Annotated in this window: 47 protein-coding genes (2 of these 47 cut by a window edge); 31 read left to right on the top strand and 16 right to left on the bottom strand. The window is 62.8% G+C overall.

Annotation, left to right across the window (positions count from 1 at the left end; all coding sequences use genetic code 11):
* On the bottom strand, positions 1–145 hold the 5' portion of the coding sequence (locus IVA95_RS25590; protein WP_247513024.1) for a Zn-ribbon domain-containing OB-fold protein. It extends 269 nt beyond the left edge of the window; only the first 145 of its 414 coding nucleotides appear in the window; it begins with the start codon at positions 143–145; its stop codon lies off the left edge, out of view.
* Between the two features lie 240 nt (positions 146–385).
* On the opposite strand from IVA95_RS25590, the gene IVA95_RS25585 reads away from it, so the two are divergent.
* The 5 genes from IVA95_RS25585 to IVA95_RS25565 all read left to right on the top strand — a co-directional run bounded on the left by IVA95_RS25585 (position 386) and on the right by IVA95_RS25565 (position 5,398).
* On the top strand, positions 386–1,738 hold the full coding sequence (locus tag IVA95_RS25585) for an amidase (RefSeq protein ID WP_247513023.1): 1,353 nt from the start codon (positions 386–388) through the stop codon (positions 1,736–1,738).
* The gene (locus IVA95_RS25580; protein WP_247513043.1) at positions 1,731–2,417 is read left to right on the top strand and encodes a DUF2848 domain-containing protein; all 687 of its coding nucleotides are present in this window, start codon (positions 1,731–1,733) and stop codon (positions 2,415–2,417) included. Before IVA95_RS25585 ends, IVA95_RS25580 begins: the two co-directional genes overlap by 8 nt.
* A 155-nt stretch (positions 2,418–2,572) precedes the next feature.
* On the top strand, positions 2,573–3,313 hold the full coding sequence (locus IVA95_RS25575) for a 2OG-Fe(II) oxygenase (RefSeq protein ID WP_247513022.1): 741 nt from the start codon (positions 2,573–2,575) through the stop codon (positions 3,311–3,313).
* 12 nt (positions 3,314–3,325) lie between these two features.
* On the top strand, positions 3,326–3,979 hold the full coding sequence (gene alkB, locus IVA95_RS25570) for a DNA oxidative demethylase AlkB (protein WP_247513042.1): 654 nt from the start codon (positions 3,326–3,328) through the stop codon (positions 3,977–3,979).
* A 186-nt stretch (positions 3,980–4,165) separates the two neighbouring features.
* Entirely contained in the window at positions 4,166–5,398 is a 1,233-nt protein-coding gene (locus IVA95_RS25565; protein ID WP_247513021.1) for an MFS transporter, read from the top strand.
* A 95-nt stretch (positions 5,399–5,493) separates the two neighbouring features.
* Here the strand turns inward: IVA95_RS25565 and IVA95_RS25560 are convergent, their stop codons facing one another.
* The 6 genes from IVA95_RS25560 to hpaH all read right to left on the bottom strand — a co-directional run bounded on the left by IVA95_RS25560 (position 5,494) and on the right by hpaH (position 11,896).
* Positions 5,494–7,122: a thiamine pyrophosphate-dependent enzyme gene (locus IVA95_RS25560; protein ID WP_247513020.1), complete on the bottom strand. Its 1,629-nt coding sequence runs from the start codon at positions 7,120–7,122 to the stop codon at positions 5,494–5,496.
* Between the two features lie 27 nt (positions 7,123–7,149).
* Positions 7,150–8,019 carry a fumarylacetoacetate hydrolase family protein gene (locus IVA95_RS25555; RefSeq protein WP_247513019.1) on the bottom strand — a complete coding sequence of 290 codons (870 nt, stop codon included), beginning with the start codon at positions 8,017–8,019 and terminating at the stop codon, positions 7,150–7,152.
* A gap of 4 nt (positions 8,020–8,023) precedes the next feature.
* Positions 8,024–9,007, bottom strand: a complete 984-nt coding sequence (hpaD, locus tag IVA95_RS25550) for a 3,4-dihydroxyphenylacetate 2,3-dioxygenase (protein ID WP_247513018.1) — start codon at positions 9,005–9,007, stop codon at positions 8,024–8,026.
* Between the two features lie 126 nt (positions 9,008–9,133).
* On the bottom strand, positions 9,134–10,669 hold the full coding sequence (gene hpaE / locus IVA95_RS25545) for a 5-carboxymethyl-2-hydroxymuconate semialdehyde dehydrogenase (protein WP_247513017.1): 1,536 nt from the start codon (positions 10,667–10,669) through the stop codon (positions 9,134–9,136).
* Positions 10,662–11,060 carry a 5-carboxymethyl-2-hydroxymuconate Delta-isomerase gene (locus tag IVA95_RS25540; RefSeq protein ID WP_247513016.1) on the bottom strand — a complete coding sequence of 133 codons (399 nt, stop codon included), beginning with the start codon at positions 11,058–11,060 and terminating at the stop codon, positions 10,662–10,664. Before IVA95_RS25540 ends, hpaE begins: the two co-directional genes overlap by 8 nt.
* Before the next feature lie 29 nt (positions 11,061–11,089).
* Complete coding sequence (gene hpaH, locus IVA95_RS25535; RefSeq protein WP_247513015.1) at positions 11,090–11,896, bottom strand: 2-oxo-hept-4-ene-1,7-dioate hydratase; 807 nt, start codon at positions 11,894–11,896, stop codon at positions 11,090–11,092.
* A 144-nt stretch (positions 11,897–12,040) separates the two neighbouring features.
* Here hpaH and hpaR point away from each other — a divergent pair, with 144 nt between their 5' ends.
* The 9 genes from hpaR to IVA95_RS25490 all read left to right on the top strand — a co-directional run bounded on the left by hpaR (position 12,041) and on the right by IVA95_RS25490 (position 25,716).
* Entirely contained in the window at positions 12,041–12,577 is a 537-nt protein-coding gene (hpaR, locus tag IVA95_RS25530) for a homoprotocatechuate degradation operon regulator HpaR (protein ID WP_247513014.1), read from the top strand.
* Positions 12,578–12,786: 209 nt separating this feature from the next.
* Positions 12,787–13,872 carry a malate/lactate/ureidoglycolate dehydrogenase gene (locus tag IVA95_RS25525; RefSeq protein ID WP_247513013.1) on the top strand — a complete coding sequence of 362 codons (1,086 nt, stop codon included), beginning with the start codon at positions 12,787–12,789 and terminating at the stop codon, positions 13,870–13,872.
* Positions 13,873–13,923: 51 nt separating this feature from the next.
* Positions 13,924–14,703, top strand: coding sequence for an aldolase/citrate lyase family protein (locus IVA95_RS25520; RefSeq protein WP_247513012.1), 780 nt, complete (start codon positions 13,924–13,926; stop codon positions 14,701–14,703).
* A 156-nt stretch (positions 14,704–14,859) separates the two neighbouring features.
* On the top strand, positions 14,860–16,386 hold the full coding sequence (locus tag IVA95_RS25515) for an altronate dehydratase family protein (RefSeq protein ID WP_247513011.1): 1,527 nt from the start codon (positions 14,860–14,862) through the stop codon (positions 16,384–16,386).
* A gap of 246 nt (positions 16,387–16,632) precedes the next feature.
* Entirely contained in the window at positions 16,633–19,911 is a 3,279-nt protein-coding gene (locus IVA95_RS25510) for a transglutaminase family protein (RefSeq protein WP_247513010.1), read from the top strand.
* A 28-nt stretch (positions 19,912–19,939) separates the two neighbouring features.
* Positions 19,940–22,450 (top strand): circularly permuted type 2 ATP-grasp protein, encoded by a 2,511-nt coding sequence (locus IVA95_RS25505; protein ID WP_247513009.1) that lies wholly within the window; start codon positions 19,940–19,942, stop codon positions 22,448–22,450.
* On the top strand, positions 22,447–23,325 hold the full coding sequence (locus IVA95_RS25500) for a transglutaminase family protein (protein ID WP_247513008.1): 879 nt from the start codon (positions 22,447–22,449) through the stop codon (positions 23,323–23,325). Before IVA95_RS25505 ends, IVA95_RS25500 begins: the two co-directional genes overlap by 4 nt.
* A 215-nt stretch (positions 23,326–23,540) precedes the next feature.
* Positions 23,541–23,963: a cache domain-containing protein gene (locus tag IVA95_RS25495; protein ID WP_247513041.1), complete on the top strand. Its 423-nt coding sequence runs from the start codon at positions 23,541–23,543 to the stop codon at positions 23,961–23,963.
* A 52-nt stretch (positions 23,964–24,015) separates the two neighbouring features.
* A complete protein-coding gene (locus IVA95_RS25490) occupies positions 24,016–25,716 on the top strand; it encodes a HAMP domain-containing methyl-accepting chemotaxis protein (protein ID WP_247513007.1) in 1,701 nt (566 codons plus the stop codon).
* Positions 25,717–25,961: 245 nt separating this feature from the next.
* Here the strand turns inward: IVA95_RS25490 and IVA95_RS25485 are convergent, their stop codons facing one another.
* Both IVA95_RS25485 and IVA95_RS25480 read right to left on the bottom strand, forming a co-directional pair.
* On the bottom strand, positions 25,962–26,666 hold the full coding sequence (locus tag IVA95_RS25485) for a DUF2270 domain-containing protein (RefSeq protein ID WP_247513006.1): 705 nt from the start codon (positions 26,664–26,666) through the stop codon (positions 25,962–25,964).
* A 159-nt stretch (positions 26,667–26,825) separates the two neighbouring features.
* Entirely contained in the window at positions 26,826–28,532 is a 1,707-nt protein-coding gene (locus IVA95_RS25480; RefSeq protein WP_247513005.1) for a HAMP domain-containing methyl-accepting chemotaxis protein, read from the bottom strand.
* Between the two features lie 710 nt (positions 28,533–29,242).
* On the opposite strand from IVA95_RS25480, the gene IVA95_RS25475 reads away from it, so the two are divergent.
* From IVA95_RS25475 to IVA95_RS25455, 5 genes are all read left to right on the top strand, one after another.
* Complete coding sequence (locus tag IVA95_RS25475) at positions 29,243–30,625, top strand: ethanolamine ammonia-lyase subunit EutB (protein WP_247513004.1); 1,383 nt, start codon at positions 29,243–29,245, stop codon at positions 30,623–30,625.
* 132 nt (positions 30,626–30,757) lie between these two features.
* Positions 30,758–32,344 (top strand): B12-binding domain-containing radical SAM protein, encoded by a 1,587-nt coding sequence (locus tag IVA95_RS25470; RefSeq protein WP_247513003.1) that lies wholly within the window; start codon positions 30,758–30,760, stop codon positions 32,342–32,344.
* A 6-nt stretch (positions 32,345–32,350) separates the two neighbouring features.
* The gene (eutC, locus tag IVA95_RS25465; protein ID WP_247513002.1) at positions 32,351–33,124 is read left to right on the top strand and encodes an ethanolamine ammonia-lyase subunit EutC; all 774 of its coding nucleotides are present in this window, start codon (positions 32,351–32,353) and stop codon (positions 33,122–33,124) included.
* 387 nt (positions 33,125–33,511) lie between these two features.
* Positions 33,512–35,902, top strand: a complete 2,391-nt coding sequence (locus IVA95_RS25460) for an MMPL family transporter (RefSeq protein ID WP_247513001.1) — start codon at positions 33,512–33,514, stop codon at positions 35,900–35,902.
* A gap of 59 nt (positions 35,903–35,961) precedes the next feature.
* On the top strand, positions 35,962–37,020 hold the full coding sequence (locus IVA95_RS25455; protein WP_247513000.1) for a hypothetical protein: 1,059 nt from the start codon (positions 35,962–35,964) through the stop codon (positions 37,018–37,020).
* A 71-nt stretch (positions 37,021–37,091) separates the two neighbouring features.
* On the opposite strand, the gene IVA95_RS25450 is transcribed toward IVA95_RS25455, so the two are convergent.
* Positions 37,092–37,595, bottom strand: coding sequence for a hypothetical protein (locus tag IVA95_RS25450; protein WP_213254780.1), 504 nt, complete (start codon positions 37,593–37,595; stop codon positions 37,092–37,094).
* Between the two features lie 425 nt (positions 37,596–38,020).
* On the opposite strand from IVA95_RS25450, the gene IVA95_RS25445 reads away from it, so the two are divergent.
* From IVA95_RS25445 to IVA95_RS25420, 6 genes are all read left to right on the top strand, one after another.
* On the top strand, positions 38,021–38,260 hold the full coding sequence (locus IVA95_RS25445) for a cysteine rich repeat-containing protein (protein WP_213254782.1): 240 nt from the start codon (positions 38,021–38,023) through the stop codon (positions 38,258–38,260).
* Positions 38,261–38,449: 189 nt separating this feature from the next.
* Positions 38,450–39,328 carry a squalene synthase HpnC gene (hpnC, locus tag IVA95_RS25440; protein ID WP_247512999.1) on the top strand — a complete coding sequence of 293 codons (879 nt, stop codon included), beginning with the start codon at positions 38,450–38,452 and terminating at the stop codon, positions 39,326–39,328.
* Positions 39,325–40,164: a presqualene diphosphate synthase HpnD gene (hpnD, locus tag IVA95_RS25435; protein ID WP_247512998.1), complete on the top strand. Its 840-nt coding sequence runs from the start codon at positions 39,325–39,327 to the stop codon at positions 40,162–40,164. The genes hpnC and hpnD overlap by 4 nt, the downstream gene beginning before the upstream one ends.
* Positions 40,164–41,417 carry a hydroxysqualene dehydroxylase HpnE gene (gene hpnE, locus IVA95_RS25430; RefSeq protein WP_247512997.1) on the top strand — a complete coding sequence of 418 codons (1,254 nt, stop codon included), beginning with the start codon at positions 40,164–40,166 and terminating at the stop codon, positions 41,415–41,417. The genes hpnD and hpnE overlap by 1 nt, the downstream gene beginning before the upstream one ends.
* A 65-nt stretch (positions 41,418–41,482) precedes the next feature.
* Positions 41,483–43,444 carry a squalene--hopene cyclase gene (gene shc, locus IVA95_RS25425; protein ID WP_247513040.1) on the top strand — a complete coding sequence of 654 codons (1,962 nt, stop codon included), beginning with the start codon at positions 41,483–41,485 and terminating at the stop codon, positions 43,442–43,444.
* Positions 43,445–43,470: 26 nt separating this feature from the next.
* Entirely contained in the window at positions 43,471–44,187 is a 717-nt protein-coding gene (locus IVA95_RS25420) for a phosphorylase (RefSeq protein WP_247512996.1), read from the top strand.
* A gap of 107 nt (positions 44,188–44,294) precedes the next feature.
* Here the strand turns inward: IVA95_RS25420 and hpnH are convergent, their stop codons facing one another.
* Both hpnH and ispH read right to left on the bottom strand, forming a co-directional pair.
* The gene (gene hpnH, locus IVA95_RS25415) at positions 44,295–45,455 is read right to left on the bottom strand and encodes an adenosyl-hopene transferase HpnH (protein WP_247512995.1); all 1,161 of its coding nucleotides are present in this window, start codon (positions 45,453–45,455) and stop codon (positions 44,295–44,297) included.
* Positions 45,456–45,496: 41 nt separating this feature from the next.
* The gene (ispH, locus tag IVA95_RS25410) at positions 45,497–46,423 is read right to left on the bottom strand and encodes a 4-hydroxy-3-methylbut-2-enyl diphosphate reductase (protein ID WP_057848041.1); all 927 of its coding nucleotides are present in this window, start codon (positions 46,421–46,423) and stop codon (positions 45,497–45,499) included.
* Between the two features lie 443 nt (positions 46,424–46,866).
* Between ispH and IVA95_RS25405 the strand changes: the two genes are divergently transcribed.
* Positions 46,867–49,455, top strand: a complete 2,589-nt coding sequence (locus IVA95_RS25405) for an MMPL family transporter (RefSeq protein WP_247512994.1) — start codon at positions 46,867–46,869, stop codon at positions 49,453–49,455.
* On the opposite strand, the gene IVA95_RS25400 is transcribed toward IVA95_RS25405, so the two are convergent.
* Entirely contained in the window at positions 49,423–50,088 is a 666-nt protein-coding gene (locus IVA95_RS25400) for a DUF2147 domain-containing protein (RefSeq protein ID WP_247512993.1), read from the bottom strand. The genes IVA95_RS25405 and IVA95_RS25400 overlap by 33 nt on opposite strands.
* 100 nt (positions 50,089–50,188) lie before the next feature.
* On the opposite strand from IVA95_RS25400, the gene hpnO reads away from it, so the two are divergent.
* A complete protein-coding gene (gene hpnO, locus IVA95_RS25395) occupies positions 50,189–51,580 on the top strand; it encodes an aminobacteriohopanetriol synthase HpnO (protein WP_247512992.1) in 1,392 nt (463 codons plus the stop codon).
* Positions 51,581–51,711: 131 nt separating this feature from the next.
* Positions 51,712–52,119: a GFA family protein gene (locus tag IVA95_RS25390; protein WP_213254828.1), complete on the top strand. Its 408-nt coding sequence runs from the start codon at positions 51,712–51,714 to the stop codon at positions 52,117–52,119.
* 22 nt (positions 52,120–52,141) lie between these two features.
* On the opposite strand, the gene rfbA is transcribed toward IVA95_RS25390, so the two are convergent.
* Entirely contained in the window at positions 52,142–53,020 is an 879-nt protein-coding gene (rfbA, locus tag IVA95_RS25385) for a glucose-1-phosphate thymidylyltransferase RfbA (protein ID WP_247512991.1), read from the bottom strand.
* Between the two features lie 302 nt (positions 53,021–53,322).
* On the opposite strand from rfbA, the gene IVA95_RS25380 reads away from it, so the two are divergent.
* The 3 genes from IVA95_RS25380 to IVA95_RS25370 are packed head-to-tail and all read left to right on the top strand — an operon-like array spanning position 53,323 to position 56,168.
* Positions 53,323–54,333: a hypothetical protein gene (locus IVA95_RS25380; protein WP_247512990.1), complete on the top strand. Its 1,011-nt coding sequence runs from the start codon at positions 53,323–53,325 to the stop codon at positions 54,331–54,333.
* Between the two features lie 33 nt (positions 54,334–54,366).
* On the top strand, positions 54,367–55,467 hold the full coding sequence (locus IVA95_RS25375; RefSeq protein WP_247512989.1) for a DegT/DnrJ/EryC1/StrS family aminotransferase: 1,101 nt from the start codon (positions 54,367–54,369) through the stop codon (positions 55,465–55,467).
* Positions 55,467–56,168: an NDP-hexose 2,3-dehydratase family protein gene (locus tag IVA95_RS25370; RefSeq protein WP_247512988.1), complete on the top strand. Its 702-nt coding sequence runs from the start codon at positions 55,467–55,469 to the stop codon at positions 56,166–56,168. The genes IVA95_RS25375 and IVA95_RS25370 overlap by 1 nt, the downstream gene beginning before the upstream one ends.
* Here IVA95_RS25370 and IVA95_RS25365 read toward each other — a convergent pair.
* Positions 56,138–56,959 (bottom strand): class I SAM-dependent methyltransferase, encoded by an 822-nt coding sequence (locus IVA95_RS25365; RefSeq protein ID WP_247512987.1) that lies wholly within the window; start codon positions 56,957–56,959, stop codon positions 56,138–56,140. The two genes, IVA95_RS25370 and IVA95_RS25365, sit on opposite strands and share 31 nt — an antisense overlap.
* Positions 56,956–57,671 carry the 3' portion of a glycosyltransferase gene (locus tag IVA95_RS25360; RefSeq protein WP_247512986.1) on the bottom strand. The gene runs 478 nt beyond the window's last position, so only the last 716 of its 1,194 coding nucleotides appear in the window; its start codon lies beyond the right edge, outside the window; its stop codon occupies positions 56,956–56,958. The genes IVA95_RS25365 and IVA95_RS25360 overlap by 4 nt, the downstream gene beginning before the upstream one ends.

The following is a 57,671-nucleotide window of genomic DNA, read 5'->3' as shown; positions in this document are numbered from 1 at the left end:
AGGAGGGGCAGAACGGGCGCGGCGGGAAATAGACATTGGCGCAGGCATCGCAGCGCTGCAGGCGTAATTCGCCGGCCTGCGTTCCATCCCAGAAATGCTTGGTTTCAGGCGTGGGCTTTGGTCTTGCGCGCGCGGGCTCCGCCATATCGGCTGCTCTCCTTAAGTACGGGCGTCCACCCGCTTGTTGCGGTCTTGATGCGACATTGACTGTGGGCCGTCAACGGTCCAGCGACGGCGGGGATTGCATGGCCGCATTCCTGCGCACGAGAGCGCTTGTATGCCAGCCAGTCATCGGAGATAGTCCGCGCCACGGCAAATTGCCGGCACACTTCTCAACGGGATGCTCCTGATCAGGAAGCGATCCAGAGCAAAGTACAAGAGAGCCATGCCTGACCATCCTACGCTTGCGAGCCTCGCCGCCGACCTCGAAGCCGGACGCACCACCGCGCGCAAGCTGGTCGAGGAGTGTCTCGCAAGGATTGGCGATCCCGCCGGTGAGGGGGCGCGGACCTTCATCCACGTCGATAAGGACGCGGCGCTCGGCGCCGCGGACGCGATGGATCATCTGCGCAAAGCGCGCGCCGCGCCGTCCCCCTATGCCGGCATCCCCGTGTCGATCAAGGACCTGTTCGACATCAAGGGGCAGGTGACCCGCGCAGGCTCCCGCGCGCTGGAGGATTCGGCTCCGGCCGAAGCCGATGCGCCCGTGGTGGCGCGGCTGCGCCGGGCCGGCTTCATCGTGATCGGCCGAACCAACATGACCGAATTCGCCTATTCCGGTATCGGCATCAATCCGCATTACGGCACGCCGAAGAGCGTGTTTAATCGCAGCGCGGGTCATGTGCCCGGCGGCTCGTCCTCGGGGGGTGCGGTATCGATCGCCGATCGGATGGCTTACGGCGCGCTCGGCACCGACACCGGCGGCTCCTGCCGGATTCCGGCGGCCTTCAACGGCATCGTCGGCTACAAGCCGACGCAGCGCCGCGTGCCGCTCGATGGCGGCGTGCCGCTATCGTCCTCGCTCGACAGCTTTGGGCCGCTGGCGCGCACGGTCGGCTGCTGCGCGGTGCTTGACGCCGTGCTCGCAGATGAAGCGGTGAAGCCGTTGCAGCCGCGCCCGGTCAAGGGCATGCGGCTCGCGGTGCCGACCACGGTTGCGCTCGACGATCTCGACGATGTCGTCGCGAAAACCTTTGAGCGCGCGCTTGCGACGCTCTCGCGCGAGGGGGCAATAATCGAGCGGATTGCGGTGCCGGAATTCGACGATGTCGCCGTCATGAACAGCAAGGGCGGATTCGCCGCGGCGGAAAGTTATGCCTGGCACCGCTATCTCATCGCGAGCAAGGGTGATGTCTACGACCCTCGTGTTCGCGTCCGGATCCTGCGCGGCGAAAGCATCAGCGCAGCGGATTATATCGATATTGTCGGCGCGCGCCGCGCGTTCATTGCACGGACCGAACAGCGCATCGCGCCCTATGACGCGCTGGTGTTGCCGACCACGGCGAATGCGCCGCCCGTCATCGCCGACCTCGTTGCCGACGACAAGCTATTCGCAACACAGAATCTGCGCGCGCTGCGCAATTGCACGCTGATCAACATGCTCGACGGCTGTGCGATCTCACTGCCCGCGCATCGCGAAGGCGAGGTGCCGGTCGGGCTGATGCTTGCAGCCGCCGGCGGATCGGACCGCCGCATCTTCGAACTCGCCGCCGGAATGGAGGATGTCATCCGTGTTTGATCTGACCTTCAACGTCGACGACAAGGGCATGTTGACGCCGCTGACGCTGGCGATCGACCAAGCCGTGATCGCCGGCTGGACCGGGCGCGATCCGGTCGCGCGCGACAAGCATATCGCTGAACTCGAAGCGATCGGCATCGCGCGTCCCGCGACGACGCCGATCTATTACCGCTGCTCGGCGCGGCGGATTACCCAGGACGATCGTATCGAGGTAACGGGCGGCGATTCCAGCGGCGAGGCCGAGTTCGTGCTGATCGGCTGGCAGGGCCGTATCTTTGTCGGCTGCGGCTCCGATCATACCGACCGCAAGGTGGAGAGCTACAGCGTCACCGTCTCAAAACAGATGTGCGACAAGCCGGTGGCATCGGTCCTGTGGGAATTGGAGGAGGTCATCGGTCACTGGGACCGGCTGATCCTGCGCTCCTGGGCCACGATCGGGGGCTCTCGCGTGCTTTACCAGGAGGGCAGGCTGGATGCCATGCTGCCGGTCAACGACCTGATCGAGCGCGGCTTTGGCGGCAAAGGCCTGCCCGACGGCTGCGCCCTGTTCGGCGGCACGTTTGCGGCCAAAGGCGGCATCCGCCCGGCTGATCGCTTCGAGTTCGAGCTGGAGGATCCCGTGCTGAAGCGGAAGATCAGCCATGGTTATGATGTAATCCCGCTGCCGGTGCTGGGCTGACGCGGCGCCGCCGTCGTTGCGAGGAGCGAAGCGACGAAGCAGTCCATCTGTCCCCGAGCTGAGGCGTGGATTGCTTCGCTCCGCTCGCAATGACGGGGATGGAACTCGTCAGAAATCGGGTGGTTTTGTCGAGGCCTGATTGCGACATTGACGCCATGACAGCAATCGCAAGAAATATCGACCGCCGGTCCGACATCGCCGCCCGCGTCGCTGCCATCGATTGGGCCCAGGCGACTGCCGACCTCGACGCGCAAGGCTGCGCCGTCCTGAAGGGATTGCTGTCCCCTGATGAATGCGCCGCGCTGGCCGCGCTTTATCCCGACGACAAGAATTTCCGCAGCCGTATCGTGATGGGGAGCCACGGGTTCGGCCGCGGCGAATACAAGTATTTCGCCTATCCGCTGCCGGAGCTGATCGCGCAGTTGCGGCCCGCGCTCTATGCGCGGCTCTGCGGCGTTGCCAATCGCTGGAACGAGACGATGGGGATCGATGTCCGGTATCCCAGTCGCCACGAGGCCTTTCTGAAGCGCTGCCATGACGCCGGGCAGACGCGGCCGACGCCGCTGCTGCTGCAATATGGCGAAGGCGACTACAATTGCCTGCATCAGGACCTCTATGGCGAGCACGTGTTCCCGCTGCAGGTCGCGATCCTGCTGTCGGAACCGGGGCGCGATTTCGAAGGCGGAGAGTTCGTGCTGACGGAGCAGCGGCCGCGGATGCAATCGCGGCCCGAGGTGGTGCCGTTGAGGCAGGGCGATGCGGTGGCGTTTGCTGTGCATCATCGGCCGGTGCAGGGGACGCGAGGTCTCTACCGCGTTAATCTGCGCCACGGCGTCAGCCGGGTCCGCTCCGGTCATCGCCACACCGTCGGTGTGATTTTTCACGATGCCAAGTGAGTGCGGATTGAATTGACTGCGGATTTGTTCGAGGCCGTGCCGGATCTGCGCCCATCGCGCGAAGCGATGGCGGAGGGCGCGGTATTGCTGCGCGGATACGCGAAGCCCTTCGAAAGCGAAGTGGTCGCGGCGTTGCGCGAGATCATCGCGCGAGCGCCATTCCGCCGCATGTTTACGCCTGGTGGCCACCAGATGTCGGTCGCCATGACCAATTGCGGCAGCGCGGGCTGGGTCACCGATCGCAGTGGCTACCGCTATGACGGCATTGATCCCGATTCTGGCCTGCCGTGGCCTGCGATGCCACGCGCCTTTCGCGGCCTCGCCGCAACGGCGGCTGCCGCGGGTGGCTTCGAAAACTTTGCGCCGGACGCGTGCCTGGTCAACCACTACGCCCCCGGCGCACGGATGTCGCTGCATCAGGACCGGGACGAGCAGGATTTCGCCGCGCCGATCGTGTCGGTGTCGCTGGGCCTGCCGGCGATCTTCCTGTTCGGCGGTGCAAAGCGCGCCGACAAACCGAAGCGCTACCGGCTCGAGCATGGCGACGTCGTGGTCTGGGGCGGGCCGTCACGGCTATTCTTTCACGGCGTGGCACCGCTCGCCGACGGCGAGCATGTCGTGATGGGACGGCAGCGCATCAATCTCACTTTCCGCAAGGCGAACTAACGCGTGTCCCGGACGCGGTGCAGCGCTTGCGCTGCTCCGCAGAGCCGGGACCCATGGTGCCGCAGTAATGGGCCCCGGCTTAGCAACGCACCGCTTCGCGCTGCGCTGCATCCGGGGCACGAGATGGCTCTTGCTGCTTTTCACCGAAGCAGCCCCTGGTCTATGCTCCTTTCGCCGGGGGCCGACATGAGCACGACAGAAGCAACGTCCAGCACTAGCGCGAACCGCACCGGCGTCTATCTCGCCGTGCTACAACTGGTCTTCACGCTGGGCTGGACCACCTACGTCATCTACCTGCCGAAGCTGTGCGCCGACGTCGGGATCGCGCCATCCGCCGTCATCCTGATCCTGATGCTGGACCAGGCGATCTTCACCGTCACCGACACTGCGATGGGAATAGCCGCCGACAGAATCGCGCCGTTCGTCGGCAAGCTTGGCGTGTTCGTTGGCACCTTGACCGCGATCTCCTGCGCGGCATTCATCGCGCTGCCGTTCGTGGCGGGTACGGGGCCGGGCGCGCAGGTCTGGTTCATCGCCCTGATCCTGATCTGGGTCGTGACGTCATCGGCCCTGCGCGCGCCGCCGCTGACGCTACTCGGCAAATACGCGGCGCGGCCGGCGATTCCGTTTTTGTCGGCGCTGACGATGCTCGGCTACGGCCTGGCGGGCGCTGTCTCGCCCTATCTCGGCGTGGTGCTGCGTAACCACGACCCGCGGCTGCCCTTCGTGATCTCGGGCGTGGTATTGCTGCTCACCACCCTGGCGCTCTCGAAGGTCGAGCGCGATCTGGCGCAGGCGCCACCGGTCGCGAAACAGCCTGCGGCGCCTGCAAAATCGCTCGGCCTTCTGCCGATGTTCTTCATCGCTTCGATGGTCATCCTCTCGCTCGGCTACCAATTGCATTTTTCCATCAACAGCACGCCGTTCTTCCTGCGCTTTGCCAAGCCGGACGAATTGCCATGGCTGATGCCGGTGTTCTGGATCGGCTTCAACATTGCGATGTTTCCGGCAAGCGTCGTGGTCAAGCACCGCGGCGGGCTGATCGTGATGGGCGCGGCCGGCCTGCTCGGTGCGCTCGCCGTGTTGGGCGCGGAGATGGCCGGCAATCTCAACATGCTGATCGCGGCGCAGTTCGTCGCTGGTGCAGCGTGGGGCTGCATGCTGATGGCCGCGGTTTCGGCGGCGCTGGCGATTGGCGAGACCGGCGCCGAGGGCAAGGTGGTGGGGCTGGTGTTCTCCGCGCTGGCGCTTGCGACCTTTGCGCGAATGGCGGCGGTCGCCGGCGGCCTGCAGAAGCTGCCGGAATATGCGCCGCTGTTGCACTGGGCGCCGGTGGCGTGCTGGTCGGTCGCGGGAGCGGGGCTATTGGTGATTGCAGCGTCGCGGATGCAGCGGAGTGCCGCGAAGAGGAGAGTATGAGTCTCTCTCGGTCATTCCGGGATGGTGCAAAGCACCAGATCCGGAATCTCGAGATTCCGGGTTCGGTCCTGCGGACCGCCCCGGAATGACGGCGACTACGGCTTGGCCGGGTGAATGAACGTCCACGGGCTCACTTCCGAGTCCGTCGGCACCTCGACCGAGATCACATATGGCCCGCCATCGGCCAGCGCCTTCTCCAGCGCGGGCCGGAACTGATCCGGCGAAGTCACCCGCGCAGCTCCCGCCCCGAAAGATTCCGCAAGCTTCACGAAATCCGGATTGACCAGGTCAGACGCCACGACGCGTCCGTCAAAATGCTGGCGCTGGTCGCGACGGACATTGCCATAGGCGTTGTTGTTGAACACCAGCGTCACGACGCCGATCTTGAATTGCACCGCGGTGGACAGTTCCTGCACGCCGAACATGAAGCCGCCATCGCCGGTGATCGCGACCACCGGCCGCTGCGGATTGGCAACCTTGGCGCCGAGCGCAGTGGGGAAACCCGAGCCGAGCGTGCCTTGATACCCCGAGGTGATGAAGGTGCGTGGCTCGTAGACCGGAAAGCCGTACCAGGAGGCGAAGCCCACCTGCGATAGCTCGTCGGTGACGATCGCATTATCAGGCAGTACCTCGCGCAGGACGTTCAGATAGGCCATCTGCGGCTGCACCTTCTGGATCTCCTGCTGCGCCGCCGCGGTGGCTTCGCGGATTTCGGCGCGCCGGCCGCTGGTCCTGCTATAGCCAGTCTTCTTCACAGCAGCTACGAGATCGGCCGTGCCAGCTTTCGCATCCGCGACCACAGCGGCATCGGATGTGAGCCGGCGCACCTCGGCCGGATCGATATCGATGCGAACGGATTTCAGTCCCTTCGGCTGGTACGGCCAGCGGAATCCCGAGGCCGGCAACTCCATGCGCGTGCCGATCCCGATCATCAGGTCGGTGTTCGGCCAGAGCTTGTAGGCCGCTGCCATGGTCAGCCCGAGCTCGTGCGCGTTGGAGACAATGCCGCGCCCGCTGCGGAACGCCACGACAGGCGCATCGATCATTTCGGCGAGTTCGAGAATTTCCTCGCGCGCATGGATCGCGCCACTGCCGACGAAGATCATCGGGCGCTTGCTGTCCTTGATCAGCGCCGCTGCCGCTTTGATCCGGTCGGGATCCGGCTGCGGCGGCGGGAAGGGGTCGAACACGGCTGACGCGCCGACTTGCGCGCGCTGCGTAAAGGTGTCCCACGGCATTTCCAGGGACACCGGACCGCGGCGACCCGACATCATCTCCTGAAACGCGCGCGACACGACTGAAGGCGCCGCATCGGGATATTCGATCCGCTCGGCCCATTTCACAAAAGTGCGCAGCGTCGCGAGCTGGTCCGGCATCTCGTGCAGATGGCCGCGGCCCTTGCCGAGAAACGCCGTCGGCACCTGTCCGGTCAGGCAGAGCACCGGCTCGTTGCAGCCGAATGCGGTGAGCAGCGCCGCGCTCGCGTTGAGTACGCCCGGGCCGGGCACCACGCTGAACACGCCGGGTTTCCCCGACGAGCGCGCATAGCCGAAAGCCATGTAGCCGCAGGCCTGCTCGTGCCGCGCGCCGATCACTTTCAACTGCGCCTGACGGAAGGCGTCGAACAAGCCATAAATCTGCGCACCGGGCAGCCCGAACACGGTGTCGACGCCATGCGCGACGAGGCCGTTGACGATCGCTTCGCCGCCGGAAGTTGATTTCATGGTCTGTCCATTCGTTCACGGGATTTGTCAGGCTTCGTCGATGACGCCGTTTTTGAGCACACCGACGCCCTCGGCTTCAATCTCGATGACATCGCCGGGCTTCAGATAACGCGGCGGGTCGAACCGCGCGCCGGCGCCGGTCGGCGTGCCCGTCACGATGACGTCACCCGGCACCAGCGTGGTGAAGGTCGAGAGATACTTGATGAGGTATCGGAAGCCGAAGATCAACCGGCCGGTGCGGTCGTCCTGCCGCGTCTCGCCATTGACTTTCGCGGTGAGACGAATGTCCGCAATCTGGTTTTCATCGGTGTAGGGCACGAGCCAGGGGCCGAGGCTGCCGGTGGAATCGAAATTCTTGCCCTGGGTGACGTTGAATTTGGCGTGCCGCACCCAGTCGCGGATGGTGCCTTCGTTGCAGAGCGTGATGGCTGCGATGTGGTCCAGTGCGTCGCTCTCCTTGATGTGCCGTCCGGCCTTGCCGATCACAAGCACCAGCTCGCCCTCGTAGTCGAGTTGCGCCGAGGCGCGCGGGCGGACCAGCGGCGCGTTGTGGCCGACAAAGGAGCGCGGTGTGCGCATGAACATGCTCGGATATTTCGGCGCGTCCTGGCCGTCCTTGTATTCGGCGTTACGGTCGGGGTAGTTGACGCCGATGCAGATAATTTTTTCCGGCGCGGGGATCGGCGGCTGCCAATTGATCGCATCGAGCGCATGGTCCGGCGAGCGGCGCGCCGCGTCCTCGGCGAGTTTCATCAATGCGCCAGCTGCGATGACCTCGCGCAGCGTCGGATATTCCTTTGCGAAGCGCGCCGAGAGATCGACGATGCCGGCATCGGTCACGGCGCCATATTTCTGCGCGCCGTTGACGGTGAAGGTAGCGAGACGGGGAGAGGCCATCCGATCAATCCGCAATCGTGACGTCGGCGACAAAGAGCGGATCGCGCACCTCTTGCCCCGTGAAGGGCGAGCCTTCCTCGAACCAGGAGCGCGGCGCCGGTGCGCCCCACAGCGTTTGCCGGCGCGGGTCCTTCAGCGACCAACGCAGCGGCTCGTGGTCGTGATCGCCGGTGAAGTAATCGCTGGTGTAGAGTTCGAGCCGGTGGCCGTCCGGATCCCGGACATAGAGGAAGAATGCATTCGAAATGCCGTGGCGGCCCGGGCCGCGCTCGATGTTCTTCAGATATCCGCTTGAAGCCATCACGTCGCAGAGATGCAGCACGTTCATCGCTGTCGGCACCCAATAGGCAAAATGGTGCAGGCGAGGACCGCGGCCGTTGGTGATGGCGAGGTCATGGACGTTGCCCTTGCGGTGCATCCAGGCCGCCGCGATCCGCCCGTTCGGGCCATCTTCCTCGCCATATTCGGTCAGCCGGAAGCCGAGCCGCGCATAGAAATCGACGGTGCCCTGAACCTCGGGCGCGAAGACGTTGAAATGATCGAGCCGCTGCGGATGGCAACCCTTGTAGAGATCGTAGCGCCGCAGCAGATGCGGGCGCTTGTCCATCGACGCATAGAGCTCGAGTTGGAAGCCGGCGGCATCGGTGAATTGCAGGGTGCGGCCCTGGAACGGTTGATCGGCGAAGGCGTAGGGGATGCCGTTCTCGGAAAAGAAAGTCGCTGCCTTGTCGAGATCGCCGTCATTGCCGACCTTGAAGCCGAGCCGATTGCAGGCCGCGGCTGGGGCCTTCCGCAGTACCAGCGAGTGATGCTGATGCTCTTCGCTGCCGCGCAGGTACACCGTCTTGTCGTCGCTATCCTCGACGTGGAGGCCGACGGTGGTTTCGTAGAAGGCGCGGCTCTTGCCGAGATCGACTACATCGAGCACGGCGTGGCTGCAGCGGATGATGTTGAACGGCGGGGTGAATGTGTGTGTCGGAACGGGCATAGGCGTTTCCCTGATTTGGTTCGTCATTCCGGGGCGGTCCGCAGGACCGAACCTCAGGTGCGCAATTGCGCACCGGGGAATCTCGAGGTTCCGGGTTCGCTTCGCGCCCCGGAACGACGGTGCGCTCTAGATTCCCAGTCTCTGAATCTTGTGCGTCCCGCGCGCGAGCGAGACGTGCTTGGTTTCCATGTAGAAGTCGAACGAGTAGTCGCCGCCGTCGCGGCCGATGCCTGAAGCTTTCATGCCGCCGAACGGGGTCGGTAGATGGCGGACGTTTTCGGAATTGAGCCAGATCATGCCGGCTTCGAGCGCATCAGCAACACGCAGCGCGCGGCCCATGTCGCCAGTCCAGACGTAGCCGGTCAGGCCGTATTGCACGCCGTTGGCGATCTCGATGGCGTCTTTCTCATCCCTGAACGGGATCACGGTCAGGAACGGGCCGAACACTTCCTCCTGCGCCACCCGCATCTTTGAGTGCGCGCTGGTGACGAGGGTCGGTTGCACGTAATGCCCGCCGCCGGGACCGTCATGCGGCTTGCCGCCGATCGCGATGGTGGCGCCGTCCTTCCGGGCGACCTCGAAATAGCTGCAGACTTTGGCGAGATGCCGTTCGTGGATCAGCGGCCCGATTTCGGTGGCAGGGTCGAGCGGATGCCCGACCTTCAGTGCCTTCACCCGCGCGGTGAGCTTTTCGATGAACTTATCGGCGATACCTTGCTGAACCAGCAGCCGGCTCGACGAGGTGCAGCGCTCGCCGTTGAGCGAATAGATCATGAAGACGACCGCATCCAGCGCCCGGTCGAGATCGGCATCGTCGAACACGATCACCGGGTTCTTGCCGCCGAGCTCGAAATGCACGCGCTTCAGCGTAGGGGCGCCCTGCGCCATGATCGCGGAACCGGTCGAACTCTCGCCGACAAAGCCGATCGCCTTGATCGCGGGATGCTCGGTCAGCGCTTTGCCGGCCTCCTCACCCATGCCATGGACGGTGTTGAACACGCCGTCCGGCAGGCCCGCCTGTTTCGCGAGCTTTGCCAACAGGTCCGCCGTGACCGGCGACCATTCGGCCGGCTTGTGTACGACCGTACAGCCCGCAGCCAGCGCTGGCGCGATCTTCCAGGTCGACAGCATGAAAGGCGTGTTCCACGGCGTGATCACGCCGACCGGGCCGATCGGCACCCGGGTCGAGATGTTCCAGTGCTCCTCGGAGGGCATGTTGAGGCCGTCCCGGGCTTCGCCGCATCTGTCGGCAAAGAAGCGGAAGTTTTCCGCCGCCCTGATCGCGGCCTTGGCCATGAAGCGGTGGGCCTGGCCGGTATCGATGCATTCCAGCACCGCGATATCGTCGGCGTGGTCCTCGATCGCGTTGGCGACGCGATGCAGCAATTTCTTTCGCGCGGCTGCCGGCATCTCGCGCCAGGATTTGAAGGCTGTTGCGGCGGCGGTTGCGGCGCGGTCAATGTCTTCGGCGTTGCCGCGGGCGACCGTTGCCAGCACCGCGCCATCGACCGGGGACTTCGTCTCAAATGTCTGGCCGGAGACCGACGGCACAGTCTTGCCGTCGATCATGTGCCCGATGCCTTCGCTCTTCAGCTTGGCGAGCAGGGGAGCCACACGGTCGCGGTTGGCCTGAAACGTGTCCTTAGGTGTCACCTTATCCATTGATCGTCTCCACCTTCAGAGCTTCGTGGATGTTGTTGCGTTTCCAGCTTGTTTCCTTGTCGTTGATCTGCATGTCGAACGACAGCGCGAACTTTTGGTTCGCAAATACCGGATCAAGATAGGCCGACAGGGCCTTGAAAATATGCTCGCCGGCCTTCTGGCGGGTGGGGAGATCGCGGCCTTCGCCAAGCCGCAACACCATGTCGAGAAAGGCGTAGTTCTGGCGGCCGTCGGCGATCGCGTAGTGCTCGCATTTGATTGCGCGCACGCGAATACCTCCGAGCGGGAATATACCGGTCTCGACCGCCGCCTTGCGGACGAGTTCAACGACCGCGGCCATATCGACGCGTCCATCGAGATTGGCTGAATATTCAATCGTGAAGTGCGGCATGTTCCGATGACTCCCGCTCTCTTAAAGCATCAAGCGAAGTAGCAACTCACCGAGCCGTAAGGTCCATAGTCCGCCTGGATCGTGTCACCCTTGCGGGTCTCGATCGGGCGGATGAACGAGCCCGCCAGCACCACTTGTCCGGCCTCCAGGGCAAGCCCGTTCGGCGCGATCTTGTTGGCAAGCCAGGCCACCGACGTCGCGGGATGATTGAGGACGCCGGCCGCAAGCCCGGTCTCTTCAAGCTGACCGTTACGGAAACAGAGCGCGCCGATCCAGCGCAGGTCGGTGTCCATCGGCCGGATCGGGCGACCGCCGAGCACGATGCCGGCATTCGCGGCATTGTCTGCGATGGTGTCGAAAATCTTCCGGGTCGCCTTGGTCTGTGGATCGATCCGCTCGACCCGCGTATCCAGAATTTCCAGCGCCGGCACGACGAAGTCGGTGGCGTTGAGCACGTCGAACATCGTGCTATCAGGTCCGGACAGCCGCGACTTCATCACGAAGGCGAGTTCGGCCTCGACGCGGGTGCCGATGAAACGATCTGAGGGCACAAGCCCGCCGTCGGCAAAGAACATGTCATCGAGCAGGATGCCGGAGTCAGGCTCGTCAATATTGAGCGCGCTTTGCATTGCTTTCGAGGTCAGGCCGATCTTGTGGCCCTTCACGGTGCGTCCCTGCGCGACCTTCATCTCGACCCACGCTTTTTGAATAGCGTAGGCATCCTCGATCGTTATGCCGGGATGTTCAAGCGAAAGCTGCCGGATCTGTTTGCGGGTCTTTTCGGCGGCATCGAGCCGCTCGGCGGCGCTTCGGATATTGTCTCTTGAAAGGGCCATGGGGTCCGGCTCGATCAGCAAAAAGCGGGTGTTGAAATTTGTTTAACATGTTAAGTTATCCGGCGCAAACTGATTTGATGCTTGTTGCGACGCAAAACTTTATCCTTCGCCGAGTCGAGGATTTGCGATGGCGGGTCACTGAAAATGTCAGGCAAGAAATCGCCGAACGGATCGCGTTCGGACCAGGAGGGAACGACGGAGGCCCGCCGCACGCCGATGCGCGAATTCTCGCGTTCGCTGCCGATGTCGCTCTTACGCGCGCGCGAGGCGGTGATGCGCCAGTTCCGCCCATCCTTGCGCAATCACGGGCTGACCGAGCAGCAATGGCGGATCCTGCGCGCGTTGACGGCGGTCGACACCATTGAGGTGACGGAGCTGGCGCGCGTCGCTTTTTTGCTGGGGCCGAGCCTGTCGCGCATCCTGCGCGATCTCGAAGCGCGCGATCTGATCGAGCGCCGCACGGCCAAGGCCGATTTGCGCCGCGGCGAGGTGTCGATCTCGTCCAAGGGCTTGAAGCTGATCGAGGCGGTCGCGCCGACCTCGGAAGCAATTTACGCCGAGATCACGCACCGTTTCGGCGCGCGCAAGCTCGCCGAGTTGCAGGAGATGCTGGGCGAACTCGAGCGCAGCCTTGCCGCGATGGAAGTTGCGGGTGAGGGCGAGGCCGAAGCTGACGAGTAAGCGCAAATTTGCATGATGCTACTGGCCCGATGCATAGCGGCCCGGCAAATGATTGCAATCATTTGTCAAGTGCGACCGAGGCGGTAGACACGCGTCCGATTTTTCGTTCAAAGTGCCGGCCAAGCTGGTCATCAAAACCGGTGCGGGAGTCGCGAGGCTAGCTGCTCAAGCGCAGGCTTTCCTTGCAAGGACAGGGCTGAAATCCGGACATGGTCATAATAAAAGTCAACAATCTGATCGATTTCGTCGCTGAGGTTTTTTCGCATTCGGAATCCTCGCCCGAGGAAGCAAGGCGCATCGCCACTTATCTCACGACAGCCAATCTCACCGGCCATGACAGCCACGGCGTGATTCGGGTTCCGGTCTATATCCGCTGGAAGAAGACAGGCAACGTCGTTCCCAACCAGACCCCCGAGATCGTCGTCGATACCCCGTCGCTCGCCGTGGTCGACGGCAAGTTCGGCTATGGCCAGACCGTGACGCCATTCGCGGTGCGGACCGGCATCGAGAAGTGCAAGAAGGCGGGACTGTCGGCCATCGCGCTGCGCAACGCCGGCCATATCGGCCGCGTCGGCGACTGGGCCGAGATGGCTGCCGCTGAAGGGCTGGTATCGGTGCACTTCGTCAACGCGGCCGGCTCGCTGCTGGTGGCGCCTTACGGCGGCGTTCAGAAGCGGCTCTCGACCGCGCCTTACTGCGTCGGCATTCCGCGGCAGGGTCAGGACCCGATCGTGCTCGACTTTGCCACCTCGATCGTCGCCGAGGGCAAGGTGCTGGTCGCAAGCCGCGGCGGCAAGAAATTGCCGACCGGCGCGCTCGTCGATCAAGACGGAACGCTGAGCGAAGATCCGGCTGTGCTCTATGGTCCCTACACCCCCGACGGGCCACGCGACCATACCAAAGGCACGGGCGCGATCCGCGCGTTCGGCGAGCACAAGGGTTCGGGGCTGGCGTTCATCTGCGAACTGCTCGGTGGTGCGCTGACTGGCACCGGCGCCACCTCGGGTGGCCGGCAGTTCGCCAACGGCATGCTCGCCTTCTATATCGATCCCAAGGTGATCGACACGACCGATTATTTCGACGCCGAAATCTCGCGCTATACCGACTTCATCCGCGCGACCAAGCCGATCGCCGGCGTCGAATCCGTGCTGGTCCCCGGTGACCCCGAACGCAAGATGCGCGCCGAGCGTACCAAGAACGGCGTACCGCTGCCTGATGACACTTGGGCTGCGATCGTCAACACCGCCCGCGAGGTCGGCGTCAGCGAAGCCGCCATTCAGCGGGCCACCAGCTAATCCAGTCCACGAAGTCAAACAATCGTAACGATCACAAAGGAAAAGCGATCAATGGCAACCAACAACGTCAAGAAAGTATGGGCCTCCGGCAAGGCCGTGGTGAACGCGTGGCTCGCGATCCCCTCAGGCTTCTCCGCCGAGGTGATCGCACAATGCGGCTTCGACAGCGTCACCGTCGACATGCAGCACGGCGTGCAGGATTACCTCTCGATGGTTCAGTGCTTTCAGGCGATGAACGGCCATCCGGTGACGCCGATGGTTCGCGTGCCCTGGAACGAGCCCGGCATCATCGGCAAGGTGCTCGACGGCGGCGCCTATGGCGTGATCTGCCCGATGATCAACACCTCGCAGGAGGCGAAGAACCTCGTCCAGTACGCGAAGTATCCGCCGAAGGGCACGCGCTCGAACGGCCCGATCCGCTCCGGCATGTACGGCTCGGCCGGCGGCTACCAGCAGACGGCGAACGACGAGATCGTGCTGTTGCCGATGATGGAGACCAGGACGGCGGTCGAGAACATGGAATCGATCCTCGATGTCGAGGGCATCGACGGCGTCTATATCGGCCCGTCCGACCTTGGCTTCTCCTACGGTCTGGTGCCGAAGCTCGACCGCGACGAGCCGGAAATCCTCAAGATCTATGAGAAGATCGTCAAGGAATGCGGCAAGCGCGGCCTCAATCCGGGCATCCACTGCTCCGGCGCCGAGGGCGCGGTGCGCGCCATCAACATGGGCTTCAAGCTCGTGACCCTGTCGAACGAGAGCGGGCTGATGATGACCTACGCCAAGATGCAGGTGAACCAGACGAGGAAGGATTCTGGCGGTAAGGCGTAAAGCCCTCGTGTCCCGGACGCGGTGCAGCGTGTAACGCTGCTCCGCAGAGCCGGGACCCATCTTGCGGCGGCGGAGCGTAGGCCCCGGATCAGCAGCGCACCGCTATCGCGCTGCGCAGCATCCGGGGCACGATAGCTAGACAACAAGGAGACACCCATGGCCACCCCGGCACCCGTGATCCGCCTGCATCCCGACGATGGCGTGCTGATCGCGCGCGCGAGCCTGCCGCCAGGGATGGTGGTGGCGGACGGCGTCACCACGACCGAGCGAATTCCGGCGGGCCACAAGGTTGCGATCAGGCCGATCGCCGTGGGCGAGCCGGTGCGCCGTTACGGCCAGATCATCGGCTTTGCCACCGTGCCGATCGCGCCGGGCCAGCATGTGCATACGCAGAACTGCGGCATGGGCGATTTCGCCAAGGACTATGCCTATGGCGTCGACGTCAAGCCGGTGCCGAATTTCGATCTGCCCGCCACCTTCAACGGCATCCGCCGCGCCGACGGGCGGGTGGCGACGCGCAACTATATCGGCATCCTCACCTCGGTAAATTGCAGCGCCCATGTCGCCGGCATCGTCGCCGACATGTTCAAGAAGAATCCATTTACTGGCGATAACCCGCTGGCGGATTTTCCGAATGTCGACGGCGTCGTCGCGCTGACCCACAAAACCGGCTGCGGCATGACGCAGAACGAACCGCTGGCATTGTTGCGGCGGACGCTCGGCGGCTACGCGCGGCACGCGAATTTCTCCCACGTGATCGTGCTGGGGCTTGGCTGCGAGGTCAATCAGATCGGCGGGCTGATGGAAGAGCAAAAACTCGCCGGCCGCCTGCGCGCGATGGACATCCAGGAAGTCGGCGGCACCCGCAAGACGGTGGAAGCCGGTGTCGCGTTCGTGAAGGAGGCGTTGACCGACGCCAATAAAGTAAAGCGCGAGCCGGTGCCGGCCAGCGAATTGACGGTGGCGCTGCAATGCGGTGGCTCCGACGGTTACTCCGGCGTATCGGCCAATCCGGCGCTGGGTGCGGCGAGCGACCTGCTGGTGCGCCACGGCGGTACGGTGATCCTTTCGGAGACGCCGGAAACCTATGGCGCCGAGCATCTCCTGACCCGCCGCGCGGTCAGCCGCGAGGTTGGCGAAAAACTCGTCGGCCTGATGCGCTGGTGGGAAGAATATACCAGGCGCGAAGGCGCCGAGATGAACGCCAATCCGAGCCCCGGCAACAAGGCCGGCGGCCTCACAACGATCCTCGAGAAATCCCTGGGCGCGATGGCCAAGGCCGGCAGCACCAATCTGGTCGACGTGCTCAACTACGCTGAGCCCATCACCAAGAAGGGCTTTGTCTTCATGGACACGCCCGGCTACGACCCGGTCGCGGCGACCGGGCAGGTAGCAGGCGGCGCCAACCTCGTTTGCTTCACCACGGGCCGCGGCAGCGTGTTCGGCTGCAAGCCAGCGCCCTCGATCAAGCTCGCCACCAACACGCCGATGTACAAGCGCATGGAAGACGACATGGACGTCAATTGCGGCACGATTCTCGACGGCGAGGAAACCGTGCAGCAATGCGGCCAGCGTATTTTCGAGCTGATGCTGAAAACGGCATCCGGCCAGCCGACCAAGAGCGAGAGTTTCGATTTCGGCGGCGCCGAATTCGCGCCGTGGGTCCTAGGAGCTACGATGTGAGTGGAGGCACGCTGCCTCAACGTCATTGCGAGCCAACGGGTCGCGCGAATGCGCGCCCGATGACAGGCTCCGCGAAGCAATCCATAGCGCCGCAAGCGGGACGATGGATTGCTTCGTCGCTATCGCTCCTCGCAATGACGGGGAGGCGGCGTCGCCCTTACTTCAGGCACGCGGTGCCCACTGTTAGTGCTTGATCCCATCCGGAACCGGTGTTCTGCTTAAAAAAGCCGCTGGAGCTTCCGGTCCGTGTCGATCTTCGTCGCACTTCATCACGTCACGCACTACAAATACGACCGACCGATCGATCTCGGCCCGCAAACCGTGCGGCTGCGCCCGGCGCCGCATACCCGCACGCCGATCCTGAGCTATTCGCTCAAAGTGACGCCAGCCAATCATTTCGTGAACTGGCAGCAGGATCCGCAGGGCAACTGGCTGGCGCGCTTCGTCTTTCCGGACAAGGCGTCTGAGCTGAAGATCGAAGTCGACTTCACCGCGCAGATGACGGTCGTCAATCCCTTCGATTTCTTCGTCGAGCCCTACGCAAACTCCTTTCCGTTTCAGTACAGCAACGATCTCAAGACCGAGCTCGCGCCCTATCTCGCGACCTCCGAGCAGGGGCCGTTGTTCACGGCTTACTTGAAGGAGATTCCGCGCGAGGCCGACAGCACGGTCAATTTCCTCGTCGAGCTGAACGCTCAGCTTCAGAAGAAGATCAAGTATGTCATCCGCATGGAGCCGGGCATTCAGACGCCGGAGGAGACGTTGGCGCGCGGCTCCGGATCGTGCCGCGACTCGGCGTGGCTGTTGATTCAGATCTTTCGCCACCTCGGCCTCGCGGCGCGCTTCGTCTCCGGCTATCTCGTGCAGTTGCGTCCCGATATCGATCCGGTCGAAGGCCCGCGCGAGGTCGAAACCGATTTCACCGACCTGCATGCCTGGGCCGAGGTCTACCTTCCCGGCGCAGGCTGGATCGGGTTCGACGTTACCTCGGGCATGCTGACGGGCGAGGGGCATATCCCCGTCGCTGCCACGCCGCATTATCGCTCCGCTGCACCGGTCTCCGGCGGTGCGGGTTTCGCCAATGTCGAATTCGGTTTCGAGATGAGCGTCAGGCGAATCCGCGAGGCGCCGCGGATCACGCGCCCGTTCTCCGATGAATCCTGGGCACGGCTCGATAGGCTCGGCGAGCAGGTCGACGCCGATCTCAGGCGCGACGACGTGCGGCTGACCATGGGCGGCGAGCCGACCTTCGTCTCGATCGACGATCTGGAGGCGCCGGAATGGAATATCGCCGCCATCGGCCCAACCAAACAGACGCTGGCGGACGAATTGATCCGCAAGCTGCGCGCGCGTTTTGCACCGGGCGGGCTGCTGCATTACGGGCAAGGCAAATGGTATCCGGGCGAAAGCCTGCCGCGCTGGGCGTTTGGCCTCTATTGGCGCAAGGACGGCGCCCCGATCTGGAAGAATGCCGATCTGATCGCAGGGATCGAGAATCCGCCCGAGGCCGATATCGCGGATGCCCGGCAACTGATAGGAGGCATCGCGAAGCGGCTCGGCCTCGACGCCAGCTACGTGATGCCAGCCTATGAAGACCCGGTGCATTGGCTGCAAAAGGAAGCGGCACTTCCGTTCAATGTCGATCCCGGCGACTCCAAGTTGTCCGATCCCGAAGAACGATCACGCATGGCGCGTGTATTCGATGAAGGGCTCGACAAGCCGAAAGGATTCGTGCTGCCGATCCAGCATGCAGATGCCGATGCCTCGGGCTGGGCGAGCGAGCGCTGGCAGCTTCGGCGTAGCCATCTGTTCCTGATCCCGGGCGATTCGCCGCTGGGCTTGCGGCTGCCGATGGCATCACTGCCGCATGTTCCGCCGGAAGAATATCCCTACATCGTCGAGCAGGACCCGATGGAGCCGCGGCTGGAGCTTGCGGCCGAGGACAGGGATAGCGGAGCGGGAGAAGCGCCAGGGCCAGCGCAAGAGCCGCAAGTAAAGCGCAAACCCAAGCCGGTGCGCACGGCAGCCTCAGTCGAAATTCGCGACGGCGTGTTGTGCGTCTTCATGCCACCGGTCGAGAAGATCGAACACTATCTCGAATTGATCGCGGCCGTGGAGGCGACCGCCGAGGAGATGCAGATCGCGGTTCATGTCGAGGGCTACGGACCGCCTTACGATCCGCGCATCGACGTCATCAAGGTGACGCCCGATCCCGGCGTGATCGAGATCAACGTCCAGCCGGCGCAAAGCTGGCGCGAGGCGGTCGACATCACCTTCGGCCTGTATGAAGACGCCGCGAAAGTTCGCCTCGGCGCCAACCGCTTTCTTGTCGATGGCCGTCACACCGGCACCGGCGGCGGAAATCATGTCGTGGTCGGCGGCTCTACGCCGCAGGATTCGCCTTTCCTGCGCCGCCCGGATCTGCTGCGGAGCCTGGTCCTGTACTGGCAGCGCCATCCGTCGCTGTCCTATTTGTTCTCCGGCATGTTCATCGGCCCGACGAGCCAGGCGCCGCGTATCGACGAGGCGCGGCATGACGGACTGTATGAGCTGGAGATCGCGCTCTCGCATGTGCCGCCGCCCGATATCGAAGCCCCGCTATGGCTGGTCGACCGGCTGTTCCGGCATATTCTGGTCGACATCACCGGCAATACCCATCGCGCCGAAATCTGCATCGACAAGCTCTATTCGCCCGATGGCCCGACCGGCCGCCTCGGGCTCGTCGAATTCCGCGCGCTCGAAATGCCGCCTGATCCCAGGATGTCGCTGGCGCAGCAGTTGTTGATCCGCGCGCTGATCGCAAAGCTCTGGCGCGAGCCGCAGCAGGGTAAGTTCGTACGCTGGGGAACTGCGTTGCACGACCGCTTCATGCTGCCACATTTCCTCTGGGAGGACTTTCTCGGCGTGCTCGATGAGCTCAAGCTATCCGGTTACGATTTCTCGCCGGAGTGGTATCAGGCACAGCTCGAATTCCGTTTTCCCGTGTTCGGCCGTGTGCACCACGGCGGCGTCGCGCTGGAATTGCGGCAGGCGCTGGAGCCCTGGCATGTGCTCGGGGAAGAGGGCTCGGCCGGCGGCACCGTGCGCTATGTCGACTCGTCGGTGGAGCGGCTGCAGGTCAAGGCGAACGGCTTTGTCGAAGGCCGCCATATTGTGACCTGCAACGGCAGGCGGATGCCGATGACACCTACCGGCCGCTCGGGCGAGGCGGTCGCGGCCGTCCGCTTCAAGGCCTGGCAGCCGGCCTCAGGGCTGCATCCGACCATCCCGGTCCACGCCCCGCTGACATTTGACTTGATTGATAGCTGGAACGGCCGTTCGCTCGGCGGCTGCGTCTACCACGTCGCCCATCCCGGCGGCCGCAACTACGATACGAAGCCGGTCAATTCCTATGAGGCGGAGGCGCGGCGGCTGGCTCGGTTTCAGGATCACGGCCACACCCCGGGCCGAATCGAGCCGCCGCCCGAGGAACGCACAATTGAATTCCCTTTGACGCTCGACTTGAGGACGCCGCTCCTGATCTAATCGGCAGCGACGGTCTCGGGGAATCGGAATGTCAGGCCAAGGCAGCAGTCAGGAGAGCAAGGTCCGCCCGGGTCAGCGCCGGATGGCGCAATGGACGCGCGACTATGCGCGGCTGCCCGGCATTCCCGACGAATATATCGGGCCCGATGGCGCGCCGCGGGCGGCCTGGGCCCGCTTCTTCGATGCCTTTGCGGCGCTTTCGCCGGGCGATATCGAGCGACGCTTCGCCTCCGCCGACCGCCATCTGCGCGAGGCCGGCGTCACCTATCGCGCGCCTGGCGAGACTGCCGACCGGCTGTGGCCGCTCAGCCATCTGCCGCTGATCATCGACGAGGCCGACTGGCAGCAACTGACCACGGGTATCGCGCAGCGCGCCCAATTGTTCGAAATGATCCTGCGCGATCTCTATGGCGAGGCCAGGCTGGTCAGCGAGGGCGCGGTGCCCGCGGCCGCGATTGCCGGCAGCAACGAATATCTGCGCGCCGTCTGCGGCGTCAAACCGCCGGGCGGGCGTCATCTCCATTTCTATGCCGCCGACGTCGGCCGTGGCCCCGACGGGCGCTGGTGGGTGCTGAACGACCGCACGCAGGCACCCTCGGGCGCGGGCTATGCGCTGGAAAACCGCCTGGTGCTGTCGCGCGCCTTTTCCAGTCTCTACAAGTCGATGAACGTCGAGCGCGTGGCGCCGTTCTTCGAGGCGTTCCGCGACTCCCTTCGTGCCAGCGCCGACCGCGACGAGCCGCGCATCGGCTTGCTGACGCCGGGCGCCTTCAGCGAAACCTATTTCGAACACGCCACGCTGGCGCGCTATCTCGGCTTTCTCCTGGTCGAAGGTGACGATCTCGCCGTTAGCGGCGACCGCATCCATATCCGCACCGTCGCGGGCCTGAAGCGGCTCGACGTGCTGCTGCGCCGGGTCGATTCCAATTTCCTCGACCCGCTCGAGCTCGATGCCTCGTCGCATCTCGGCGTGCCCGGCCTGATCGACGTGCTGCGCAAGAACGGCGTCGTGATCGCCAACATGCCGGGCTCCGGCGTATTGGAGGCCAGGGCGCTGCTCGGATTTCTGCCGAGCCTGTGCCGCCGCCTGCTCGGCGAGACCTTGATCATGCCGCACATCGCGACCTGGTGGTGTGGCCAGAAATCCGCACGTGAGGAAGTATTGTCGCGGCTGGAGGACTTCGTCATCGAGGGCGCCTATGGCCGGGCCGTCCCGGGCTTTTCCAGCCATGCGCCCGTGCTCGCCGGCGAGCTGCCGCCAGCCGAGCGCGACAGGCTGCGGCAGGCGATCACCGACCGCGGCATCGATTATGTCGGGCAGGAACTGGTGCGGCTGTCGACGACGCCGGTGTGGGAGCAGGGCCGGATCACGCCGCGCCCGTTCGTGCTGAGGGTGTTTGCCGCAGCGACTCCACAAGGCTGGACCATCCTGCCCGGCGGTTTCTGCCGGATCGCCGAAAAGGCGGATGCCCGTGCAGTGTCGATGGGCGACGGAGTACGATCGGCGGACGTCTGGGTGGTCTCCGACAAGGCCGTCTCGTCGGCGACACTGTTGCCTGGCGCCGACACCGTGCGGATCAAACGGATCGCCGGCGTGGTGCCGAGCCGTGCGGCGGACAATCTGTTCTGGCTCGGCCGCTATCTCGAACGCGCCGAGGCGACTCTGCGGCTGATCCGTGCGCTCGGCACCTCGACGCGCGACCCAGCCAAGGGAGCATCAACCGCGCTGCATTCGGTCGAGCGTATCCAGCGGATTCTCGTGACCTGGGGCGCCACCTCACAGGCGACGCGGACCAATCCAGCGCGGGTCATCGCCGAGGCGCTGCAGAGCGAGGAGAAGTTCGGCTCGGCGCTCTCATTGGTGAGATCGGTGCAGCGAACCGCGAGTTCGCTGCGCGAGCGGCTTTCGCCCGACGCCTGGCAGATCATCACCGAGATGGTGGAGCGCCTTGCGCTGCAGGTCGACGACGACGACAGCATCGTCAGCGCCGCCGAATTGACGCTGCAGGAGCTGGCGAGCCTTGCCGGCTTGGCGCAGGAAAACATGAACCGTGCCGCCGGCTGGCGCTTCCTCGACATGGGGCGTCGCGCCGAGCGCGCCATCAACACCGTGCGGTTCGCCCGGCAGTTCGCCTATGAGGAAGCGGGTGAGGAAGACCTCGACGTACTGCTGACGTTGGTGGATTGCCAGATCACCTATAGGTCGCGCTACCTGGTAGGCCCGGCGCTGGCGCCGGTGCGGGATATTGCGGTGCTCGACCCTTATAATCCGCGCTCGGTGGCGTTTCAGGTCGCTGTTCTCAACGACCACATCGCTGCGCTACCAAGCCTGAAGGAGCACGGTCTGATCGAGCGGCCGCAGCGGCTCGCGGTTGCGCTGCAGGCGACGCTGACGACGGCGGAGGCTTCCGCGCTTGACGTCAAAACCCTATTTGCGCTGGAGCAGGATCTGCTCAATCTGGCCGATGCGATCGGCCTGCATTACTTTCCGCATGGGCCGAATGCGAGCCGGCCGGAGAAGCTCACGGGTCTTGCGTGATCTACGACATCCGGCACGTCACGACTTACGCTTACGAGAGCCCGGTGAGCTTTGCGCGCTGCTCGCTGCGGCTGGAGCCTCGAACCGGCGACGGGCAGCAGTTGATCTCGCACGCGGTCGAGATCCGGCCGCGGCCGGTCGAACGCACGGTGCGGCGGGACTTTTTCGGAACGCATACCGAGAGCGTGCTGATCGAGACCGCGCATCGCAATTTGCGGATCGATTCCCGGTCACGGGTTTCGGTCGCGCGTCAGGCGCCCGGTCGCGCGGCACCCAGCCCGCCCTGGGAGCGCATCCGCGACGTGGCCTTTGAGGCTACCAGCCTCGGTCCCGCTTCGCCGGTCGGATATGTCTTTGCGAGTTCGCTGGTGCCGGTGCTGGCGCCGCTTACTGCCTATGCTGCGCCAAGCTTCCCGCCGGGCGGCGGCATCCTCTCGGGCGCCGCCGACCTGATGCGCCGTATCCGCAACGATTTCAGGTACGACTCCAAGGCCACCGTAATTTCGACGCCGCTTAGGGAAGTGTTCGAAAAGCGCCACGGCGTCTGCCAGGACTTTGCCCATGTGATGATTGCGGGCATGCGCGGGCTCGGCCTGCCGGCGGCCTATGTCAGCGGCTATCTGCGTACCATTCCGCCCGCCGGCCAGCCGCGCCTGCAGGGCGCCGATGCCAGCCACGCCTGGGTGTCAGTCTGGTGCGGCGCCGAGCTCGGCTGGGTCGGCTTCGATCCGACCAACGACCTCCTGGTCGAGAACGACCACATCATCCTGTCGATCGGCAGGGATTTCTCCGACGTCTCGCCGGTCGACGGCATCATTGTCGGATCGCCCAAGCAGAAGCTCAACGTCGCTGTGGACGTGCTGCTGGTGGAGTGAGGCTGGGATGCCTCAGTGCCCGGATTTCTTAAGAATTCGTTGTCCTAAGCCACGCCAATCTCCGCTGCACTACGGATAGGCACTTTAACGGATGGTTTGTTCTTTTGTTGCCATCGTGACGTGCGCAGGCCTGCGCCTGCAAGTCGAGTCCACCTAGCCGGGAGACAATCATGAACAATTGGTCAATAAAGCCGTTCGTTTCTGCCGTGGCAGCTATGCTCGTTCTCGGAGGTGCCGCCAGTGCTGGCAGCGGAGCAAACAAGGATGAAGCCGTCGCCATGGTCAAGCAGGCCGTTGCCTTCATCAAGGAGCAGGGGGTTGAAAAGGCGTATCCGGAGATCACCAACAAGGCCAGCAAGTTCCACGATCGCGATCTCTACGTCGTGGTCTACCAGCTTGACGGCAAAGTGCTGGCTCACGGCTCGAACGAGAAATTCGTCGGCAAGGACCTGATCGATGCACAGGACGTCGACGGCAAGCTCTACGTCAAGGAACGCGTCGAACTCGCCGGTAAGCACGCATCGTTCTGGCAAGACTACAAGTTCGTCAATCCGGTGAGCAAGAAAGTCGAGCCGAAGGAAATGTACTGCGAGAAGCTGAACAACACGGCTGTCTGCGCGGGCGTCTACAAGCTCTGACCCAAATAAGCGTTGCGTTGTCGTGCGGCGATCGCCGCACTGAAGGGGTGATATGCTCGGCTGGATCAAGAACATTGGTCTTTCGTGGAAAGTCCAGCTCGCGCCGGCTTTCCTGATCGTCGTGCTGATCGGGCTCGGTGCCTATGCGCTGCAAACGTTGCGGTCGAATCAGGCCGCCGTTGACGCGCTGGTGTCCGGGCCGGTACGGCAATCGGAATTGGCCAACGATCTCACCACGACGGTGTGGATAGCGCACGCCAAGCTGTATCGTCTTGCGGCCACGGCGGCCAATGAAAAGGACGACAAGAAAATTGCGCAGGTCGCCAAGGAAGCTTCCGTGGCGGCCGGCAAAATTTCGGATGCGCTGAAGGCCGTAGAAAGTATCAAGGGCGGGTTCAGTCCGGAAACATTCGAGAAGCTGGAAGCCGCGGTTGCGGGCTATCTCAAGCAATCGACAAATGCGATCGAGATGGCCGATGGTGATGCCGGATCGGCGCTGATCTTCATCAAGGGCGCGGAACGAAACTTTGCCGTCATCGAAAAGCTGGCCGATGATCTGATCACGCACAGCAGCGAAAGCAAGGACCGTGAAATTGCCCGCGCCGGGATCAAGCTCGAGCAGCAGCAGATAACGCTGATGGCCGCGCTTCTGGTCGTTGCGCTCGCCGGTATCGTCGTTTCATTTCTAATCGGCCGAAGCATTTCTCGCCCTGTCGTGGCGATGTCGCGGGCGATGCGCGAGCTCGCCGCCGGGAATTTCGAGGTTCAGTTGCCCGGCCTCGAGCGCCGCGATGAAGTCGGCCAGATGGCGCACGCGATCCAGGAGTTCAAGGTGCAGGCGATCGCCAAGGCCGAACGCGAGGCGGCGGAGCGCGAGGAAAAGAACCGCGAACTGGCATCGGCCCGCCGTACGGAGCTGCATAATCTGGCCGAGAGTTTCGAGATCGCGGTCGGCAATATCGTCGAGAACGTTGGCTCAGCCTCGGCCGAACTGGAAAATTCCGCCGCGATCCTGACCAACAGCAGTGCGGCCACCCAGCAGCTCTCCACCGTGGTCGCCGCGGCTTCGGAGGAAACCTCCAGCAACGTGCAGTCGGTGGCGTCCGCCACTGAGGAAATGGCCAGCTCCGTCAATGAAATCGGCAGGCAAGTCGCGAATTCCAACCGGATCGCCAACGAGGCCGTTGCTCAGGCGCAAAAGACCGACGCCCGGATCATCGAATTGTCGGAGGCTGCAAACCGCATTGGCGACGTAACCAGGTTGATCACCACGATCGCCGAGCAGACCAATCTACTGGCACTCAACGCGACCATTGAGGCTGCCCGCGCCGGTGACGCCGGCCGCGGCTTTGCGGTGGTTGCCCAGGAGGTCAAAGCACTCGCCACCCAGACCGCCAAGGCAACCAGCGAAATCTCGACTCAGATCGCCGAGATGCAGTCGGCGACGCAGGAATCAGTGCACGCCATCAAGGAGATCAGCGGCACCATCGGCCGGGTTTCCGAAATTGCCGCCGCGATCGCCGCCGCCATCGAGGAGCAGGGCGCTGCCACCCAGGAAATCGCGCGCAACGTGCAGCAGGCGGCAGTGGGCTCGACCCAGGTCGCGACCAGCATCGCCGACGTCAACCGCGGCGCCGGCGAAATCGGCACGGCGTCGTCACAGGTGCTGGCCAATGCGCAACTGCTCTCCAATGAAAACAAGCGGCTCAAGGCCGAGGTCGGCAAGTTCCTCGCGACCGTACGGTCGGCGTAGTCCGTAGACCCAAAATCGAGATTGGTGAATCCACGTCCGCTTTGCAGCGTTTTTCGGACTCAGGTCCGATATCGCCCTAAGTCCGAAAAGTCACAACTGCGAAGCGCTCAGTGTGAGCATATGTTTTCCGCTTTGCCCTCGAACTCGGACATTGCTCGACCAATCGGCACGTCTCAAACGTGCGAACAGCAGACTGATGCACGACGGGCGCAGCGATATTGCCAACACCGCTTGCGTGATTACCCCTATCCTCGTGCAAGATCGAGTAACCGATCCCTCTCGGGAGTCTGGGGCCGCGCGCGCCCTGCGCCCCTTCGGCTTCTATATGTGGCAATCGCAATCGCGATCCATGTTGCGTGGAATGCGAGTCCGGCCAGCAGGACGAATTGACCGGGAATGGGCCCAATCGCTGCTCGCAGCCAGAACTCCTGCACCGAGGCGACCGGCGCCGGATGGATCAGCAGTTTACCGACATACGCGGTCACCTGGATCGCGAAAATCCAGCTGTAGTTATTGCGAAGCCTGCGGCCCACTGCCTCAGCATAGGTAATATGAAGGTTAGGTGCTCGGTAATCCTGGTAGAGGATCTCGTTCCAGCCATTCTCGACCTGAACGCCCTCGCCGCGGAGAATTGGCCCGAAGAATTGGACTTCGAGGACATGCGCGCGCATGCGCCAGAAATCAAAAAAGCGGTAACGCCGCGCCTCGATCAATAAGAAGGTAACGACCAAGAGACCGACAAGCACCAGCGGCAGAGGGGACGCGGATTCGCTGCTGAACGTAAGTGATAGTGCGATACCGGTTGTAAGGACCGCCCAATTGGTCGTTGCATCGAGGCGTGTACGCCAGACCGTGCTACGGTACAGCTCGCCGCGATAGAGGTGCGACAACGCGGTGATATCAGCTGGGTCGAATGCAGATTGCTTACCTTCGATATGGCTTTCACTCATCGTTTTCATCCCTTGCGCTTTTATGTCATTTACGACCCCAACACATGATGCTGCTTGGCGATGTTCTATTATGCCCACCTGTTGTCACGACCCCAAGGAAAAACGCCCCGTTGGCGTGTCTAAGCTGGCACACTGGCGCAGACCGGAGATGCTGTCCGCTTAAGTGCCGGTCCGCCGCGGCTGCTCGGATGAATCGGCGCGCAGGTTGCGGAAGAACTTCTCGACCTCGCGCGACAGCGTCTCGGCCGTGGCCGTCAGTTCGCTGGAGGCGGTGAGGACCGAGGCCGCCGCCGTGCTTGTGGTGCCGATGGCGTCGCTGAGCGAGCCGATATTGACGACGAGGGTGCCGTTGCCCTGCGCCGCCAGTTGGGCATTCGCCGAGATTTCACGGGTCGCCGCATCCTGCTGCTCGATCGCGCTGGCAATGATAGAAGTCACCTCGTTAATCTCGCGCACTGCATTGCCGATTTCTCGAACCGCTTCGACGGACGTTTTCGTCGACGTCTGGATCAGGCCGACGTTCTGGCCGATTTCGGCGGTGGCCTTGGCAGTCTGCTCGGCCAGCGCTTTGACCTCGTGGGCGACCACGGCAAAGCCGCGGCCGGCATCGCCGGCGCGCGCGGCTTCGATCGTCGCGTTGAGCGCCAGGAGGTTCGTTTGCTCGGCAATCGCCTGGATCAGGTTGAGCACCCCGTCGATGCGCTGGGTCGCAGCCGCAAGCCCCTCGATTTCGGAGACCGATTTCTCGGTGCGCTGGCCTGCCTGCTCGACTGCACCGGCCGACTGGCGGACCTGGCGGCCGATTTCCTCGACGGAAGCGGAAAGCTCTTCGGCGGCGCTGGCGACGGCGGAGACGTTGCTGGACGCCTGTTCGGTCGCGCTGGAAGCGGCGACCGCGCGTCCGTTGGCATCCGACGCAACGCTGGCGATGGTCTGTGCGGTGCCGCGCATCGAGCTCGCATTGTCGGTGACCGCGCGCAGCACGCCGCCGATCGCTTCCCGGAACGCATCGACCGAGGCCTCGATGTGGCGGGTACGCTCATCGCGCGCCCTAGAATCTTCCAGCACCTGCGAATTGAGGTTGCGGTTGCGATCCATCGCATCCTGGAAGATCTTGATGGCACGGGCGAGCGCGCCGATTTCGTCGGTGCGTTCGGTATGCGGAACCTCGATGCCTTCGGCGCCATCGGCCACCTGCTTGATGGTGGCGGTGATGACCGAGAGCGGGCGCGCGATCGAACGGGAAATGATCAGCACGCCAAGGACGACCACCACCAGTGCCAACACGCCGAGGCAAGTCAGGACAAATGCCATCGTATGGTTGGTGTCGGTCTGTTCGGCCAGCCTCTTGCTGCGTTCGGCGTAGACCTTGGAGAGCGCCTCGAGATCCTTGTTCAGCGCGGTGCGGACTTCGCGGTTGGCGTCGTTGTCGCCCCATTCGCGCCCGGCGGCTGCGTTGATCTCGACGCCCCGGCGAACCAGCTCCTTGCGGAAGTCCACGAATTGCTGGATGCGCTTCTTGAAGGTGGCGAACTGCTGGGCGTCGTCGGCCTGGACCAGCGCTTCCCAGTTCTTGACCACGTCGAGAATACGCTCGTTGAATTTGAGCAGCCCGTCGCCGTATTTCTTCACCACCGGTGGTTCCGTCGACATGTAGATGCCGCGCGATTCCATCACGACCGCATAGACCAGCGAATTGATGCGCTCGACATTGAGCGCGGCGCGGCTCGCGATCGAGACCGCTTCGGTGAGCTGGGCGTTCTGGCGGGTGTTGTAGTCGGACAGCGCCGTGATAGCAGCGACGAGCACGGCGACCAGTGCGAAGATCGAATACAACTTGGCTGCAAGCGAAAACCGGGATGCCATGGCGCCACCAAAATGAGTACGGGAAATTTCAGCCGTATTGGCACGCCGGAATGGGATCCCGTGAATGCCGTCAGCGTAGGCAATGTGCTGAGTTTTGGTGGAGAATGTCTTAACGCGCGAAGTTCGTGGAATCGCAACTAAAGGAAAATCATCAGTACTTTCAAAAGATTAGTTCGATATTGCGGGATGCCTCGCCGGGAAAATTCGGCAGATTGGTGCGACTGGAACGGGCCTTGGTATATCAGCGCAATTGGAGGTCGCGAGGTACGGCGAAAGCTGCCCGGGTCCCGTAACTGCCCGACAAGACGAGCCGGTACGGTCATGACGGCGCAGCCGCCTGATCCTCCGGATGGGTGCTCGCTGTCCGAGGCGGGCAATGCCGCCAAACAGAAGCACCCGCGCGTCTCCGGAAGGACGGTTCGCATTGGCAAGCATCCGTGACGCGAATCAAGCTAGACAGCGAGCAAGGCGAAGGTGGCGCCGCGCTGCTTCGATTATGCGTGAGAATTGGGACTCATGACTCAAAGTGCCGCCTTGCCGGGCAATCTCGATCTCTATCTTCACGTGCGCGTCCTGATCGCCGCACAGCCTCGGGCGGATCGATGCCCGGATTAATGCCGACACTCCGCTGATTGCGGCCTGTAGCCTTGGCTGTTCGCCCGGCATAGACTAGCCAGGAAACGGAGTGGGTACGGCGCAGGAAGGTCAGCATGGTCTATCGGCAGATCATCGGTGCCACCACCTATGCGTTCGACGGTTTGCGCGAGCTGCTCGCCAAGGCGACGCCGCCGCGATCCGGCGACCGCCTTGCCGGCGTCGCGGCCGATAGCGCGGAACAGATGATCGCAGCGCGAATGGCGCTCGCCGACGTGCCGCTGAAGCAGTTCCTCAACGAGGCTGTCATCCCCTATGAGGATGACGAGGTCACCCGGCTGATCATCGACAGCCACGATGCCCCGGGCTTTGCCGTCATATCGTCGCTGACCGTCGGCGGCTTCCGCGACTGGCTGCTCTCCGATGCCGCAACAGGTGCGTCTTTGGCGAAGGTCTCGCGCGGGATCACGCCGGAAATGGCCGCCGGCGTTTCCAAGTTGATGCGTAACCAGGACCTGATCCTGGTCGCCAATAAATGCACGGTAACCTCGGCCTTTCGCAACACCATCGGCCTGAAGGGGCGGATGAGCGTGCGGCTGCAGCCCAACCATCCCTTCGATGATGCCAAGGGCATTACCGCTTCGATCCTCGACGGCATTCTCCTGGGATCAGGAGATGCCTGCATCGGCATCAATCCGGCCAGCGACGATCCGGCCGTGATCGGCGAGTTGCTGCGGCTGCTCGACGGCATCATCTCGCGGCTGCAGATTCCGACTCAGAGCTGCGTGCTCACGCATGTCACCACGACGCTTGGATTGATCGGGCAGGGCGCGCCGGTCGATCTGGTGTTCCAGTCGATCGCGGGAACGGAGGCTGCCAATCGCAGTTTTGGTGTCGATCTCGCGCTGCTGCGCGAGGCGCGTGAGGCGGGGCTGTCGCTCCGCCGCGGCACGGTCGGCGAAAACGTGATGTATTTCGAAACGGGGCAGGGCTCGGCGCTGTCGGCCAACGCCCATCACAATGTCGACCAGCAGACGTGCGAGGCGCGGGCTTACGCGGTGGCGCGCGCATTCGATCCGTTGCTGGTCAACAGCGTCGTCGGTTTCATCGGCCCGGAATATCTTTACGACGGCAAGGAAATCATCCGCGCCGGCCTCGAGGACCATTTCTGCGGCAAGCTGCTCGGCCTGCCGCTCGGGGTCGACGTCTGCTACACCAATCATGCCGAAGCTGACCAGGACGACATGGACAATCTGCTGACGTTATTGGCCGCCGCCGGCGTCACCTTCATCATGGGCGTGCCGGGCGCCGACGACGTCATGCTGAACTATCAGTCGACCTCGTTCCATGACGCGCTCTACGTCCGGGAGCTCTTCGGCTTGAAGCGGGCGCCGGAGTTCGACGATTGGCTGGTCCGCTCAGGCCTCGCGGACGGCAATTTCCGGCTTGCGGGCAACACCGGCCTGCTGCCCGAATTTGCCTCGCGGCTGATTGCCTGAATTCCGGTCTGCAGATTTTCGTGCAACCAATTGAACCCGCAGCGAGTTAGAACTGACTGTCACAATGTTGAAGGATTTCTGGCCCAACTTTCAATCTCGTGCTTAAATTCATGTCAGTGTTGAGGAAATTTGATGAGAGCTGAGGGCATTGGAACGGTACGGCGTATCCTGTGCGTCTTTCCGCGCTATACGTCTTCTTTCGGCACGTTCGAATACGCCTACCCCCTGACCGCTGGCGTGAAGGCTTTCATGCCGCCGCAGGGCCTCCTCCTGATTGCGGCCTATCTCCCGGCAAACTGGCAGGTGCGTTTCATCGACGAGAACATTCGCCCCGCCGGCAAGGAAGACTTCGAATGGGCGGAAGCGGTGTTCGTCAGCGGCATGCACATCCAGCGTCAGCAGATGAACGACATCTGCCGCCGCGCGCATGCGTTCGATCTTGCGGTCGCGATCGGCGGCCCGTCGGTGAGCGCGTGCCCGGATTACTATCCCTCGTTCGACTACCTGCATGTCGGCGAACTCGGTGACGCAACCAATGAACTGATCGAACGTCTGGCGCGCGACCCGTCGCGCCCTGCCCAGCAGGTGGTGCTGACGACCAGGGATCGGTTGGCGATGACCGAATTTCCGATTCCGGCCTACGAGCTGGCGGAAGTGAAAAAATATCTGCTCGGCAGCATCCAGTATTCGAGCGGCTGCCCCTATCAGTGCGAGTTCTGCGATATCCCCGGGCTCTATGGCCGCAACCCGCGCTTGAAGACGCCTCAACAGATCATCGCCGAACTCGACAGGATGCGCGAATGCGGCATCACCGATACGGTCTATTTCGTCGACGACAATTTCATCGGCAACCGCAAGGCCACGCTGGATTTGCTGCCGCATCTGATCGAATGGCAGAAGAGGACGGGCTACGTCGTGCGGCTGGCCTGCGAGGCGACGCTGAACATAGCCAAGCGGCCCGAGATCCTGGAGAAGATGCGCGAGGCGATGTTCGTTACCGTGTTCTGCGGCATCGAGACGCCCGATCCCGACGCGCTGCACGCAATGCACAAGGACCACAACATGATGGTCCCGATCCACGAAGGCATCCACACCATCAATTCCTACGGCATGGAGGTCGTCTCCGGCATCATCATGGGCCTCGACACCGACAAGCCGGGCACGGCGGACGCACTGCTCGACTTCGTCGATGAATCGCGGATTCCGCTACTGACGATCAATCTGCTGCAAGCGTTGCCGAAGACGCCGTTGTGGGACCGGCTGGAGCGCGAGGGGCGCCTCAATGACGACGACAGCCGCGACTCCAACGTCGAATTCCTGATGCCCTACGACCAGGTCATCAGTTCCTGGAAGCGATGCATGGAGGTCGCCTACCAGCCCGAGAAGCTCTACGCGCGTTACCAGTATCAATGCGACTACACCTACGCCAACCGGATCAAGGTGCCGGTCTCGCCTGAAATGAAGACCTGGCCCAATATCAGGCGCGCGCTGATCATGCTGCGCAACATCTTCTGGCAGGTCGGCGTGCTCAGCGATTACAGGCGCGTGTTCTGGAAGTTCGCGATCGGGCGCCTCAGGCGCGGCGATCTCGAAGGGCTGATCGGTTCCGCCACGATCGCGCATCATCTGATCAAGTTCGCGCGTGCGGCGTCCGGCGGTCAGCAGAACGCGTCGAACTATTCGATCCGGCTGCGCGAGGCCTCCGTGCCTGCCGAGTAAAAGCCCATGAAAGAACCGACGTCGCCGACCCGCTCGCTCGAAGCCCTGCGGCAGCTGACGCCGGCGCGCGTCGGGCTCGGCCGCTCCGGCGCGAGCATGCCGACCGACGCGCTGCTTGCCTTCACGCTCGACCATGCACGCGCCCGCGACGCCGTGCATGCCGCATTCGATGTGGAGCATCTGGTTGCCGGATTGGCCGGCCTCGGCCTGCAGGTCACTGAGGTTTACAGCCAGGCGCGCAACCGGCGCGACTATCTGCGCCGCCCCGATCTCGGACGGATGCTCGACCCGGATTCGCGGCGCGCGCTGGAAAAGCAAGGCGGCGGTGCGAACGAGGTTGTGATCGTGATCGGCGACGGGCTGTCGCCGGCGGCCGTCAATGTCCACGCGGTCGAGCTGGTTCGCCATCTTGCTCCGCGCCTCGCGGAGGCCGGGATCCGGTGCGGCCATGTCGTGGTTGCATCCGGCGCACGCGTGGCGCTAGGCGACGAGATCGGTACCGTGCTCGGCGCGCGGATGGTGGTGATGCTGATCGGCGAGCGGCCCGGCCTGTCGGCCCCCGACAGTCTCGGCGCCTATCTGACGTTTGCGCCGCGCATCGGCCTCACCGACGAGAATCGCAATTGCGTATCCAACATCCACGGCGCAGGCCTGAGCTATGATGAAGCCGCCTTCAAAATCGCGTGGTTGGTGCGTGAAGGCATCGCGCGCCAGGTCACGGGCGTGGCGCTGAAGGACGAAAGCAGAACCGCGCTCATCGCCGCCAGACCGGTCGATTGACTGATCGATATCCGCCTGCGCCGCCGTTGTGAGCCAACTCGTGGCTGACAACCCAATGTGAGCCGTTTCTCCAAAAATTGACCGGTGAGGTTGCAGCGGCCGTCGTTGGCGCTTTCGGCTGAACGCGCCAAAGCGGTCCAAGGTGGTGCTGGCAGGTGTGGCAAATCAGAGACTTACCGTGCATTTTCGACATTTGCGTGCCGATTTGCCCTGCCGCGCGTGCTTGCCGGATCAGGTTCGGGCCTGTAAAACGGCGCCGATTAATTTACCGCGTGATTTCAAGGGCTAGCGCCAATCAGATAGGGGCTGGCAAAGCCGTATTCGCGCCACCAAGCTGCACAAAAAACCAAGCTACACAAACAGGCCGACGTGAGAACTGGACAGGGTATGCTCGACAAGAACTCCGAAAGTCACGTCCACGTCCAAGCCACCGAGGAGCCGCCGCCGGGCAAGAGCATCGCCTTCGGGCTCGAGCGCATGGGCCTGATCGCGGTCAAGGCGCCGATCCTGTCCTTGATCATTCTCGCCGTGCTGATCGTGGCGGCGCTGTTCGGCATCGAGCGGATCAAGATCGACGACTCGCTGAGCCAGTTGTTCCGCTCCGATTCCAAGGACTACAAGCAATATGAGGCCGTGACCAAGCGCTTCCCGGCGACCGAATTCGACGTGCTGGTCGTGGTCGAGGGCAAGACGCTGCTGGCCCGCGAGAACCTCGAAAAGATCCGCGACATGGTCACCGACCTGCAGCTGATCGAGGGCGTCCGCGGCCTGGTCTCGCTGTTTTCGGCGCGTCAGGCGCCGGAGCCCGGCAAGTTGCCGGCCGCGCTGTTCCCGCCCGAACTGCCGCAGGGCGCCGCCTACGACAATTTTGTCGAGACCGTTAAATCCAATGAGATTATTCGCGGCAAGCTGTTGTCCGAGGATGGCACGCTGGCGCTGGTCGTGCTGTCGCTGGAGCCGAAGGTCGTTTCCTCGAACGAGCTCGGCACGGTGGTCGGCGAAATCAGGAAAGTCATGGCCGAGGATCTTTCCGGCAGCGGGCTCAACGCCCAGCTTTCCGGGGTACCCGTCATGCAGCTCGAGATCCGCAACGCGGTCAAGCGCGACGGGCTGACCTACAACATTCTAGGCATTCTCGCTGGCTGCATCATCGCGATCATCTTCTTCCGCAAGATATCGTTCATGGTGGTTGCGGCCTTCCCGCCAATCATCGCGATCTTGCTCTCGCTCGGTGGCCTCGGCTGGGCCGGTTTCAATCTCAACATGTTCCTGAACGTGATGACGCCGCTCATCATGGTGATCAGCTTCTCGGACTCGATGCAGTTGACGTTCGCGGCGCGCGACCGCCTGATTGCCGGCCAGGACAAGCTGAAGGCCTTCACAAACGCGGTGCTGGTAGTCGGCCCCGCTTGCGTGCTCACTCACGGAACCGCCGGCATATCGTTCATCGCGCTGCAATTCTCCGATTCCGAACTGATCCGCAAATTCGGCGAGGCCGGTCTTGCCGCCACCATCATCGCGCTGGTGGCCGTGCTGTCGCTGGTGCCGGTATTCGGCGTGCTGTTCGTCCGCAACGAGAAGATCTTTGCGGTGAAGTTCCAGAGCGCCGACGCTGGCGTCCAGGCGCTGCGCAATTTCTGTTACTGGATTGCGGTGCGCATGGTCAGCCGCCCCGGCATGTTCAGCCTGATCGCATTGCTCTTCGTCGGCGGGCTCGGTTACATCTACGCGACGCTGGAGCCGCGCTACCGGCTCGCCGACCAGGTGCCGGACAAGCGGCAGGCGGTGGCGGCATCGAGCCGGCTCGACGCCAAGCTCACCGGCGCCAATCCGATCGACGTGCTGATCGAATTCCCCAAGGGCGCCTCGCTCTACGCGCCGGAAACCTTGAAGACGATCGCCGACGTCCACTCGATGGTCGAGAAGTCGGCCGGCGTCGGCAACGTCTGGTCGCTGGAAACGCTGCGCCGCTGGCTCGCGGAGAAGGCGGGCAGCACCGACGTCGCGACGCTGAAGGAATATGTCAGCGTAATTCCCGAGCATCTGGTGCGGCGATTCATCTCGGCCGACCAGGATGCGGTGGTGGTGTCAGGGCGAGTTCCCGACCTCGATTCCAGCGAAATCCTTCCCGTTGTCGACAAACTCGACAAGGCGCTCGACAAGGTAAGGGCCGAACATCCCGGCTTTGAGATTGCCGTCACCGGCCTGTCGGCGATTGCCGCGCGCAACAGCGCCAACATGATCGATAAGCTCAACCAGGGCCTGACGATTGAATTCCTCATTGTCGCCGTCTTCATCGGGCTCGCGTTCCGCTCGGTCGTGGTGATGTTCTCCTGCATCTTGCCCGGCATTTTCCCGGTGGTGGCATCGGGTACGGTGCTGTGGATGTTGGGCGAGGGGCTGCAATTCGCTAGCATCGTCGCGCTCACGGTGTCGTTCGGCCTGGGCCTGAGCGCCACGATCCACTTCCTCAACCGGTTGCGGCTGGAGAGCAAGCCGGGCGTCAGTTCGGGACTGGCGGTCGAGCGCGCCACCGTGCTGGTCGGCCCGGCCCTGATCCTGACCACGGTGGTGCTGGCCTGCGGCCTCGTCGTCACCGTGTTCTCCGATCTGCCGTCGCTACGCTTGTTCGGCTGGCTCAGCGCGTTCTCGATGATCGCGGCGCTGGTCGCTGACCTCTTCATCCTGCGGCCGACCTCGATGTTCCTGATCAACCTGTCGGAAAAGATTCGCGGCGTCAGTCACACCGAGCCAGCGAAGAACAAAGCTGCCGAATAACCAACGCTGCTGAATAACAGGGTTTGCCGGCCAACGGCAGCCGCAGAGAGGCTTGAGGAATGACGTCTGCAGGATTAGCCGCTCGCCCTGCGGCCGACGCTGCCGCCTACCGCGCGGTCGAACACATCTATCATTCCTATCTCACCGGGCTGATTCTGATGCTGGCGTCGCGGGCCGGCGCGCCACGCGCCGCCGAGGTGGTATTTCGCACCTTCCGGCGCCAGCAACTGGCGCGCTTCCTTCCCGGATTGAAGAAGCTCGGTCTTGATCAGCTTCCGCATGCGGTCGCTTGCGCCCAATATCACTATCTGTCGAACCAGGTCGGCGGCGTGAAGGTGGAGTATATCTACGAGAGCGACCGCAAGGCCTGGGTACGCTATCCGCCGCCGCGCTGGATCTGGTCCGGCACGGCCATTTGCGGAATCCCCTCGGAAGTGTCGCGGGCGATGCTGCGCGGATGGCATGCCAACAACGGCGTCGTGCTCAATAATCCCAGGCTCGGCTTTGTCTGCACGGGGCAGACCGTCGACGGTCAGCCGGGGCTCGAAGGTTACTACAAGGAATGGGATCACGATCTCGCGCCTGAGGAGCGACTGCAGTTTTCCCCCGGCGAGCGCTGTCCGCCATTCCGCGCCGATCGCGCGCCGCGCCTGCCGGAGAATACATGGCCGGAGGAACGGTTGCAGAAGGTGCTTCGCAATTATGTGATGGAGTACATCACCTCGATCGTTCCGGAGACGATTGCCGTGCTCGGACCGGAGGAGGGCGGCCATCTCGCCGGCGCCGCGGCGCGGCTCGTCGGGATGCACACCTTCGACGACGTCGCCGCGCTGTTGGGCGGCGTGGAGGCGGGCGCGGTGGGTTTCGCCAAGGCCTTCACCCGGCTTGCGCGGGGGCAGGACGACGATGCGGAACTGCAAGTCGAAGGCTTGGGCGCAACCGTTCGCCAGACCTCGTGGCGCCTGATGGCGGAACGTGAAGCGTTATCGCCTCAAGTGTTCGATGCCTGGAACGAATTGTGGGTGGGGGCCGCGCTCGCGCATGATCGCTTCATGCGCGTCGAGGTGACGGACCGCCGCGACCGCGGTGACGCGTATTGGTGCTGGCGATTCTGCTGAGCTGCCGAAAATAAAAATGGCGGTACCCCGGGGGAGCCGCCATTCGTACCTACTGCTTTGAAGAACAGTTATCAGGTCCTCGTCATCGTAATCTTGACGCCGCGGATCTCACCCTTGGAGTCGATCTGCACGCTCTGCTTGTTGCCGGTGGTGCGCAGATTCAGGTTGGCTGCAAATCCCGATGCTTCGACAAACACGTCGATCTGACCGCCGCCGGCGGTGCCCTGCAGATTGCCGAAGATATTTCGGCTCTTTTCGCTCCAGTTGCCGGAGATCCGGTCACCCTGGCTGGTGACATCGCTCGACAGGTCGAACTTGTAGCTGTCGCTGGCGCAGTGGAGGTGTTGTTTCAGGCCGAGGCCGTTGGCGTTGACCTTGTAGTCGGCCTTGCAGCGGATGTTCTCGGTGGTGCCGTTGGACAGCGCGACGGTGCCGGTGCCGCTCCAGTTTCCATCAAAACCGGCAAACGGGCCGCCGGCCTGGGCATGGCTAATGGTGACCGACAGCATGAGCGCGGCGGCGACCCCGGCCGCTGCGAGAGCCTGATCGAACAAGCTGGAACCAAACAGTTTCATCGTGAGTTTTCCCCTAAACAGACGCTTCTCTTACAAGATACGTCTCGCCGCATCGAAGATTTAGTGTTCCCGCAGTATCTTAGGTTCAAAATGACGGCATGCTGTTTCCGCCGGTCGCGGCAGGAAAGGGCACAAGCAGCCGAATGGAATCAATATTCGCATCGGCTCCGTCCGCGCAGCATCTAACTTCGCGCCGCATCCTCCGCAACAGCCAATTGCCGAGATCGTCAAGAGAGAAATACACGTTAGATATCAGTCGCTTATTTGCGGCGCTGAGATCGCCGTAAATTTGGCCGTATTTACCGTGCTTGTCCTGTGCACGTTGCTGCGTTACGCGGCGCCTGCCATCCATACAAATCCGTTCCGGCGATGCCGAAAACGCAAATCGGGAACAGGATTTCATGCTGCCGAAATGAAGGAATACGATGCGAAAATCTCTCCTCGCCCTCACTTTGTTGTCGATCTCGGTTTCGTCGAGCGCCTTCGCCCAGCAGCAACAGCGCAGCGGAACGCCGGAGGAGCAGAAGGCCTGTACCCGTGACGTGCAGAAGCACTGCCGTCCGGTTATCGACCAGGGTGATCTCACCATCTTGGCGTGCCTCAAGGAACATCGATCCAAGATCAGCGCGGCCTGTGATCAGGTTCTCAAGCGCAACGGTCAATAGGCGCGCTGCGTCCGTTAACCCTCGCGGAAAAGCCACTTTCGGCTGTATGACGCGCGTCACGGGCGGGGCTAATCAGCCCATATAGCATTGGTTTTGGCGACGTATTCCCCTATATGGGGCTCGCGATCTCCTCGCATGCGCCGGGCACCGGCGCATGCCGCCAATCCCGATTGATGTAGCCAGTTTTTGATGACCAGCGCGAGCGACCTGCGATCCGGAAAGACCGACCGCGACGAGAATTTTCCGGTCGCGTCGTGGATCATTCATCCGCGTCACCGGGCGCTGATCCTCGCATTCTACAATTTCGTCAGGACCGCCGACGATATCGCCGATCACGCGACACTTAGCGCGGACGAGAAGCTGCGCTATCTCGACCTGCTCGAGGCGGAACTATTGGGCACGGGCGATACGCAGAAGGAAGCGGTTAGCCTCCGCCAGGCCCTCGCCCAGCGTTCGATGGCTCCGCGCCATGCGCTCGACGTGCTGGTCGCGTTCCGGATGGACGTCACCAAGCTGCGCTACGAGAACTGGGACGACGTCATTCATTATTGCCGCTATTCGGCCATGCCGGTCGGCCGTTTCATGCTCGACGTTCATGGCGAGAGCACCTCGACCTGGGCCGCTTCCGACGCGTTGTGCGCGGGATTGCAGATCAATAACCATCTGCAGGATTGCGCCAAGGACTACAAGAATCTCAACCGCGTCTACCTGCCGCGCGATGCGCTGGCAGCAAGCGGCGCCACCGTGGAGATGCTGTGCGAGACGAAATCGCCGCCGGCGCTGTTGCAATGTCTCCATGCGCTCGCGGTGCGGACTGAAGCCCTCCTCAACGAGAGCAAGTCGCTCAACGCCGAAGTGAAGGATTTCCGGCTTGGGCTCGATATTGCCGTGATCCAGGCTTTTGCCGACAAGATCGTCGGCATGCTGAAAGTGCGCGATCCGCTCAGTGAACGCGTGCATTTAAGCAAGCTGGAGTTGCTCGGCCATACCATCGGCGGCATCGCCGGCGAGATCACCCGCCGCGCGATCGGACGCCGTCCCCAGACAAAACCGGCGGCCGGCGCATGACGTTGCAGACGGCGGCGGCCAACGCAGATTACGGTACCACCGCGTCCGGCAGTTCGTTTTATGCCGCGATGCGCATCCTGCCGCGCGCACAGCGCGAGGCGATGTTCCAGATCTACAGCTTCTGCCGCCAGGTCGATGACATCGCCGATTCCGACGGCCCGCGGCCCGAGCGGCTGGCTGCGCTCCAGCAATGGCGCGACGATATCGATGCGCTGTATCAGGGTCACCCACCGCCGCGTCTGCAGGATTACGCCGCGTCGGTCAAAACCTTCGGTCTCAAGCGCGAGGATTTTCTCGCCATCGTCGACGGCATGGAGATGGACGTACCGCAGGACATCCGGGCGCCGGATCTTGCTACCCTTGATCTCTATTGCGACCGTGTCGCCAGCGCCGTCGGGCGACTGTCGGTGCGCGTGTTCGGCCTGCCTGAGGAAGACGGTATCCTGCTCGCCCACCATCTCGGGCGCGCGCTGCAATTGACCAATATCCTGCGCGACATCGATGAAGACGCCGGCCTCGGTCGCCTCTATCTGCCACGCGAGGGGCTGCTGCTTGCCGGCATCACGACCGACGATCCGCAGCGGGTGATCGTCGATCGCGCATTGCCGAAAGTATGCCTGCCGCTGGGCGAGCGCGCGAAAAAGCATTTCGAGAAAGCCGACGAAATCATGAAACGCAATTCGCGGCGCGTGGTGCGCGCGCCGCGGATCATGTCGAAATATTACCGCGCGATCCTGGACTTGCTGCTGGCCCGGGGCTTTGCCGCTCCGCGCGAGCCGGTCCGCGTCCACAAATGGGCGAAAATCGCCATCCTTCTCCGATACGCGATCATCTGATGCAGAAAAATGTTCATATCATCGGCGCCGGCATTTCCGGCCTTTCAGCGGCCGTGCGGCTCGCCAACGCCAATTACCGGGTGCATGTCCACGAGGCCACGCAGCAGGCCGGCGGCCGTTGCCGGTCCTATTTCGATGCGGCCACCAACCTCACCATCGACAACGGCAATCATTTGCTGTTGTCCGGCAACCGTCATGCGCTGGCCTACGCCAAATCGATCGGCACCGAGACGGGGCTGGTCGGACCAAAGCTTGCGCAGTTTCCCTTTGTCGACATCTCAACCGGCCGGCGCTGGCAACTCGACCTTGGCGACGGCAAGTTGCCGTTGTGGGTGTTCGACCAGGCGCGCCGCGTCCCCGATACGAAGCTCCTCGATTACCTCGCATTGATGCCGCTCGTCTGGGCAGGGACCGACAAACTGGTCGGCAATGCGATCCCCTGCAAGGGCACTCTGTACCAGCGGCTGGTGCAGCCGCTGCTGTTGGCTGCGCTCAATGTCGATCCGCCGGAGGGGTCGGCGGGCCTGGCCGGCGCGATCGTGCGGGAAACGCTGCTGGCGGGCGGGCAGGCCTGCCGGCCGCTGATCGCGCGCGATGGCCTCAGCGCTGTGCTGGTCGAGCCGGCGATCAAGCTTTTGCAGAACAAGGGCGCCTCGATCCAACTCGGCCATGAGCTGCGCGAACTCGTGATGAAGGGGAGCCACGTCGGCGAACTGAAATTCGTTGGCGACACCATCGCGCTCGGACCGGACGACGTCGTGGTACTCGCAGTGCCGCCGCGCCCTGCGGCGGCGCTGCTGCCGGGGTTGAAGACGCCGTCGAAATTCCGCGCCATCGTCAACGCGCATTTCCGCTTCGATCCGCCCAAGGATGCGCCGCCGATTCTCGGCGTCGTCGGCGGGCTGGTGGAGTGGCTGTTCGCATTCCCGCAGCGGCTGTCGGTCACCATCAGCAATGGCGACCGGCTCGTCGACATGCCGCGCGAAGAACTCGCGCTGGCGATCTGGCAGGATGTCTGCAAGGCCGCCGGCCTGGCGGGCGAATTGCCGCTGCCGCCCTGGCAGATCGTGCGCGAACGCCGTGCGACATTTGAGGCTACGCCGGAGCAGGATGCGCTGCGGCCGGGGGCGGTGACCTCCTTCCAAAACATGTTTCTCGCCGGCGACTGGACTGATACCGGATTGCCGGCAACCATCGAGGGATCGGTGCGGTCAGGCGATCGCGCCGCCGATCTGGTCCTGGCGAGGCGTTAGGCCTGAGTACGAATTGCGTGACCGGCTTCACAGAGCCCGTCGCGAATATAGGGATGTATAGCGAAATGCTTGCCATCGATCACACAAACGCAGTCGATCCCGTCACCCTGGAGAAGAGCATCTCCTCCGCGACCGAAGCGCTGTTCGGTTACCGCCAATCCGACGGACACTGGATATTCGAGCTGGAAGCCGACAGCACCATCCCTGCCGAATACATCCTGCTGCGCCACTATCTCGCCGAGCCCATCGACAGTGAGCTCGAAGCCAAGATCGCGAACTATCTACGTCGCACCCAAGGCAATCATGGCGGATGGCCGCTGGTGCAGGACGGCCCGTTCGACATGAGCGCCAGCGTCAAATCCTATTTCGCGCTGAAGATGATTGGCGATTCCGTCGATGCGCCGCATATGGTGGGGGCGCGCGATGCGATCCACAGCCACGGCGGCGCGGCCCGCGTCAACGTCTTCACGCGGTTCCTGCTCGCGTTCTACGGTGTATTGACTTGGCGCGCGGTGCCGGTGCTGCCGATCGAGATCATGCTGTTGCCGATGTGGTCGCCATTCCATATCAACAAGATTTCCTACTGGGCGCGTACCACGATCGTGCCGCTGATGGTGATGGCGGCGTTGAAGCCGCTGGCGAGGAATCCCAAGGGCGTCGGCATCGACGAGTTGTTCCTGCAGGATCCCAAGTCGGTCGGAATGACGTCGAAGGCGCCGCACCAAAGCTGGGGCTGGTTCACGCTCTTCAGCGCGCTCGACAAGATCCTGCGCGTGGTCGAGCCGTTGTTTCCGAAGAAGCTGCGCCAGCGTGCGATCGACGCCGCGCTCGCGTTTACCGAGGAGCGGCTCAACGGCGAAGACGGCATGGGCGCGATCTATCCGCCAATGGCCAATATCGTGATGATGTACGACGCGCTCGGCAAGGGACCGGATTATCCGCCGCGTGCGGTCACCCGCAAGGGCATCGAAAAGCTGCTCGTCATCGGCGAGCACGAGGCCTATTGCCAGCCCTGCGTCTCCCCCGTGTGGGATACCGCGCTGACCTGCCACGCGCTGGCCGAGGCCGGTGGCGAGGACACGCTCAAGAAGATGAAGCAGGGTCTCGACTGGTTGAAGCCGCGGCAGGTGCTCGACCTCAAGGGCGACTGGGCGGTGAAGGCTCCCGACGTGCGTCCGGGCGGCTGGGCGTTCCAGTACAACAACGACTATTACCCCGATCTCGACGATACCGCCGTGGTCGTGATGGCGATGGACCGGGCGCGCCGGCAGACCGGCAGCAAGGAATACGATCAGGCGATTGCGCGCGGCCGCGAGTGGATCGAAGGCCTGCAGAGCCGCGATGGCGGCTGGGCCGCCTTCGACGTCAACAACCTTGAATATTACCTCAACAACATCCCGTTCTCCGATCACGGCGCGCTGCTCGATCCGCCGACCGAGGACGTCACCGCGCGCTGCATTTCGATGCTGGCCCAGCTCGGCGAGACCGCGCAGACCAGCAAGGCGGTCGCGGACGGGATTGCCTATCTGCGCCGCACCCAGCTCGCGGAGGGCTCCTGGTACGGCCGCTGGGGGCTGAACTACATCTACGGAACCTGGTCGGTGCTATGTGCACTCAATGCCGCCGGCGTGGACCACCAGGATCCCATGATCCGAAAGGCGGCGGACTGGCTGGTTTCGATACAGAACCGGGACGGCGGCTGGGGCGAGGATGCAGTCAGTTACCGACTCGATTACAAGGGATATGAGCGGGCGCCATCGACCTCGTCGCAAACGGCATGGGCCTTGCTTGGTCTGATGGCGGCCGGCGAAGTGGAACATCCGGCCGTCGTGCGCGGCGTGGAGTACCTAAAAGCCACACAGACCGAGAAAGGACTCTGGGACGAGGCGCGCTACACGGCTACGGGCTTTCCGCGGGTGTTTTATTTGCGTTATCATGGCTACTCGAAGTTCTTTCCGCTCTGGGCGCTGGCGCGGTATCGGAATTTGAGAAGCACCAACAGCAGGGTGGTAGGGGTCGGGATGTGACTTGGGGGGCGGGGGCCGCCGCGATCGTGGACAATTCGGTTGATCGCAATTCGAATGATCCGCGGCCGGTTTTGATCGTTACAGGACTGGTGCAGGAAGCCCGCATTGCGGCCGGGCCGGGCATGATCGTTATCTGCAGTTCCAGCGATCCGCAGCAATTGCGCGCATTGCTGGCAACGCTGGACCCTACCACTTTCAGGGGTGTCATCTCGTTCGGCGTCGCCGGCGGGCTCGATCCGTCTCTGAAATCGGGCGACGTGGTGGTGGCGACCGAGGTTCTCGCCGGCGATACCCGGTTTCTGGCAGGTCTGGCGTTGAACGAGGAAATGATTGCACGCGCCGCGCTGCGCCGCCGGCGCGTGGTCCGTGGCATCCTTTCGGGCGTCGAACAGGTGATCGCGGCGACCGCCTGCAAGGCCGCGCTGCATTCGGAGACCGGGGCGGCGGCGGTCGATATGGAAAGCCACATCGCGGCGGCCTATGCGGCCGAGGCGGGGCTTCCGTTCGCGGCGCTGCGGGTCATCTCCGATCCGGCCACCAGGGCGCTTCCGGCGCTCGCCAAGAGCGCCATCAAGCCGAACGGTGACATCGATTTGGGCAAGGTGCTGCGCGGAGTGGCGCGCAATCCCACCACGCTGCGCGCGCTGGTCTCTACCGGCATCGATTTCAATCGCGCGCTGCGCTCGCTCCGCGGCTGCCGCGGCTTCCTGCACGGTGAGAGCTTTGCCATGGCGGAGGCCTGAGGGCGCGGGGCGGCAGGCAGCTTCAAAGTTTTCGAAAGCGTCAAACAAAAAGAAAAGGGCCCCGATTCGCTGAGAACAGGGGCCCTTAATCTTGTTTCCGTGCTCGCTCAGGCAGCAGTGGAGGCCTTCTCCTGCTGCTTGGCGGCGGCGGCAGCCGCCTCGTCGCGGCGGATTTCCGAAAGCTTCTTCTGGACCTGTTCGGAGAAGATGTACTGCGCCGGGCGCTGCTTGGAGAGATCGATCTCGGGCGCCATCGGACCCGAGGTGCGGACGCCGCGCAGCGCGACCCACATCGCCTTGAACGGATTGGTCAGCGCGGCGTTGGCAGCGGTCGGCTCATAGCCGCAATGCGCCATGCAGTCGGCGCACTTCTCGTAACGGCCGGTGCCGTATGAATCCCAGTCCGTGGTCTCCATCAGCTCCTTGAAGGTCTTGGTATAGCCTTCGCCGAGCAGGTAGCAGGGCTTCTGCCAGCCGAAGATGTTGCGCGCCGGCATGCCCCAGGGCGTGCATTCGTAGGACTGGTTGCCGGCCAGGAAGTCGAGGAACAGGCCGGAATGCATAAAATTCCACTTCTTGCCCTTGCCGAGCGCAAAGACGTCGCGGAACAGTTTTTTGGTCTTGGTGCGGTTGAGGAAGTGCTCCTGGTCCGGGGCGCGCTCATAGGCGTAGCCCGGTGACATCGAGACGCCGACACCGAGTTCGGTGGTGAAGTCGAGGAATTTTGCGATCTCTTCCGCCGGATGACCGTCGAAGATCGTGGCGTTGACGTTGACGGTAAAGCCGCGCGCCTTCGCAGCCTTGATCGCGGAAACCGCGCGGTCGAACACGCCCTTCTGCGACACCGCCTTGTCATGGTGCTCCTTGAGACCGTCGAGATGCACCGAGAAGAACAAGTACGGCGAGGGCTCGAACAGATCGAGCTTCTTTTCCAGAAGCAGTGCGTTGGTGCAGAGCGAGACGAACTTCTTGCGCGCCACGAGGCCGCGCACGATCTCGCCGATCTCCTTGTGGATCAGCGGCTCGCCTCCGGGAATCGCCACCATCGGTGCGCCGCATTCGTCAGCGGCGTCCCAGCATTCCTGCGCGGTCATCCGGCGGTTGAGGATGGCGTCCGGATAGTCGATCTTGCCGCAGCCGACGCAGGCGAGATTGCAGCGGAACAACGGCTCCAACATCAGCACGAGCGGGTAGCGCTTCCGGCCAAGCAGCTTCTGCTTCATCAGATAGGCGCCGATACGCATTTCCTTGAAGAACGGTATTGCCATTTTGGAGATTTTCTTTCTGAACCTGTAAGTCTTGAAGTGGATCAACCCGCAGTCAGTTCGGCCGGAAGCCGGAACTCGATATTTTCCTCCCTGCCAGGCAGCACCGAGACCGTGACAGGTCCGATACGCCTCAGAGCCTCGATCACGTCGTCGACCAAAACTTCGGGCGCCGATGCGCCCGCTGTGATGCCGACAGCCTTTGCGTCCTTCAGCCAATCCGGGTTCAGCTCGCTCCCGTCGGCAATAAGGTAACTCGCGACGCCGACCTCGGTGCCGATTTCGCGAAGCCTGTTTGAGTTGGAACTATTGGCGGCCCCCACCACCAAGATGACGTCCACCAGCTTACTCAGGTCCCTTACCGCAGATTGGCGGTTCTGTGTCGCATAGCAGATATCCCGGATGTCGGGGCCTTGAATATCTGTAAATTTGGCCTGAAGGGCGGCGATTATGTCCTTTGTGTCGTCCACGCTGAGGGTGGTCTGGGTGATATAGGCCACCGGGGCATCGGTCGGCAGCGGCAGGGCCGCCACGTCGTCGACGTTCTGGACCAGGAGAACCGGGCCCGGAACCTGGCCCATGGTACCCTCGACCTCGGGATGGCCGGCATGGCCGATCAGGACCAGGGTCCGGCCCTTGGACATGTACCGTTTGCCCTGATTATGGACCTTGGTGACCAGCGGGCAGGTGGCGTTGAGGACCGGAAGGCCGCGGGCGGCGGCCTCTTCCTCGACGCTGCGGGCCACGCCATGGGCGCTGAACACGGTTACCGCGAGCGGCGGCACCTCCGACAGGTCCTCGACGAAGATCGCGCCCTTGGCCTTCAGGCTCTCGACCACGTATTTGTTGTGCACGATCTCGTGCCGGACATAGACCGGCGGGCCGTATTTCTCGAGCGCACGCTCAACGATTTCGATGGCACGCACGACACCCGCACAAAATCCGCGGGGCTGCGCTAGATACACTTCCATGGGATGTCCATTACGCAAGTTGCAAGAGGTACTGAATTCGCAAATTCACCCGAAGCTCTCCGTGCAGCCGGTCACATCCGGATTTGCAATATCCGCACCACGACCGGAACCCTTAGGTAATCCCCCATCCAAATAGATGGAAGCGCAGGACTATGTGTCAAAAATCGTGCAGATAGAAAAGGTGGATCGCGCAATGGTTACCAGCTGTGGGTATTTAGATACCGATAAATGCATTACGCGACCGGTCGTTCCTCACCGGTTCGCCACTTTATCGCCCACTCGGACCGGCTATACCGGCGCCCGAAGCCCGTTCCAGTCTGTTGTGGCGACTTCGCTTGAACCCTCGGGGAAGTAACCAAAACAACATTAGATCGGCTGTGGGAACTCCGCTAGACAGCGGGGCGTTTTCGCCCAGCTCTCCTTTAGATTTAGAAAGAAACGAAGTGCTGACCAGTATTGTTGTCGCCGTCGTCAGAACCTGTACGCGGTTTGCCACTCTCGTCGTCATTGTCTCCCTGTTGCTGGCGGTCGGGGGGGCCTACTATGCCGCCCGGCATTTCGCCATCAACACCGACATCAACACGCTGATTTCGCCCAACCTCGACTGGCGCCAGCGCGACATCCAGTTCGAGCAGGCCTTCGACCGTGAAAAGCTGATTCTGGCTGTCGTCGAGGCGCCGACCCCAGAGCTCGCCAGTGCGGCTTCCAAGGCGCTGGCCACGAAACTGTCCGGCGACACGAAACATTTCGAATCGGTGCAGCCGCTGGGTTCCGGTGAGTTCTTCGAGAAGAACGGGTTGTTGTTCCTGCCCGTAGAAGAAGTCGGCAAGGTCGCCGGCCAGCTCGAAGCCGCAGCGCCGCTGATCGAGATCATGGCCGGCGATCCCTCGATCCGCGGCCTGACCGGCGCGCTGGAGACCGGGCTTGCCGGCATCAAGCGCGGGCAGGTCAAGCTCGACAATACCGAGCGCCCCTTCAACCTGATCAGCCAGACGGTCGAGGACATCCTGAGCAAGGGAACCGCGACGTTCTCCTGGCGCGAGCTCGTCAGCGACAAACCCCTGAGCGATGCCGACCGCCGCGCCTTCATCGAGTTCAAGCCGATACTCGACTACAATGCACTCGAACCTGGCAAGGACGCGACCGACGCGATCCGGCAGGCCGCGACCGACCTCAATTTCGCGGGCCAGTACAGCGCCCGCGTGCGGCTGACCGGCCCGGTTCCGATCGCCAACGAGGAATATTCGACCGTGCAGGACGGCGCGATCGTCAACGGCGTCGCAACGGTGCTTATCGTTCTCGTCATTCTCTGGATGGCGCTGCATTCTGCGAAGATCATTTTCGCGGTGTTCGTGAACCTGTTCATCGGCCTGGCGCTGACCACCGCAGTCGGCCTGATGATGGTGGGATCGCTGAACCTGCTGTCGATCGCCTTTGCCGTGCTGTTCGTCGGCCTCGGCGTCGATTTCGGCATTCAATTCAGCGTCCGCTACCGTTCCGAGCGTTTCAAGAACGAAGATCTGGCTCTGGCGCTGGAGAGCGCGGCCCGACGTTCGGCGGTGCCGCTGTCGCTTGCCGCGATGGCGACCGCTGCCGGCTTTCTTTGTTTCCTGCCGACCGACTACAAGGGCATTTCCGAACTCGGCAAGATTGCCGGCGCCGGCATGCTGATCGCGTTCATCTCGAGCATCACGGTGCTGCCAGCCATGCTGAAGCTGCTTCACCCGCCCGGAGAAAGCGAGCCTGTCGGTTACGCATTTCTGGCGCCGGTCGACGCGTTTCTCGAACGGCACCGCGTCATCATCGTCGCCGGAACGCTGCTGCTCGTGGTGGCCGGCCTGCCGCTGCTCTACTTCATGAAGTTCGACTTCAACCCGATCAACCTGCGCAATCCGGAGGCCGAGTCGATCGCGACCTTCCTCGACCTGCGCAAGGATCCCAACACCGGCGCCAACGCCATCAACGTGCTGACCAATTCCGAAGCCGAGGCCAAGACGATCGAGGCGCGGCTGGAGAAGTTGCCGGAAGTTCTTCGCGTGATGTCGATCGACAGCTTCGTGCCCGAAGACCAGCCAGCCAAGCTCCAGTTGATCGCAAAGGCAGCGAAGGTCGTCGGTCCCGCGCTCAATCCCGACTCGGTCGACGCCGCGCCCACCGATGAGGAGAATGTGGAGGCGCTGAAGAGTTCGGTCGACAGCTTGCGCAGGGCCGCGGGCGACGGCAAGGGGCCGGGGGCGGTTGCCTCGCGAAGGTTGGTGGACGCGCTGTCGAAGCTTGCCGGAAGCGACCAGGCGACGCGCGACAAGGCCCAGAATATCTTCGTCGCCCCGCTCAAGATTGTGTTCGAGCAGCTCAGGAACACGATGCAGGCCGGGCCGGTGACGCTGAAGACGCTGCCGCCGGAACTGTTGAATAGCTGGAAATCCAAGGACGGGCTGATCCGCGTTGAGGCGCTGCCGAAAGGCGATCCCAACGACAACGACAATTTGCGCCGTTTTGCCGATGCGGTTCTGGCCGCCGAGCCGAACGCGATCGGCGGACCGGTGTCGATCCTCAAATCCGGCGACACCATTGTGAAGGCATTCATTCACGCCGGCATCTGGGCGCTGCTGGTGATCAGCCTGTTGCTGTGGCTGACGCTGCGGCGGGTCACTGACGTGCTGATGACGATGGTGCCACTGTTGGTGGCGGGCGCGGTGACGCTGGAGCTCTGCGTGCTGATCGAACTGCCACTCAACTTCGCCAACATCGTAGCATTGCCGCTGCTGCTCGGCGTCGGCGTCGCCTTCAAGATCTATTACGTCGTTGCCTGGCGCGAGGGCAGAAATAACCTGCTGCAGTCGAGCCTGACGCGTGCGATCTTTTTCTCGGCGCTGACCACCGCGACCGCGTTCGGGAGCTTGTGGCTATCTAGTCATCCCGGCACCGCCAGCATGGGAAAACTGCTGGCGCTTTCGTTCGTGATCACGCTTGCTGCCGTGCTGTTGTTCCAGCCCGCACTAATGGGCAAACCGCGCGATGTCGGGCAGTAGGCAGATATCGCCGATATCGCCGGGCTGGGCGGCCGCCTGTTTCTGACCCGCCGCGGCCTTCGGCGCGGGCGCAGGATTTACCGCACCCGTGGTCTTCGGCGGCGCCGGCGGGGCGGCTGGCGCCGCGGTCTTGGGCGATGCGCCGGGTGCACCCTTCGGTGTGCCCTTGGCCATGCTGTTGGTGGGGCTTGAAGGGATCGGCGGACCGACACGGGTCCAGGTCTCGCCGCCGCAGAGGAAGCCGAGCACGCAGCCTTGAATCTCGAGCTGGTCGGTCCCGACCGGCTTGATGGTCGCGCTGTAGGTTTGTCCGTCCTTGGCGTTATAAACTTCACCTTCCCAGGCATTGACGCCGGGCTTCTTCTTCATATCGAGCAGGATCGGCATGCCCAACGTCGGCCTGTTCTGCTTTGAAGCATCAGGATTGTTCTTGTCCTTGCCGCCCGGCATTTTTTCCCAGCCAACGACGCCCCACATGTTGCCGTTGCATTGGGCGACGCGAATGTTGGCAACACCATCGGCCACTTTCCAGTCACCGGTGGGATCGGCGGCCAGCGCCGCACTAAGACCTGTGGCTAAAATGATTCCCGAATAAACTATTGTGCGCGCGATAGTTCTTGGGCAGTGCAACATGGTTCGAACCTGTGTTTAAGTAGATGATCCAAGCGGGGTCAAAACGCCGCATTGAGTGTTTTCAGTTGACGAAACATCCATCAACCGACGTATGTAGCCAATGCCAGATTCATCTCTAGACGTTTCCGGGCTGTTTGTAGAGCGGCAGGCGCAGCGCAGTTCCATGCATGCGCGCCATCTGAACGAGCAGCTCGTCCGGGTGCTGAAGACCATCGGCTACGATGTGGGCTTTCAGAAGGGTCAAGGTCAATACCTGTTCGATCGTGATGGGGCCCGCTATCTCGATCTACTCAGCGGATTTGGCGTTTTTGCGATTGGCCGCAATCATCCGGCGCTGCGTCTGGCGCTGAAAAGCGTGCTCGACAGCGATTTTCCCAATCTGGTGCAGCTCGACGTCTCGACGCTCGCGGGCGTACTGGCGGAACGCCTGCTCGAACATGTTCCATATCTGGACAAGGTGTTCTTTGCCAATTCCGGCGCCGAGACCGTCGAGGCCGCAATCAAGTTCGCGCGCGGTGCGACCGGCCGTCCCGGCATCGTCTCCTGCTCGCATTCCTTCCACGGCCTATCCTACGGCGCGCTGTCGCTGATGGACGATGCGAACTTCAGAAGCGGCTTCGAGCCGCTGCTGCCGGGATGTACGCAGATACATTTCAACGATCTCGCCGCGCTCGAGCAGGCATTGTCCTCGCGCCAGGTCGCGGCCTTCATCGTCGAGCCGATCCAGGGCAAGGGCGTCAACATGCCCACGGACGAATTTTTGCCGGGCGCTGCCGCGCTGTGCAAAAAATACGGCACGATCTTCGTTGCCGACGAAATCCAGACCGGTATCGGCCGCACCGGAAAATTCCTCGCGGTCGAGCACTGGAATGTCGAGCCCGACATGGTGCTGCTGGCGAAGGCGCTGTCGGGCGGTCACGTGCCAGTCGGCGCGCTGCTGACCCGCAAGTCCATCTTCGACAAGATATTCAACCAGATGGATCGCGCGGTCGTGCATGGCTCGACGTTTGCGAAGAACGATATGGCGATGGCCGCCGGCATCGCCACTCTCGATGTGATCAAGCAGGAGAAACTTGTCGAGCAGGCCGCCAAGCGCGGCGCCGAGCTTCGCCTTGCGCTGACCCGCATGGTGCCCGGCTATGAACTGCTGAAGGAAGTGCGCGGCAAGGGATTGATGATCGGCATCGAGTTCGGCCCGCCGAAATCGCTGAAGCTGAAGGCTTCCTGGAATCTGCTGGAGACCGCAAATAAAGGCCTGTTCTGCCAGCTCATCACCGTACCGCTATTCAAGGATCACAAGATCCTGACGCAGGTCTCCGGCCACGGCAGCCACACCATCAAGCTGCTGCCGCCGCTGGTGATCACGGAAGAAGATTGCACCTGGATCGAAAAATCGTTCGACGACGTCATTGCCGCCAGCCACAAGGTTCCCGGCGCGATCTGGTCGCTCGGCAAGACGCTGGTCGACAACGCGGTCAGGAAGTCGGCGTAACCATAGGCCTGGTAGCCCGGATGAAGCGAAGCGCAATCCGGGGCTGCTTCATTGGCCGATGATTGTCCCGGATTACGCTGCGCTTCATCCGGGCTACAATCGATCGAAAACGCATCCATCTGGAGGCGAGCATGAGCAACATCACCGGCGGCTGTCACTGTGGCGCCATCCGTTATGAGATCGCGGGGAAGCCTCTCGTTCATGCGTTGTGCCATTGCGCAGATTGCCGCCGTCATGCCGGCGCGCCGATGGTTGGGTGGACGATGTACGCGGAGGACGCGCTCAAGGTAACGAAGGGAACGCCCAAGATCTACGAATCATCGGAACATGGCCGGCGACAGTTTTGCGCGAACTGTGGCACCGGTCTCTTCTACACCAATGCCAATGTGCTGCCCGGGATCGTCGATATCCAGAGCGCGACCTACGACGATCCCGACGCCGTGCCAGCCATGGTGCATATCCAGGTCGCAGAGCGCCTTCGCTGGATGGAGCGCGTGCACGAACTGCCCACCTTCGATCGCTATCCACCGCCGCCATAGCGGCCGCGGCAAGCCGGGACAGCTAGCGCGGTATCGCCGCCTGCCGGATCAGATATTGCCCGTAGCCGGTGTTTTTCATCGGTTCGGCAAGCCGCAACATTTGTTCGGCGTCGATAAAACCCTGGCTGAACGCGACTTCCTCGGGGCAGGCGATTTTCAGGCCCTGGCGTTTTTCCACGATATGGATGAACTGCGACGCCTCGAGCAGCGATTCATGCGTGCCAGCGTCGAGCCAGGCGTAGCCGCGGCCGAAACGCTCGGCGTGAAGTTCGCCGCGCTCCAGGTACCACTGGTTGACATCGGTGATCTCGAGCTCGCCGCGCGGCGACGGCTTCATCTCGCGCACGACGTCGACGACGCGTTCGTCATAGAAGTAGAGCCCGGTTACGGCATAGTTGGACTTCGGCGCTTTCGGCTTTTCCACGATCCGCAGCGGCCGATGAGAGGGATCGAACTCGACGACGCCGTACCGCTCGGGATCATCGACCCAACAGGCGAACACGGTCGCGCCGCGGCCCTGCTGCGCCGAGGTCCGCAACAGCGCCCGCAGGTTATCGCCGTAGAAGATGTTGTCGCCGAGGATCAGCGCGGCGGAGCCGCCGGCGAGAAAATCCCGTCCGATCAGGAACGCTTCCGCGATGCCGCCGGGATGATCCTGGGTGGCAAAGGAAAGCTCGATGCCCCACTGCCGCCCGTCGCCGAGCAGGCGCTTGAACTGGTCGATTTCCTCCGGCGTGGTGATGATCAGGAGTTCGCGCAGGCCCGCCATCATCAGCGTGGTGAGCGAATAATAGATCAGCGGCTTGTCGTAGACCGGCAATAGCTGCTTGGAGGTCGCAAGCGTCAGCGGGTAGAGCCGCGTGCCGCGGCCGCCTGCCAGAATAATTCCCTTGCGGCCCATGCCATCCGTGCTCGCGTCGCTATTTCCGATTTGGTGGCCTCGTTAACACGCGTCGGCGCGCTTCTCAAAACGCTTTTGGCGAGGGCGTGCCGATTTGGTCCCGGGCGAATAGTCCGGCTGCAAGCACCGCCCGGCGAGCGGCGCACCGGTATCCGCCATTTTCCGGTTAAGTGCCATATTTCAACAATTTACCGGGCTGCATTGCGACGTTTTGGCAGCTCCTGTAGACAGGATCGGTGGGCGCAATCAGAGAGTCCGCCTTCGCTTTCGGTCCGTTCCGCGGCCAGACTGACAAAAGGATCATGTTGAACCGCGTCTACTGCACCTATTTCGACCACAACTACCTGTCGCGCGGACTGGCGCTCTATCATTCACTGCAGCGGCACGCGCCGGGCGCACGGCTTTGGGTGCTGTGCCTAAGCGAAGCGTGTCACCGAATCCTGGTCTCGCTCGATCTGCCGGGGCTGGTGGCGGTGCGGCTGGAGGATTTCGAGGCGGCCGATCCCGAACTTGCCGCGATCAGGCCGACCCGAAGCATTGTCGAATACTACTTCACCTGTTCACCGGCCTGGATACTTCATGTCAGGGAGCGCGAGCCGGACGCCGAATGGGTTACCTATCTCGACGGTGATCTATATTTCTTTGCGTCGCCCGAGCCCGTCTACAGCGAATTGGTCAGTGCGACGGTGGCGATCATCCCGCATCGCTATGCCCCCAACCTGACGAGGCGGCGCGTTTTTGGGACCTACAATGTCGGATGGGTTGGCGTGCGCAACGATCCGGACGGAATTGCCGTCATCAAGTGGTGGCGGGAACGATGCATCGAATGGTGCCACGACCATGTCGATGGCGATCGCTACGCGGATCAGGGATATCTCGATTCCTTTTCACGGCTGTCGGCGCGCGTGAAGGCCGTCGAGAATGTCGGGGCCAACCTCGCTCCCTGGAATATCGCCAACTACCGGATTGATTTCCGGAACAGTCAGGTCATGATCGATGCAACCCATCCACTGATCTTCTTCCACTTTCAGGGGCTGCGAACAGGATTGCGGTGGTTCATATTCAACAGCCATCGCATCTTTGGTGCGCCGTTTTCCCGCAACACCCGCGAGCACATCTACCGGCCCTACGTGGACGAACTGCTGGCGATCGAGAAGATCACGGATCCGATGCTCGAGGTGCAGGAGACCAGGCCTCAGGCGCGATCGCATACCATCAAGAGCAGGGTACGAAATCTCGGCCTGCTCGCGTTCCAGCTACTGGACATCGTCGCCGGACGCGCGTTTCTTGTGCTGCGCGGCACGGCGTACTAGCCCGGAATTAATCCAGGGATAATTGACAAACAGATGCTGCCTCCTTTCTGGGACTATCGACGCGAGTACGACGAATTGCGGGACGAGATTCTTGCGGCCGTCGATCGCGTCTTCAAGTCCGGACAGTTGATTCTCGGGCCGGAAGGGACCGCGTTCGAGCGCGACATGGCGGCCTATGTAGGCGTCGGCGGCGGCGTCGGCGTAAACAGCGGGACCGACGCGATCTACATCGCGCTCGCGGCCGCGGGTGTTACCGCAGGCGATGAAGTCATTACGGTGCCAAACACGGCAGTGCCGACGGTGGCTGCAATACAGGTCCTCGGAGCGCGTCCGGTATTCGTCGACATCAGGGAGGATGACTTCCTGATGGACGTGAGCCAGGTCGAGGCCGCCATCACGCCGCGAACCAGGGCGATCGTTCCGGTGCATCTTTACGGCCAATGCGTCGATCTCGATTCTCTTGTTGCCCTCGCCAAGCGACATCAACTGAAGATCATCGAGGATTGTGCACAGTCGCAAGGGGCGCTCTACAAGAATCGCAGGTGCGGAAGCATCGGGACGGCGGCGATCTTTTCGTTCTATCCGACCAAACTGCTCGGCGGTTACGGCGACGGCGGTATGGTCGTGAGCGACGACGAGGCGCTCGTCAGCCTTGCGCGCTCATTGCGCTTCTACGGAATGGAGAAGGCCTATTATGCCGAACGGCACGGCTACAATTCACGGCTCGACGAGGTTCATGCAGCGATTCTTGCGCTGAAGCTTCCCAGGATCGACGGCTGGATCGAGCGCCGCCGCGAGATTGCCGACCGCTACCGTCGCGGATTTGCCGGAAGCGCGCTGCGGATGCCGAAAGAAAATGGCCACAGCCGGCATGTTTATCATCTGTTCGTGGTCGAGGCGCCTGGCGATCGCGATGCGATTCTCGCCCGGATCGAGGCCCGTGGCCTCAAATGTTCCGTGCAGTACCGATGGCCGATTCATCTGATGCGGGGATATGAAGATCTTGGCTATCGCGCGGGCCAGTTTCCGGTGGCGGAAGCGAAAGCTGCGCAGATATTCTCGCTGCCGATGTATCCTCACCTGCGGGATGAAGAAGTGGACGAAGTTGTCGATACCGTGAGGGCGGCGATCTGATGGCCGATCAACAGCATATCGATTGGTTGCGCGAACGCCTGCAGGTTTCCCGCTCGATCGAGGCGAAGGACCCGGCCGAATTGCTCGATTGGCTCGAGGCGCGGCGCAAGGATGTCCCGTTCTCGGCGGAATTGATTCCGCTGCGCGAGGTCGCCGGCTGGGAACAGGCCGACAACGGCAATATCGGCCATGTGACCGGTCAGTTCTTCCGTATCGAAGGCGTCAGGGTGAGCAGCGCGCCCGGCCTGCGGGAGATCGCGGGGTGGGATCAACCTATTCTCACGCAGTCGGATGGCGGCGCGCTGGCGCTGCTGTGCCGCGAGACGGCCGGCCGAGGTGTGGAATTTCTGCTCCAAGCCAAGGCGGACCCGGGCAATATCGGCTACTTGCAGTTCTGTCCGACGATCCAGAGCACCTGGGAGAACATACGCGGCTTGAGAGGCGCGCGTCGCGCGCCGTTTGCCGAATGCCTTGAGCCGTCGGAAAATATCCGCATGATTTACCGCTCGAAACACAATGAGGAAGGCAGCCGGTTTTGGCAGAAGTCGAACGAGAACATGGTCTTGTTCGTCGAGGATGCGAGCAGGCTTGTTGTCAACGAGCAGGTCTATCGGTGGGCCAGCCTGTCCCAGATCAAGCAGATGATTCTGCTGGATAACATTGTCGGCCCCTATGTGCGGACGGTGATCGCACCGCTTTGATGCGCTCTGCGAGCGAATAGATAGGTTGCCGCACTGGAATGATGACCCGTCACTTCGTGTACGTCATAGGGTATCCCGGGCCATTCGCGCACCAGGCGCAGTCCGGCGTCCTTGCACACTGACATCAGTTCCTGCCTGCCGAACACCACTTCGACGACCGGGGCGCCGTAGGCATATTTTCTGAGATAGGTGGTTCGGTAATGGTCGAACACCGGCACGCTGTGGAAGATGCAGAAGCGTGCAGCGACACGGGCGGCTTCGCGGATTGCGGCGGGATAATCGATGATGTGCATCAGTGATACGCCGTTGAAGGCGATGTCGAAGACCTGATTGGCGTAAGGAAGCTTCGTTGCATCGGCGACCTCGAACTCGATCGCCGGATAGTATTCGCGCGCGCGGGCGATCATGGCGTCGGAATAGTCGATGCCGGTATAGCGAACGCCGCCGGAAAGCAGCGTCGTGAGTACTTCCGAGTAATAGCCACTGCCGCAGCCGATTTCGAGCAGGCGCGGATTGGATATTCCGGTGGCCGCGACGGCTTCGGCTGCAATGCGAAAATCGAACCGCGGTTCGCCATTCTTCATTTCGGCGATCAACGCACGATAAGCGCGTTCCTGGCGCGCCACGGTGCGCGCTGCAAGCCAGCCGTCGGACGATGCGGCTGCGCGGCGTGCTTCGTCGACGCCGTCGAGCACCTTGTAGTCGGTCGAGGTCAGGATATGGCGACGCAGGATCGGCGTCGTCTTGACGACGCGCTTGCCGATCTGTCTGACGAGGCGCGGCAGCTTCATCGCGACTTCCGCAGCGTTTCGACGAAACCCAGGATCTCGGCGGCGCGGTGGCGGTATGTATGCTGCGCCATGGTTCTCGCCTGGCCCGCACTGGCAATCGTTGCGCGACCGTCGGCGTTGCCGAGCACGCGATCGATGGTCGCAAGGCAATCGTCGACCGAACGCCAGACGGCGACCTCGCGGTCCGGCGCGAACAGCGTGTGCAGATTGTCCTTGAAGTCGGTCAGCAGGAAGGCGCCGACGCCAGTGGCCTCGAACAGCCGCATGTTTCCGGCTTCGCGGCCTGCCATGTCGATGTGGGAATTGAGCGTGATTTTCGAGCGCCGCAGCGCCTGATACATGTCGGCGCCCCACACTTCGCCCTGGAAGCAGCGGTGCAGCGGCGAGGAGCCCGGCAGCGTCTGCGGCGGGTTGCCGAACAGCTTGAGGTCGTAACGTTCGGCAACGGCCTCGAGCAGCGCGATCCGCTGCTGGTGGTCCGGCGACACGGTGCCGACAAAGGAAACGTCGATATCGGTCGCGGGCGCCGGTGGCAGCGCTTCGAGAATGGCGGGCTCGAACGCCAGATGATTGACTTCCGCGCGCACGCCGAGGCGGCGGAAGAAATCCACCGTCGCCGAAAGCTGCGACATCATCAGATCGTACACCGACCAATCCACGCCGCGGGACGGCGCAATCCCGATCTGTCCGATCAGGATAGGATTGCCGATCG

Source organism: Bradyrhizobium sp. 157 (genome assembly GCF_023073815.1).
In the GTDB taxonomy this organism is placed as follows: Bacteria; Pseudomonadota; Alphaproteobacteria; order Rhizobiales; family Xanthobacteraceae; genus Bradyrhizobium.
This window is presented reverse-complemented; position numbering and strand designations above follow the sequence as displayed.

Bases quoted from the DNA above. Each gene is read 5' to 3' on its own strand.
- IVA95_RS25375 (WP_247512989.1), top strand. From the start codon at position 54,367: ATGCTGCCTCCTTTCTGGGACTATCGACGCGAGTACGACGAATTGCGG.
- hpaE (WP_247513017.1), bottom strand. From the start codon at position 10,669: ATGGATAAGGTGACACCTAAGGACACGTTTCAGGCCAACCGCGACCGT.
- IVA95_RS25585 (WP_247513023.1), top strand. From the start codon at position 386: ATGCCTGACCATCCTACGCTTGCGAGCCTCGCCGCCGACCTCGAAGCC.
- hpnE (WP_247512997.1), top strand. From the start codon at position 40,164: ATGCAGAAAAATGTTCATATCATCGGCGCCGGCATTTCCGGCCTTTCA.
- rfbA (WP_247512991.1), bottom strand. From the start codon at position 53,020: ATGGGCCGCAAGGGAATTATTCTGGCAGGCGGCCGCGGCACGCGGCTC.
- IVA95_RS25575 (WP_247513022.1), top strand. From the start codon at position 2,573: ATGACAGCAATCGCAAGAAATATCGACCGCCGGTCCGACATCGCCGCC.
- IVA95_RS25455 (WP_247513000.1), top strand. From the start codon at position 35,962: ATGACGTCTGCAGGATTAGCCGCTCGCCCTGCGGCCGACGCTGCCGCC.
- IVA95_RS25485 (WP_247513006.1), bottom strand. From the start codon at position 26,666: ATGAGTGAAAGCCATATCGAAGGTAAGCAATCTGCATTCGACCCAGCT.
- hpnD (WP_247512998.1), top strand. From the start codon at position 39,325: ATGACGTTGCAGACGGCGGCGGCCAACGCAGATTACGGTACCACCGCG.
- IVA95_RS25565 (WP_247513021.1), top strand. From the start codon at position 4,166: ATGAGCACGACAGAAGCAACGTCCAGCACTAGCGCGAACCGCACCGGC.
- IVA95_RS25460 (WP_247513001.1), top strand. From the start codon at position 33,512: ATGCTCGACAAGAACTCCGAAAGTCACGTCCACGTCCAAGCCACCGAG.
- ispH (WP_057848041.1), bottom strand. From the start codon at position 46,423: ATGGAAGTGTATCTAGCGCAGCCCCGCGGATTTTGTGCGGGTGTCGTG.
- IVA95_RS25490 (WP_247513007.1), top strand. From the start codon at position 24,016: ATGCTCGGCTGGATCAAGAACATTGGTCTTTCGTGGAAAGTCCAGCTC.
- IVA95_RS25540 (WP_247513016.1), bottom strand. From the start codon at position 11,060: ATGCCGCACTTCACGATTGAATATTCAGCCAATCTCGATGGACGCGTC.
- IVA95_RS25390 (WP_213254828.1), top strand. From the start codon at position 51,712: ATGAGCAACATCACCGGCGGCTGTCACTGTGGCGCCATCCGTTATGAG.
- IVA95_RS25470 (WP_247513003.1), top strand. From the start codon at position 30,758: ATGAGAGCTGAGGGCATTGGAACGGTACGGCGTATCCTGTGCGTCTTT.
- hpaH (WP_247513015.1), bottom strand. From the start codon at position 11,896: ATGGCCCTTTCAAGAGACAATATCCGAAGCGCCGCCGAGCGGCTCGAT.
- IVA95_RS25450 (WP_213254780.1), bottom strand. From the start codon at position 37,595: ATGAAACTGTTTGGTTCCAGCTTGTTCGATCAGGCTCTCGCAGCGGCC.
- IVA95_RS25520 (WP_247513012.1), top strand. From the start codon at position 13,924: ATGGCAACCAACAACGTCAAGAAAGTATGGGCCTCCGGCAAGGCCGTG.
- hpnC (WP_247512999.1), top strand. From the start codon at position 38,450: ATGACCAGCGCGAGCGACCTGCGATCCGGAAAGACCGACCGCGACGAG.
- IVA95_RS25525 (WP_247513013.1), top strand. From the start codon at position 12,787: ATGGTCATAATAAAAGTCAACAATCTGATCGATTTCGTCGCTGAGGTT.
- IVA95_RS25365 (WP_247512987.1), bottom strand. From the start codon at position 56,959: ATGAAGCTGCCGCGCCTCGTCAGACAGATCGGCAAGCGCGTCGTCAAG.
- IVA95_RS25480 (WP_247513005.1), bottom strand. From the start codon at position 28,532: ATGGCATCCCGGTTTTCGCTTGCAGCCAAGTTGTATTCGATCTTCGCA.
- IVA95_RS25445 (WP_213254782.1), top strand. From the start codon at position 38,021: ATGCGAAAATCTCTCCTCGCCCTCACTTTGTTGTCGATCTCGGTTTCG.
- IVA95_RS25400 (WP_247512993.1), bottom strand. From the start codon at position 50,088: ATGTTGCACTGCCCAAGAACTATCGCGCGCACAATAGTTTATTCGGGA.
- IVA95_RS25370 (WP_247512988.1), top strand. From the start codon at position 55,467: ATGGCCGATCAACAGCATATCGATTGGTTGCGCGAACGCCTGCAGGTT.
- eutC (WP_247513002.1), top strand. From the start codon at position 32,351: ATGAAAGAACCGACGTCGCCGACCCGCTCGCTCGAAGCCCTGCGGCAG.
- hpnH (WP_247512995.1), bottom strand. From the start codon at position 45,455: ATGGCAATACCGTTCTTCAAGGAAATGCGTATCGGCGCCTATCTGATG.
- IVA95_RS25380 (WP_247512990.1), top strand. From the start codon at position 53,323: ATGTTGAACCGCGTCTACTGCACCTATTTCGACCACAACTACCTGTCG.
- IVA95_RS25475 (WP_247513004.1), top strand. From the start codon at position 29,243: ATGGTCTATCGGCAGATCATCGGTGCCACCACCTATGCGTTCGACGGT.
- IVA95_RS25560 (WP_247513020.1), bottom strand. From the start codon at position 7,122: ATGAAATCAACTTCCGGCGGCGAAGCGATCGTCAACGGCCTCGTCGCG.
- IVA95_RS25505 (WP_247513009.1), top strand. From the start codon at position 19,940: ATGTCAGGCCAAGGCAGCAGTCAGGAGAGCAAGGTCCGCCCGGGTCAG.
- IVA95_RS25555 (WP_247513019.1), bottom strand. From the start codon at position 8,019: ATGGCCTCTCCCCGTCTCGCTACCTTCACCGTCAACGGCGCGCAGAAA.
- hpaD (WP_247513018.1), bottom strand. From the start codon at position 9,007: ATGCCCGTTCCGACACACACATTCACCCCGCCGTTCAACATCATCCGC.
- hpnO (WP_247512992.1), top strand. From the start codon at position 50,189: ATGCCAGATTCATCTCTAGACGTTTCCGGGCTGTTTGTAGAGCGGCAG.
- shc (WP_247513040.1), top strand. From the start codon at position 41,483: ATGCTTGCCATCGATCACACAAACGCAGTCGATCCCGTCACCCTGGAG.
- hpaR (WP_247513014.1), top strand. From the start codon at position 12,041: ATGTCAGGCAAGAAATCGCCGAACGGATCGCGTTCGGACCAGGAGGGA.
- IVA95_RS25515 (WP_247513011.1), top strand. From the start codon at position 14,860: ATGGCCACCCCGGCACCCGTGATCCGCCTGCATCCCGACGATGGCGTG.
- IVA95_RS25495 (WP_247513041.1), top strand. From the start codon at position 23,541: ATGCTCGTTCTCGGAGGTGCCGCCAGTGCTGGCAGCGGAGCAAACAAG.